Annotated in this window: 53 protein-coding genes and 1 pseudogene (1 of these 54 running past the window's edge); 32 read left to right on the top strand and 22 right to left on the bottom strand. The window is 68.2% G+C overall.

What is annotated here, in order from left to right; genetic code table 11:
* From NWF34_RS07980 to NWF34_RS07970, 3 genes are all read left to right on the top strand, one after another.
* Positions 1-137 carry the end of an acyl-CoA dehydrogenase family protein gene (locus NWF34_RS07980; RefSeq protein ID WP_258324653.1) on the top strand. Its footprint begins 1,021 nt before the window's first position, so 137 of the gene's 1,158 nt are visible here — the last part of the coding sequence; the start codon falls outside the window, past its left edge; the stop codon is at positions 135-137.
* Between the two features lie 215 nt (positions 138-352).
* Positions 353-1,237, top strand: a complete 885-nt coding sequence (locus NWF34_RS07975) for an SGNH/GDSL hydrolase family protein (protein WP_024497860.1) — start codon at positions 353-355, stop codon at positions 1,235-1,237.
* Positions 1,238-1,269: 32 nt separating this feature from the next.
* The gene (locus NWF34_RS07970) at positions 1,270-3,084 is read left to right on the top strand and encodes an ABC-F family ATP-binding cassette domain-containing protein (RefSeq protein ID WP_258324652.1); all 1,815 of its coding nucleotides are present in this window, start codon (positions 1,270-1,272) and stop codon (positions 3,082-3,084) included.
* Between the two features lies 1 nt (position 3,085).
* On the opposite strand, the gene NWF34_RS07965 is transcribed toward NWF34_RS07970, so the two are convergent.
* Genes NWF34_RS07965 through NWF34_RS07955 form a run of 3 tightly spaced genes read right to left on the bottom strand, consistent with a single transcriptional unit; the run spans position 3,086 to position 5,941 of the window.
* A complete protein-coding gene (locus NWF34_RS07965; RefSeq protein ID WP_258324651.1) occupies positions 3,086-4,237 on the bottom strand; it encodes a lipase family protein in 1,152 nt (383 codons plus the stop codon).
* Positions 4,238-4,285: 48 nt separating this feature from the next.
* Positions 4,286-5,236, bottom strand: a complete 951-nt coding sequence (locus NWF34_RS07960; protein WP_258324650.1) for a 4-(cytidine 5'-diphospho)-2-C-methyl-D-erythritol kinase — start codon at positions 5,234-5,236, stop codon at positions 4,286-4,288.
* A gap of 36 nt (positions 5,237-5,272) precedes the next feature.
* A complete protein-coding gene (locus NWF34_RS07955) occupies positions 5,273-5,941 on the bottom strand; it encodes an HAD family hydrolase (RefSeq protein WP_258324649.1) in 669 nt (222 codons plus the stop codon).
* 118 nt (positions 5,942-6,059) lie between these two features.
* On the opposite strand from NWF34_RS07955, the gene NWF34_RS07950 reads away from it, so the two are divergent.
* Positions 6,060-7,052, top strand: a complete 993-nt coding sequence (locus NWF34_RS07950) for an LLM class F420-dependent oxidoreductase (protein ID WP_258324648.1) — start codon at positions 6,060-6,062, stop codon at positions 7,050-7,052.
* Positions 7,053-7,092: 40 nt separating this feature from the next.
* Here the strand turns inward: NWF34_RS07950 and rsmA are convergent, their stop codons facing one another.
* From rsmA to NWF34_RS07930, 4 genes are all read right to left on the bottom strand, one after another.
* Positions 7,093-7,995 carry a 16S rRNA (adenine(1518)-N(6)/adenine(1519)-N(6))-dimethyltransferase RsmA gene (gene rsmA, locus NWF34_RS07945; protein ID WP_258324647.1) on the bottom strand — a complete coding sequence of 301 codons (903 nt, stop codon included), beginning with the start codon at positions 7,993-7,995 and terminating at the stop codon, positions 7,093-7,095.
* A complete protein-coding gene (locus NWF34_RS07940; protein ID WP_258324646.1) occupies positions 7,959-9,086 on the bottom strand; it encodes a resuscitation-promoting factor in 1,128 nt (375 codons plus the stop codon). Before NWF34_RS07940 ends, rsmA begins: the two co-directional genes overlap by 37 nt.
* A 173-nt stretch (positions 9,087-9,259) precedes the next feature.
* Positions 9,260-10,192 carry a TatD family hydrolase gene (locus NWF34_RS07935; protein ID WP_258324645.1) on the bottom strand — a complete coding sequence of 311 codons (933 nt, stop codon included), beginning with the start codon at positions 10,190-10,192 and terminating at the stop codon, positions 9,260-9,262.
* A gap of 41 nt (positions 10,193-10,233) precedes the next feature.
* Positions 10,234-11,073 carry a PhzF family phenazine biosynthesis protein gene (locus tag NWF34_RS07930; protein WP_258324644.1) on the bottom strand — a complete coding sequence of 280 codons (840 nt, stop codon included), beginning with the start codon at positions 11,071-11,073 and terminating at the stop codon, positions 10,234-10,236.
* Between the two features lie 215 nt (positions 11,074-11,288).
* Between NWF34_RS07930 and NWF34_RS07925 the strand changes: the two genes are divergently transcribed.
* From NWF34_RS07925 to NWF34_RS07840, 19 genes are all read left to right on the top strand, one after another.
* Positions 11,289-12,098 (top strand): ABC transporter permease, encoded by an 810-nt coding sequence (locus NWF34_RS07925; protein WP_024497870.1) that lies wholly within the window; start codon positions 11,289-11,291, stop codon positions 12,096-12,098.
* A 74-nt stretch (positions 12,099-12,172) separates the two neighbouring features.
* Positions 12,173-12,961, top strand: coding sequence for an MlaE family ABC transporter permease (locus NWF34_RS07920; RefSeq protein WP_375295637.1), 789 nt, complete (start codon positions 12,173-12,175; stop codon positions 12,959-12,961).
* 1 nt (position 12,962) lies between these two features.
* On the top strand, positions 12,963-14,267 hold the full coding sequence (locus NWF34_RS07915; RefSeq protein ID WP_258324643.1) for an MCE family protein: 1,305 nt from the start codon (positions 12,963-12,965) through the stop codon (positions 14,265-14,267).
* Positions 14,264-15,283 carry an MlaD family protein gene (locus NWF34_RS07910; protein ID WP_258324642.1) on the top strand — a complete coding sequence of 340 codons (1,020 nt, stop codon included), beginning with the start codon at positions 14,264-14,266 and terminating at the stop codon, positions 15,281-15,283. The genes NWF34_RS07915 and NWF34_RS07910 overlap by 4 nt, the downstream gene beginning before the upstream one ends.
* 42 nt (positions 15,284-15,325) lie before the next feature.
* Positions 15,326-16,369, top strand: a complete 1,044-nt coding sequence (locus NWF34_RS07905; protein ID WP_258324641.1) for an MCE family protein — start codon at positions 15,326-15,328, stop codon at positions 16,367-16,369.
* Positions 16,369-17,532 carry an MCE family protein gene (locus NWF34_RS07900; protein WP_258324640.1) on the top strand — a complete coding sequence of 388 codons (1,164 nt, stop codon included), beginning with the start codon at positions 16,369-16,371 and terminating at the stop codon, positions 17,530-17,532. Before NWF34_RS07905 ends, NWF34_RS07900 begins: the two co-directional genes overlap by 1 nt.
* Complete coding sequence (locus NWF34_RS07895; RefSeq protein ID WP_258324639.1) at positions 17,532-18,674, top strand: MCE family protein; 1,143 nt, start codon at positions 17,532-17,534, stop codon at positions 18,672-18,674. Before NWF34_RS07900 ends, NWF34_RS07895 begins: the two co-directional genes overlap by 1 nt.
* Positions 18,671-20,038 carry an MlaD family protein gene (locus tag NWF34_RS07890; RefSeq protein WP_258324638.1) on the top strand — a complete coding sequence of 456 codons (1,368 nt, stop codon included), beginning with the start codon at positions 18,671-18,673 and terminating at the stop codon, positions 20,036-20,038. The genes NWF34_RS07895 and NWF34_RS07890 overlap by 4 nt, the downstream gene beginning before the upstream one ends.
* On the top strand, positions 19,921-20,538 hold the full coding sequence (locus NWF34_RS07885; protein ID WP_258324637.1) for a hypothetical protein: 618 nt from the start codon (positions 19,921-19,923) through the stop codon (positions 20,536-20,538). The genes NWF34_RS07890 and NWF34_RS07885 overlap by 118 nt, the downstream gene beginning before the upstream one ends.
* Positions 20,539-20,566: 28 nt before the next feature.
* Positions 20,567-21,481, top strand: coding sequence for an oxygenase MpaB family protein (locus tag NWF34_RS07880; protein WP_258324636.1), 915 nt, complete (start codon positions 20,567-20,569; stop codon positions 21,479-21,481).
* 13 nt (positions 21,482-21,494) lie between these two features.
* Positions 21,495-21,767 carry an oxygenase MpaB family protein gene (locus tag NWF34_RS25425; RefSeq protein ID WP_375295635.1) on the top strand — a complete coding sequence of 91 codons (273 nt, stop codon included), beginning with the start codon at positions 21,495-21,497 and terminating at the stop codon, positions 21,765-21,767.
* Positions 21,764-22,477: a GntR family transcriptional regulator gene (locus NWF34_RS07875; RefSeq protein WP_258324635.1), complete on the top strand. Its 714-nt coding sequence runs from the start codon at positions 21,764-21,766 to the stop codon at positions 22,475-22,477. Before NWF34_RS25425 ends, NWF34_RS07875 begins: the two co-directional genes overlap by 4 nt.
* Before the next feature lie 58 nt (positions 22,478-22,535).
* Entirely contained in the window at positions 22,536-23,258 is a 723-nt protein-coding gene (locus NWF34_RS07870) for an HAD family phosphatase (protein WP_258324634.1), read from the top strand.
* Positions 23,255-25,606 (top strand): glycoside hydrolase family 65 protein, encoded by a 2,352-nt coding sequence (locus NWF34_RS07865; RefSeq protein WP_258324633.1) that lies wholly within the window; start codon positions 23,255-23,257, stop codon positions 25,604-25,606. The genes NWF34_RS07870 and NWF34_RS07865 overlap by 4 nt, the downstream gene beginning before the upstream one ends.
* A gap of 75 nt (positions 25,607-25,681) precedes the next feature.
* Positions 25,682-26,368 carry a HEAT repeat domain-containing protein gene (locus NWF34_RS07860; protein WP_258324632.1) on the top strand — a complete coding sequence of 229 codons (687 nt, stop codon included), beginning with the start codon at positions 25,682-25,684 and terminating at the stop codon, positions 26,366-26,368.
* Positions 26,362-27,342, top strand: coding sequence for a HEAT repeat domain-containing protein (locus tag NWF34_RS07855; protein WP_258324631.1), 981 nt, complete (start codon positions 26,362-26,364; stop codon positions 27,340-27,342). The genes NWF34_RS07860 and NWF34_RS07855 overlap by 7 nt, the downstream gene beginning before the upstream one ends.
* A gap of 58 nt (positions 27,343-27,400) precedes the next feature.
* A complete protein-coding gene (gene metG, locus NWF34_RS07850) occupies positions 27,401-28,990 on the top strand; it encodes a methionine--tRNA ligase (protein ID WP_182156367.1) in 1,590 nt (529 codons plus the stop codon).
* A 16-nt stretch (positions 28,991-29,006) separates the two neighbouring features.
* Positions 29,007-30,191 (top strand): aminodeoxychorismate synthase component I, encoded by a 1,185-nt coding sequence (locus NWF34_RS07845; RefSeq protein ID WP_006437090.1) that lies wholly within the window; start codon positions 29,007-29,009, stop codon positions 30,189-30,191.
* Between the two features lie 26 nt (positions 30,192-30,217).
* Positions 30,218-31,465 (top strand): helix-turn-helix domain-containing protein, encoded by a 1,248-nt coding sequence (locus tag NWF34_RS07840; RefSeq protein WP_006437091.1) that lies wholly within the window; start codon positions 30,218-30,220, stop codon positions 31,463-31,465.
* On the opposite strand, the gene rsmI is transcribed toward NWF34_RS07840, so the two are convergent.
* A complete protein-coding gene (gene rsmI, locus NWF34_RS07835; RefSeq protein WP_006437092.1) occupies positions 31,389-32,291 on the bottom strand; it encodes a 16S rRNA (cytidine(1402)-2'-O)-methyltransferase in 903 nt (300 codons plus the stop codon). The genes NWF34_RS07840 and rsmI overlap by 77 nt on opposite strands.
* A 38-nt stretch (positions 32,292-32,329) precedes the next feature.
* On the opposite strand from rsmI, the gene NWF34_RS07830 reads away from it, so the two are divergent.
* Entirely contained in the window at positions 32,330-33,907 is a 1,578-nt protein-coding gene (locus tag NWF34_RS07830; protein ID WP_258324630.1) for a dolichyl-phosphate-mannose--protein mannosyltransferase, read from the top strand.
* 6 nt (positions 33,908-33,913) lie between these two features.
* Here NWF34_RS07830 and NWF34_RS07825 read toward each other — a convergent pair whose 3' ends face one another.
* Genes NWF34_RS07825 through NWF34_RS07795 form a run of 7 tightly spaced genes read right to left on the bottom strand, consistent with a single transcriptional unit; the run spans position 33,914 to position 40,959 of the window.
* Positions 33,914-35,707 (bottom strand): BCCT family transporter, encoded by a 1,794-nt coding sequence (locus NWF34_RS07825; RefSeq protein ID WP_258324629.1) that lies wholly within the window; start codon positions 35,705-35,707, stop codon positions 33,914-33,916.
* Between the two features lie 31 nt (positions 35,708-35,738).
* Positions 35,739-36,116, bottom strand: a complete 378-nt coding sequence (locus NWF34_RS07820) for a GntR family transcriptional regulator (protein WP_258324628.1) — start codon at positions 36,114-36,116, stop codon at positions 35,739-35,741.
* A gap of 10 nt (positions 36,117-36,126) precedes the next feature.
* Positions 36,127-37,380 carry an arginine deiminase gene (gene arcA / locus NWF34_RS07815; protein WP_258324627.1) on the bottom strand — a complete coding sequence of 418 codons (1,254 nt, stop codon included), beginning with the start codon at positions 37,378-37,380 and terminating at the stop codon, positions 36,127-36,129.
* Complete coding sequence (locus tag NWF34_RS07810; protein ID WP_159405164.1) at positions 37,370-38,581, bottom strand: MFS transporter; 1,212 nt, start codon at positions 38,579-38,581, stop codon at positions 37,370-37,372. The genes arcA and NWF34_RS07810 overlap by 11 nt, the downstream gene beginning before the upstream one ends.
* Positions 38,578-39,585: a patatin-like phospholipase family protein gene (locus NWF34_RS07805; RefSeq protein ID WP_258324626.1), complete on the bottom strand. Its 1,008-nt coding sequence runs from the start codon at positions 39,583-39,585 to the stop codon at positions 38,578-38,580. Before NWF34_RS07805 ends, NWF34_RS07810 begins: the two co-directional genes overlap by 4 nt.
* Positions 39,586-39,622: 37 nt before the next feature.
* On the bottom strand, positions 39,623-40,069 hold the full coding sequence (soxR, locus tag NWF34_RS07800; RefSeq protein ID WP_006437099.1) for a redox-sensitive transcriptional activator SoxR: 447 nt from the start codon (positions 40,067-40,069) through the stop codon (positions 39,623-39,625).
* Positions 40,070-40,095: 26 nt separating this feature from the next.
* The gene (locus tag NWF34_RS07795) at positions 40,096-40,959 is read right to left on the bottom strand and encodes a universal stress protein (RefSeq protein WP_258324625.1); all 864 of its coding nucleotides are present in this window, start codon (positions 40,957-40,959) and stop codon (positions 40,096-40,098) included.
* Positions 40,960-41,121: 162 nt separating this feature from the next.
* On the opposite strand from NWF34_RS07795, the gene NWF34_RS07790 reads away from it, so the two are divergent.
* Positions 41,122-41,454, top strand: a complete 333-nt coding sequence (locus tag NWF34_RS07790; protein WP_258324624.1) for a hypothetical protein — start codon at positions 41,122-41,124, stop codon at positions 41,452-41,454.
* 51 nt (positions 41,455-41,505) lie between these two features.
* Entirely contained in the window at positions 41,506-42,966 is a 1,461-nt protein-coding gene (locus NWF34_RS07785) for a serine/threonine protein kinase (RefSeq protein WP_258324623.1), read from the top strand.
* Between the two features lie 13 nt (positions 42,967-42,979).
* Here the strand turns inward: NWF34_RS07785 and NWF34_RS07780 are convergent, their stop codons facing one another.
* From NWF34_RS07780 to NWF34_RS07760, 5 genes are read right to left on the bottom strand one after another with little or no spacing between them, the layout of a single operon-like run.
* Positions 42,980-43,792: a protein kinase gene (locus NWF34_RS07780; RefSeq protein WP_006437103.1), complete on the bottom strand. Its 813-nt coding sequence runs from the start codon at positions 43,790-43,792 to the stop codon at positions 42,980-42,982.
* Between the two features lies 1 nt (position 43,793).
* Positions 43,794-45,929 (bottom strand): cation:proton antiporter, encoded by a 2,136-nt coding sequence (locus NWF34_RS07775; protein WP_258324622.1) that lies wholly within the window; start codon positions 45,927-45,929, stop codon positions 43,794-43,796.
* Between the two features lie 17 nt (positions 45,930-45,946).
* Positions 45,947-47,359: an FHA domain-containing protein gene (locus NWF34_RS07770; RefSeq protein ID WP_258324621.1), complete on the bottom strand. Its 1,413-nt coding sequence runs from the start codon at positions 47,357-47,359 to the stop codon at positions 45,947-45,949.
* Positions 47,356-47,805 (bottom strand): hypothetical protein, encoded by a 450-nt coding sequence (locus tag NWF34_RS07765; protein WP_258324620.1) that lies wholly within the window; start codon positions 47,803-47,805, stop codon positions 47,356-47,358. Before NWF34_RS07765 ends, NWF34_RS07770 begins: the two co-directional genes overlap by 4 nt.
* Positions 47,805-49,415: a hypothetical protein gene (locus NWF34_RS07760; RefSeq protein ID WP_258324619.1), complete on the bottom strand. Its 1,611-nt coding sequence runs from the start codon at positions 49,413-49,415 to the stop codon at positions 47,805-47,807. The genes NWF34_RS07765 and NWF34_RS07760 overlap by 1 nt, the downstream gene beginning before the upstream one ends.
* A gap of 246 nt (positions 49,416-49,661) precedes the next feature.
* Here NWF34_RS07760 and NWF34_RS07755 point away from each other — a divergent pair, with 246 nt between their 5' ends.
* The 4 genes from NWF34_RS07755 (at position 49,662) to NWF34_RS07740 (ending at position 53,752) form a co-directional block, all read left to right on the top strand.
* Entirely contained in the window at positions 49,662-50,696 is a 1,035-nt protein-coding gene (locus NWF34_RS07755; RefSeq protein ID WP_258324618.1) for a diiron oxygenase, read from the top strand.
* 51 nt (positions 50,697-50,747) lie between these two features.
* Positions 50,748-52,322, top strand: coding sequence for a 4Fe-4S binding protein (locus tag NWF34_RS07750; protein ID WP_258324617.1), 1,575 nt, complete (start codon positions 50,748-50,750; stop codon positions 52,320-52,322).
* A complete protein-coding gene (locus NWF34_RS07745; RefSeq protein WP_258324616.1) occupies positions 52,264-52,737 on the top strand; it encodes a hypothetical protein in 474 nt (157 codons plus the stop codon). The genes NWF34_RS07750 and NWF34_RS07745 overlap by 59 nt, the downstream gene beginning before the upstream one ends.
* 187 nt (positions 52,738-52,924) lie before the next feature.
* Positions 52,925-53,752, top strand: coding sequence for a maleylpyruvate isomerase family mycothiol-dependent enzyme (locus NWF34_RS07740; RefSeq protein WP_258324615.1), 828 nt, complete (start codon positions 52,925-52,927; stop codon positions 53,750-53,752).
* A gap of 18 nt (positions 53,753-53,770) precedes the next feature.
* On the opposite strand, the gene NWF34_RS07735 is transcribed toward NWF34_RS07740, so the two are convergent.
* Together NWF34_RS07735 and NWF34_RS07730 are read right to left on the bottom strand one after the other, a co-directional pair.
* The gene (locus tag NWF34_RS07735; protein ID WP_258324614.1) at positions 53,771-55,399 is read right to left on the bottom strand and encodes a DEAD/DEAH box helicase; all 1,629 of its coding nucleotides are present in this window, start codon (positions 55,397-55,399) and stop codon (positions 53,771-53,773) included.
* Between the two features lie 287 nt (positions 55,400-55,686).
* Complete coding sequence (locus NWF34_RS07730; protein WP_258324613.1) at positions 55,687-56,250, bottom strand: helix-turn-helix domain-containing protein; 564 nt, start codon at positions 56,248-56,250, stop codon at positions 55,687-55,689.
* Between the two features lie 57 nt (positions 56,251-56,307).
* On the opposite strand from NWF34_RS07730, the pseudogene NWF34_RS07725 reads away from it, so the two are divergent.
* Both NWF34_RS07725 and NWF34_RS07720 read left to right on the top strand, forming a co-directional pair.
* Positions 56,308-56,982 (top strand): annotated as a pseudogene (locus NWF34_RS07725) (AzlC family ABC transporter permease); the annotation flags it as partial.
* A 170-nt stretch (positions 56,983-57,152) separates the two neighbouring features.
* On the top strand, positions 57,153-57,476 hold the full coding sequence (locus tag NWF34_RS07720) for an AzlD domain-containing protein (protein ID WP_258324611.1): 324 nt from the start codon (positions 57,153-57,155) through the stop codon (positions 57,474-57,476).
* The last annotated feature ends 195 nt before the right edge of the window (positions 57,477-57,671 follow it).

Raw genomic sequence — 57,671 nt, 5'->3', positions numbered from 1 at the left:
TGCAGCTGCACGGCGGTTACGGTTACGTCCTCGAGTACCCGATCGCCCGCCTGTACGCCGACACCCGCGTCTCGCGCATCTACGGCGGCACCAGCGAGGTCATGAAGACGATCATCGCCAAGGATCTGGGGCTCTAGCAGGTCCGGCTTCCAGATCACGTTGCGTTTTGTCCCGCCAAACGGGGACAGGACGCAACGTGATCCGGCGGGTGCCGTAACGCCGGACCCGCCGAGTGCGAAATCAGTGCCGAGAAGCAGCACCGAAAACGCACTCCGTGCACACGCGTGATCTGCTTGCCTTAATATTCGCTGAGCAAAGCAGCGGGGTCGGGACGTGGAAAGTGCGGGGATCTTTGGTGCGGGAGTATCGGCGCGGGGTGCGCGCCCTGGCAGCGGTCTTGATCACCGCGTTCGTGACAGCACTGGTGGCCGCGACGGCATCCCCCGCGCAGGCTGCGCCCGTGCGCTACACCGGCGGCCCGTACATCGCGATGGGTGATTCGCGGGCCTCGGGCGGATTCTTCACGCCGACACCCGAGTACTTCGACGGTTGTAAGCGGTCGGCGCTCAACTATCCGAAATACGTGGCGGCGATGACGCTGCCACGGCGTTTCGTCGACACCTCGTGCGCCGGGGCGCAGTCGGCGCACCTCTATCGTGCCGCACAGCACACCTCGCGCGGGGCGAAGGCGGTCCAGCTGAACCTGGTCCCCCGCGACGCCCAGCTCATCACCGTCAGCATCGGTGGCAACGACATGCAGTGGGCCGCGATCCTCGCGCAGTGCGCGATCCGCCAGCCGCTCACGGATCGACGTTGCCGGCACAACCCGCGGCTCGAGAACGAGGTGCGGTGGCGCGTCCAGCTCATGGAGAACCGTGTCACCCCGGCGCTGCGGGCGATCCGCCAGAAGGCTCCCCGCGCGCAGATCATCGTCGTCGGTCTCGGCGGGTTCATCGGTAACAGCGGGTGCTGGCCGTTGATCCCGCTCAGCGACCCCGACGCCCGATGGATGCGTCAGGTGTTCTACCGCGCCAACGACGCTCTCCTGCGCGCGACGACCAAGGTCGGCGGCGCTTTCGTCGACGCCAATCGCGGGTCGCTCGGTCATGACCCGTGCAATCTGATCAATCCCTGGTACGAGAGCGCGTTGTCGAATCGGATCGCGCTTCCCTACCACGTCAACCAGGCGGGGGCGCTCGCGATCGCCATGATGATCAACGGCGCGATCCGCCGGTAACCCGCCCGGACCCGGTCACTAACCTGGTCGGCGTGGCTCATCTTCTCGGCGCGGAAACCCTGGCCCTGGAATACCCGACGACCAAGGTCTTCGACTCGGTGTCCCTCGGCGTCAACGAGGGCGACCGTATCGGCATCGTCGGACGCAACGGCGACGGCAAGTCGAGCCTGCTCGCCATGCTCGCCGGCCGCAAACAGCCCGACTCCGGCCGCGTCACCGTGCGTGGCGGCGTGCGTGTCGGTGTGCTCGACCAGGCCGACCACTTCGACGACGACGAGACCGTCGGGCACGCCGTCGTCGGCGACCGGCCCGAACACGAATGGGCCGGGGACCCGCGCATCCGGGATGTGATCGGCGGACTCCTCGGCGACGTCGAATGGACGGCCCCCACGGCTTCGCTGTCCGGTGGTCAGCGCCGTCGGGTGTCGCTGGCCCGGCTCCTCGCCGGCGAATACGACGTCCTCGCCCTGGACGAACCGACCAACCATCTCGACGTCGAGGCCATCACCTGGCTTGCGGATCACATCAAACGTCGTTGGCCCGCCAACGCCGGCGGACTGCTGGTCGTCACCCACGACCGGTGGTTCCTCGACGAGGTCTGCACCGTCACCTGGGAGGTCCACGATCGCATCGTGGAACCGTTCGAGGGCGGCTACGCCGCATACATCCTGCAGCGCGTCGAACGTGACCGGCAGGCCGCGACCATCGAGGCGCGCCGCCAGAACCTGGCACGCAAGGAACTCGCCTGGTTGCGCCGCGGCGCGCCCGCCCGCACCTCCAAACCCAAGTTCCGCATCGACGCGGCCAACGCCCTCATCGCCGACGTCCCACCCGTCCGCGACACCGTCGCCCTGAAGTCGCTGGCCACCGCCCGCCTCGGCAAGGATGTCGTCGATCTGATCGACGTGTCGGTCTCCTACGGCGACCGCGACGTCCTCGACGGTGTCGAATGGCGCGTGGCCCCGGGCGAACGGACCGGCATCCTCGGTGTCAACGGCGCGGGCAAATCGACCCTGCTCGGGCTCATCGCCGGCACCGTCGAGGCGACCGGCGGAAAGGTCAAGCGCGGCAAGACCGTCAAGGTCGCCACCCTCACCCAGCGGCTCGACGACCTGGACCGCTACCTCGACGACCCGGTGCGCGTGGTCATCTCACAACTGCAGACCACCTACACATTCGGTTCAGGATCGAAGGCGCAGGAACTCTCCCCGTCGCAGCTGCTCGAACGTCTCGGTTTCGACAGCGCCCAGCTCTCCACCCCGGTGCGCGACCTGTCCGGTGGTCAGAAGCGTCGTCTGCAGCTGCTGCTCATCCTGCTCGACGCCCCCAACGTGCTCATCCTCGACGAGCCGACCAACGACCTCGACACCGACATGCTCGCCGCCCTCGAGGATCTCCTGGACTCCTGGCCCGGCACCCTCATCGTCGTCTCACACGACCGGTACTTCCTCGAGCGCGTCACCGACCAGCAGTTCGCCGTGATGAACGGCAAATTGCGCCACCTACCCGGTGGCGTCGACGAGTTCCTGAAACTCCGTGCGGCACAGCAGAAGGCGACCGCGGCGACGGCTTCGGCGACCTCGTCGGGTTCCGGGGGGTCGTCGACCGCGACCACCGCCGCAATCAGCGGGGCCGAACTGCGGGCCGCGAACAAGGAGCTGGCGTCGCTGGAACGCCGGATCGACAAGCTGCACAGCAAGATCGACGAGGCACGCACCGCCCTCGCCGACCACGACCAGGCCGACTACCAGGGCCTGGCCGCCGAAACCGAACACATCCGGGAGATGGAGTCCGAACTCGCCGAACTCGAGGAGCGCTGGATGGAGCTCGGTGAGGCCATCGAGTGACCTACCGCGCGAACGCCTCCCGGATGGCGGTCATGACGTCGGGTAGCGAGCCGTCGACGACGCTGCTGTGGTCGGCGCGCGCGTAGGTCTTCAGGTCGACGTCGGTGCCGTCGCGGCTCATCGCCGACCGCAGTGAACGGCTCAGTGGATACGGCAGCACCGGGTCGAGGAGTCCGTGCGCGATGGTCACCTTCGCCGGGTAGCCGGCGGTCGGAACCTCGGCGTAGGCCCGCAGGGCGTCGCGAAACTTCTGGTCCTTCGTGAACGACGATGCGACAAGCGATCCCGGCGACACCGACCGCAGCGCGTCGACGACGTCACCGTTGCAGCGGGCGCGCGACCGGTCCAGGAACCGCTTGCCGCTGTCGGTGAGGAAGTCCCCGACCCCGAGTTCGGGCTGCGAATGGTCCAGACCTGCCAGGGTGTAGAGAAACGGGGCGCTCAGAACGTTGAGGGTGCCGAGTCCGGGTACGCGCGGTCCGAAGAGACCGAACAGGTTCTCCAACGACGACACCGGAGCGATCGCGACCGCCCCCTTGACCGGCAATTCCGGAGCGTACGACGGTGCGCGGTGCGCCGCATGCAGTGCCGCGTGTCCGCCCTGGGAATGCCCGACCGACACCCAGGAGCCACCGAGGGCGGCGTCGACCGACCGGGCCGCGCGGATCATGTCGATGACCGAGTACGCCGCGGCCGCGCCGCCGAGATAGTCGGTCTCCCCGGCGGATCCGAGTCCGGCGTAGTCGGTGGCCGTCACCGCGTAGCCGGCTTCCAGCGCGGCCCGCACGGGTGCTTCGACCCCGTCACCCAACCGGTGCTTCGTGGGTGCGCACTCGTCGGCGATACCGACGGTCCCATGCGCCCAGGACACCACCGGCCATCCGCCGGGCGGCGGTGTGCCGCGCGGGACCCAGTAGACGCCGCTCGCCATCGCCGGGCGTCCACGCTGGTCCCGCGTGGCATAGGTCAGCCGGGTACCGGCGGCCGCGGCCGACGGTAGCTGGGCGTCGGGAACGTCGCGGGTGGTGAACACGAATCCGTTGTCGGGGGCCGCGGCCGTCGACGGCGGCGTCGACGTGAGCGACCCGATACCGACGAGCACGGCGACGGCGGATGTCAGCACGGCGGTCAGTGGTCTGCGGAGCACCCGCACAACTGTAATGACCTCCGAGAAATGCGAGGTCAGCGCAACGCGATGGTTTCAGTCGGTGCCCAGGATGCGGGTTCCCGGTGCGGGGCCGCTCGCGGTGCGGACCGCACGGGCTACACCGGCTCCCGACAGTTCGGCGGCCACGTTCACCGCGGACTGCTCGTCCGCGCACAGGAACGCACACGTCGGACCCGACCCCGACACGATCCCCTTGAGGGCTCCCGCATCCACCCCGGCCCGGAGGGTGCGGCGCAGCGTCGGCTGCAGGCTGAGGGCGGCGGGCTGGAGGTCGTTGTGCAGCAACGGCGCCACCGCGCGGGGGTTGCCCGACGCGAGCGCCTGCATGAGATCGTCGGGGCGACGCAGGAAGTCGCTGTCGTCATCGGTCTCGTCGGAACGACTCTCCCGCAGTCGGTCCAGTTCCCGGTACACCGCCGGCGTCGACAGGCCTTCTCGCGCAAGGGCGAGCACCCAGTGGAACTCGCCGCGGGAGAGCACCTGCATCAGCTGCTCACCGCGTCCGGTGCCCAGCGCGGTGTTGCCGTGGAGCGCGAACGGGACGTCGCTCCCGAGGTCGGCGGCGATCTCGGCGAGCTCGTCACGCGTGATGTCGAGCTTCCACAGATGCGCGAGCGCCACGAGTGCGCCGGCGGCGTCGGCGCTGCCGCCGGCCATGCCGCCGGCGACCGGGATCGTCTTCTCGATCTCGATGGCGACGTGTGCCGAACGGTCCGCCCACTCGGCCAGCGCTTGCGCCGCGCGGGCCGCGAGATTGGAGGCGTCGGCGGGCACCGAACCGGCGCCCTCACCGCGCACGGCGACGGTCAGCTCGTGGGCGCGCGCGACCCGGACGTCGTCGTGCAGCGAGAGCGCCTGGAAGACGGTGACCAGATCGTGGTATCCGTCAGCCCGGCGCGGGCCCACACCCAGGTGGAGGTTCACCTTCGACGGGGCACGCGCGGTGACGGAATCGGTTACCACCGACAGCGACGTTCGCGACACAGTGATTCAGACTAGTCGGCCGCTTCGCATATGCGCTCAGGGCCGCCACCCGCGGCGCGACAGTTCGCCCACGTGGTCGACGACGAGTACCGCCCCCGCGTCGCGTAACTCGGCTTCGGCGAAACCACCGGACCGGACCGCGACGCACTCGGCGGGAAGCCGATGCGCGGACGCGACGTCCCACACCGTGTCTCCGACGACGACCGCCCGGCCACCCCCCGCCTGCGTCAGGGCGACCTCCAGAATGTCGGGTGCCGGCTTCGAATCGTCCGCGTCGTCCGACGAGGTGACCGCGGCCAGGTCGTCGTGACCGAAACCCAGCACTTTCAGTGCGGCGTCGGTGAATTCGGCCTTGCCCGACGATGCGAGCGCCACCCGGTATCCCGCGTCGAGCAGACCTCGGACGAAGTCGACGGCCCCGGGCAACGGCCGCAGGTCGGGCACCAGTTCGCGGTAGTGACCCTCCCAGTCGTCGCGGAGGGTGTCGCCCAGCGACTCCTCGACCTCGTCGCCGCAGATCTCGCCGACGAGCCGGTCGCCGCCCATTCCGATGGCACGGTGGACCTTCCACCACTGCGGGGTGAGGTCGTGCGCGGTGAAGGCCCGCATCCAGGCGAGTGCGTGGAGATAGGTCGAGTCGATCAGGGTCCCGTCGACGTCGAGCAAAACGGTGTCGACTGAAGCTCCAGCGTCTGCGTCGGGCATCTGCACCTTCTTTCCTGGTCGGTTGACGCGTGGTGAGGCGGTCCGTTTACCCGAACGGCTCGCTGGCTACACCGAAGCGACCGATCCCGGCCCACGAAAGACGTGCAGAGGAGTTCTGATGACACCCCGATTCGGGTACACCTTGATGACCGAGCAGGCCGGCCCCAAGGATCTGGTCCGCTACGCCATCGGCGCCGAGGGCGCCGGCTTCGACTTCGAGGTGTGCAGCGACCATTACTTCCCGTGGCTGTCCGCCCAGGGCCACGCCCCCTACGCGTGGTCGGTCCTGGGTGCGGTGGCACACGCGACCGAGCGCGTCGAGCTGATGACCTACGTGACCTGCCCGACGATCCGCTATCACCCGGCCGTCATCGCGCAGAAGGCCGCGACCCTGCAGATCCTCGCCGACGGTCGCTTCACACTCGGACTGGGTTCGGGCGAGAACCTCAACGAGCACGTCGTCGGCATGGGCTGGCCTGCGGTCGCCGATCGCCAGGACATGCTCGCCGAGGCCATCGAGATCATCCGCACATTGCACACCGGCGAACTCGTCGACTTCCGCGGCGAGTTCTTCCAGGTCGACGCCGCGCGCGTCTGGGATCTCCCCGACCAGCCGGTGCCGATCGGCGTCGCCGTGGCCGGCGAATCCGGTATCGACACGTTCGGCCCACTGGCCGATCATCTGATCGCCGTGGAACCCGACCCGGACCTGATCTCGGCGTGGAACGCCCAGGCCGCCACCTCGACGATCGACGGCAAGGGCACCCGCGCCATCGGTCAGATCCCGATCAGCTGGGGCCCCGACCGCGATGCCGCCGTCGAACGTGCCCACGACCAGTTCCGCTGGTTCGCCGGCGGCTGGGATGTCAACGCCGATCTCCGGACCACCGCGGGCTTCGCCGCCGCGACCCAGTACGTCACCCCGGACGATGTCGCGGGCAACATCCCGTGCGGCCCCGACCTCGATCAGATCGTCGAGGCCGTGAAACCGTTCTGGGAGGCCGGATTCACCGACATCGCGCTCGTGCAGATCGGCGGCGAGACGCAGGACGAATTCCTGCGCGACGCCGCACCGGAGCTGCTGGATGAGCTGCGGGCGGCGTCGAGCTGAGAATGTCGCACTGAAATCCCGGGCGGCCCAGCGGTTCCGATCAGACGGTGCGGGCCAGCCGCACGAAGTCGTCGACGTCGAGTTTCTCGCCACGGATACCCGGGTCGATACCGGCGGCGCGCAACCGTCGTTCGGCCTCCGCCGGGGAGCCCGCCCAGCCGGCCAGTGCCGACCGCATCGTCTTGCGGCGCTGGGCGAATGCTGCGTCGATCGCGGCGAACACCGCCTGCCGGAACTCCGGGTCGGCGGGGTGGTCGTCGGTGCGCTCGATGCGCACGAGACCGGACTCGACCTTGGGTTCGGGCCAGAACACGTTGCGCCCCACCGCACCTGCTCGACTCACTCGGCCGTGGTACCGGGCCTTCACACTCGGCACACCGTAGGTGCGGCTACCGGGCGGGGCGGCGAGCCGGTCGGCCACCTCTGCCTGGACCATCACCAGGGCGGTCGTGATCTCGGGGAACAGCCCGAGCAGATGCAGCAGTACCGGAACCGACACGTTGTACGGGAGATTGGCGACGAGCGCGGTCGGCACGACGGGCAGGTCGTCACGGGTGATCTGCAGCGCGTCGGCGAGCACGACGTCGAAGTCGCCGCTCCGTGCTGGCGCGTACTCGGCGACCGTCTGCGGAATCCGTTGCGCAAGAACCGGATCGATCTCGACTGCGACGACCCGGCCGGCGGTCCCGAGCAGCGCGAGGGTCAGCGACCCCAGGCCGGGCCCGACCTCCAGGACCACATCGTCGGCGCCGACCCCGGAAGCCGCGACGATGCGTCGGACGGTGTTGGCGTCGTGGACGAAGTTCTGTCCGAGAGTCTTGGTCGGCCGGACACCGACTTCGGCGGCGAGTTCGCGGATCTGCGCGGGTCCGAGGAGCCGCGGTGCGTCGCCTGGCGGGTCGTCGATCAGCGCAGGCCCAACTTGGACGAGCACGACGGCCATGCGCCCCAACCCTGGACGGCCTGGGTCTTCGAGGCGACCGCGATCTGCTCTTCGCGGGTGGCGAGGTCCGCGCGCGGCGCGAACTCGAGTCCGCCCCATCGTTCCCACGTGTTCTTGTCGAACTGGACACCGCCGTAGAAACCGTTGCCGGTGTTGATGGCCCAGTTGCCGGTGGCCTCGCACTGGGCGAGGGCGTCCCACACCGAGCCCGGCGGCACGAACGGCGCGCCCGGCTTGGTGCCGATCCGGACGGTGGCGGCAACCGGCTCGGTGAGCACGTCACTCGTCAGCTTGTCGCGCTTGACCACCTTGCCGTTCACGGTGGTGACCTTATACGTCACGCGCGCCTCACCGGGAGTGCCCTTCTTCTCGACGACCTTGCGGTCACGGACGAGTGTCGGGTCTTCCTTCTTGATCTCCGGCGGGGCGACCGGCTCGTTGACGGTGACGTCCTCGGTCTTGATGCGCGTGACGATGACCTTCAGGTCGGGGGTGACCTCGGTGTCGGCGGCGGGGACGACCTTGTCCTCGGGCCCTAGGGGCGTTCCGAGGGCCTCGAGCAGTTCGCCGACGGTGTGGGCCGCGACCGTCGGCCGCTTCTTGGCCGGGCCGTCGACGAGGTTCACCGGCTTGGGGAGCGCGACATCGATCTCGCCGCCGTCGACCGGCAGCTTGTCGGTGGCGAAGTCCGCCTGCTCGGCGGCATGCGTCAGTCCGCGTTCGGAGAGGAGCTGGTCCACGGTCGAGGCGTTGGTGATGACCGTCTCGCGCTTGCCCTCGACGTCGAGGGTCAGCTTCTTCAGACGGTTCACCGTGATGGTCTGCCCCTCGCCGAAACCGGAGTCGAGCGACGGGCTCACCTTGTCACCCCCGGCCGGTGCGAGGCCCTCGGATTCGAGCAGGCTCTCCACGGACATCGCCATCGTGGACACCTGACGGGTCTTGCCGTCGACATCGATGGTCACGGCCTTGTGCATCGCGACACCCATGACACCACCGGCGGCGACGGTCGCGCAGACGGCTCCGACGGCCAGGCGGGCACGCAGGGAATCGGACCCGTTGATCTTCGAGAAGACCGACTTGGGTGACACTGAAGGAGGCAGAGAAGGCAAGGCACAACAATCTGGTCGGCAACAGGGCGCCGCCGCGACCAGAAGACCCATCCGCACTCCGGGATGCATACGCACCTCGTCGTGAACCGCTGGTAGCCGGATGTAATCGCTCTGGCCGAGCGGGATCACAGTACGATAACGAACCGGCCAGATTATGGCAAAGGGATGTTGTAGGCGCGCCGCGCATTGGCGCCTAACAATCGCGCCATCTGCTCCTCGGACACCCCCCTGACCTCGGCGATCGCCCGTGCGGTGTACGGCAGGCAGTACGACTGATTCGGCTGGCCACGGTACGGATGCGGGGTCAGGAAAGGGGCGTCGGTCTCCACCAGGATCTGTTCGTCGGGCACCAGCTCCGCCGCGACCCGCAACTCCTCGGCATTGGCGAAGCTCACAGTTCCGGCAAAACTGAGGAAGTACCCACGGTCGACACACTCTCGGGCAACATTCCGGTCACCGGAGAAGCAATGCATGATCACGGTCTCCGGGGCGTCCTCGGCGGCCAGGATGTCGAGCAGATCCCGGTCGGCCTCGCGGTTGTGGATCATCAGCGGCTTACCGACCCGCCGGGCGAGATCGATGTGCCAGCGGAACGTCTCGTGCTGAACCGCCGGCGACGCGCAGTCGTCGGACTTGCCGGGCCAGTAGTAGTCGAGGCCCGTCTCACCCACCGCGACGACCCGCGGGTGACGGATCATCCGCTCGAGTTCGGCGGCCGTGTCGTCGTCGAGATCGCCCGCATGCATCGGATGCAGCGCGACAGCCGCGTAGACCCGGTCGTCCCATTCCGCCGCCGCGACCGCCCAGCGGGCATCGACCATGTCGTCGGCGACCGTCACCACCTGATCGACCCCGACCGCCTGCGCACGGTCGAGGATGGCGTGTACCGACTCGGCGTCCCGGCCACCGCAGGCCGCCAGGTGGGTGTGGGCGTCCACGAGACCCGGCAGCGGAGCCGGATCGGGCGGCGGCTCGCGCCGACGACGCTTCTTGGCCGCCTTGTTGCTCAGGGTCTCCGACCCGGCGTTCCCGAGGGTCTCCGACTCGGCGTTCCCGAGGGTCTCCGACCCGGCAGCGTCGCTCATGGCAAACACCCTGACACAGACCGGCGACACCACGCGCCCGGCTACAGCGCGACTGTGCCCTCGATCACGGTCGCGGTGTCGCCACCCACCCAGATGTCGTCACCGTCGTCGTGAATGTGGACGCGGCCGGCCCGTCCGATGGCCGCACCCTGCGCGGCGACATAACTCTCCGGCGCCTGTCCGGTCGCCCGGAGCCAGGTCGCGATCCCCGCGTTGAGGCTGCCGGTCACCGGATCCTCGGGTACACCGATACCCGGGACGAACGCCCGGACCTCGGCGAAGACATCTCCCGATCCGTAGAGCCCGAGCAAGCCGACCTTGTGGTCGCCGAGCGCGGGGATGTCGGGACGGACCTCGAGCACCCGCTCCCCCGAGCCCACCTGGATCACCATCCACTCCGGACCGTTGTCGACCCACTCCGCGGCGCGAACCTCATCCCGGTCGACGCCGAGAGCAGCAATGACCTCATCGACGACGCCGGGGTCCACCGGACCCGACCGGCGCAACGGCGGTGCCGCGAAGGAGAGTCGCGGACCCGACCGCCGGATCCGGACCAGCCCGACGCCGCATTCCTGCACGACGTCCTCCCCCTTCGGTCGCCCGCCTGAGGTCAGCCACGCGTGCGCCGATCCCAGAGTCGGGTGGCCGGCGAACGGCAATTCCCCGTCGGGGGTGAAGATCCGCAGCCTGTAGTCGGCCGCCGGATCGGTGGGCGGTAGCACGAACGTGGTCTCGGACAGGTTGGTCCAGCGGGCGAAGGCGGCCATCCGATCCTCTGCGATGGGAGCGCCGGGACCACCCCCGTCGACGACGACCGCCACGGGGTTGCCCTCGGTACCGGTGGACGAGAACACATCGACCTGAGCGAAACGACGAGTCATCGCGCCATCGTCTCATCGGGGCGCGGACGTCGGCCACCGCGTTGTCACAGGGCAATCCGACACCGCACTCGGGTCGACTTCTCCGCGACCAGGAGAGACACATCAGAAAATTCGTCTCGTTTGATTTCATATATAAAACCGGATAGCTTCCTATGCGACGCGGGTCACAGTCGGCGATCGAGCGTCGGGATGTCACCGCGATGACAGGGGGACCAATGGCGTTCGAGCTGCCCGCCTCCCGGGGGCCGCTGCGCGACCTGGCCAACGAGGCCGGTCACACACTCGGGTTCGCGCTGCAGGCCATCGGAGCACTGGTGGTTGCGACGTTCCGCCGACGCCTGTCCATCGCCGAGACCCTGAACCAGACCGTCTTCATCGGCCGCGTCAGCACCGGACCGTCACTCCTGCTGATGATCCCGGTGGGCGTGTTCATCGCCGTCTCGGTCGGCGAACTCGCCGGACGCATCGGCGCCGGCGGCTACTCGGGCGCGGTCGTCGCGTTCATCATCGTCGGCCAGGCCTCCGCCCTCGTGTCGGCACTGATGATGGCCGGTGTCGCCGGCTCGGCCATCTGCACCGATCTCGGATCGCGCAAGATCCGTGAAGAGGTCGACGCCATGGAGGTCATGGGGCTCAACGTGATCGAGCGCCTCGTCGCACCCCGGCTCCTCGCCGCGATCATCGTCTCGCTGGTGCTGTGCTCACTCATCACGGTCACCGGCGTCGGAGCCTGCTACCTCTACCACATCTACGTCCAGCACCTGCCCGCCGGCGCGTTCATGGCGACCTTCAGCCAGTACGGCCGGTTCTCGGACTTCGTGATGGCACTCGTGAAGGCGGCCATGTTCGCGTTGCTGTCCACGATTGTGGCCTGCTTCAAGGGATTACACGCACGAGGCGGCCCACGAGGGGTGGCCGACGCGGTGAACGAGGCAGTGGTGATCGCGTTCGCGCTCGTGTTCGTCTTCAACACGATCCTGTCCCAGCTCTACACCGTGATGGTGCCGGCCGTGGGGGCGTACTGATGGTGGTCTCCGCAGACGTGACAGTGCGTACCGAACGCCGGCTCGGGCGTCGAGTCTAGCAGACGGTCTCCGGCATCGTCCGGGCCGGTGAGTTCGTCACCTTCATCGTGCGTGCGATCGCCGCGATCCCGTTCACCCTCGTGCACTACCGCAAGCACGTGCTCAACCAGATCGCCGAGGTGACCTTCGGGTCGAAATCCCTTCTCTCCGGCGGAGGAACGCTCGGCATCGTGCTGGCCATGTCACTGGCGGCGGCGATGATGCTCGGCGTCGAGACCTACCGCGGACTGCAGCTGGTCGGCATGACCTCGCTGTCGGGCATGCTCTCGGCGATCGCCAACACCCGCGAACTCGCGCCCGTCGTCGTCGGAATCGCGTTGGCCGCCAAGGTCGGAACCGGATTCACCGCCCAGGTCGGCGCGATGCGCATCTCCGACGAGATCGCCGCGCTCGACTCGATGGCGATCCGGTCGATCCCCTTCCTCGCCACGACCCGCATGATCGCGGCGATGGTGTGCATCCTGCCGATCTACATGATCGGCCTGCTCGCGAGCTACATCGCGACGCGTCTCGTCGTGGTCTGGTTCAACGGCGAATCCTCGGGCACCTTCGACTACTTCTTCCATCTCGCACTCACGCCGACCGACCTGCTCTACTCCGCGATCAAGGCGATCGTCTTCGCCGGTATCGTCGCGCTGGTCCACTGCTCCTACGGGTACTTCGCCTCCGGCGGACCCGAAGGCGTCGGCCAGGCGGCCGGACGCGCACTCCGCACGTCGATCCTGGCCATCGGGATCTTCGACGTGATCTTCACTTTCGGGTTGTGGGGCCTGGTCCCCGAGATCCCGGGAATGGGGATCTGACGTGTCGACCATGTTGCCGGGCAACCCGGTCTCCCGATTCGGTTACATCCTCCGCGCCCTGATCGCGGGCGCCCTCATCACTGCCTTCGCGCTGTGGATGGTGGCCCGCAGCGCCGGCACCCTCACCAGCGATCCCGAGGTGTTCGCCGAGGTGCCGGTCGAAGCGGGCCTCATCACCACCGGCGCGCCGGTCCGCTATCACGGCGTCACGGTCGGCGAGATCAGCGGCATCGACCCGGGCACCGTCTCGTCACAGGTGAGGATCTCCATCGACGGCGCCGCCATCGACGCGATCCCGTCCACCGTCACCATGCGTGTCCTGCCGCGAACCTTCTTCGGCGACATCTACGTTCAGCTGACCGAACCGGAGCCCGCGGCGGGGGCCGCACCGCTGTCCGACGGTGACGAGATCCGGATCGACACGTCGGCCGAGGCCACGAACCTCTACAGCATCTACACCAAACTCGCCGACGTCCTCGCCGAGGTCCAGCCCGAGAAGATGAACATCGCGCTCTCCGCGGTGGCCACCGCGATCGGCGACCGTGGCGGCGACCTCGGCGTCATGATCGACGACTGGTGGCAGGCGTCGCGCACACTCGAGACGACCGTCAACCAGTTCATCGACGCCACACCGAAATTCCGCGCCGTGATGGAGAGTCTCAAACGCTCCACCCCGGCGATCACCGAGACGCTCGCCAACACGACCAGCATCTCCCGCGGCATCCTCGAGAACCAGGACGACCTCGCATCGTTCTTCACCGCCGCCTCCGGTTTCGCCGGCGCGGTCGACCCGTTCCTCGCCGCCCAGCGCAACAACATCATCACCGTGCTCGACTCCACCGGCACCATCCTCTCGACCGTCGCGGAGAACCCGTCGGGTGTCAGCAAGACGCTCGCCGAGGCCAAGAAGTTCGGTGCCGCCGGCGCGATGCTGTTCTCGAGCGGCCGTTTCGACATCACCGCGGTTCCCACGTTCTCGCAGCCGATGCCGTACACGGCCGCCGACTGCCCGACCTACGGATCGCTGCGCGGCTCGCAGTGCTTCGGCAAGGGAACCGGCATGGGCACCGGACCGGTCCGTCCACCGGGCGCGCCCAACCCGAAGGTGCTCTCCCCTCGTGAACCCAACTACGCCCCTTCCGGTTTCGTCGGTCCCCCGGTCATCGACGGGACGCGTGAGGCCCCGACGCTGAGCCGCCTGGAGTCCGAACTCGGTGCGACCCCGGCGAAGAGCACGGGACCCAACCCCGCCACCACGCTGATGCTCGGCCCGATGGTTCGTGGCCACGAGGTGAAGGTGTCATGACCACTCTCTCGCTGAAGACGATCCTGAAAGCCGGGTCGTTCGTCCTCATCGGCATCATCGCCGCGGTGCTCGTCAGCAACACGCTGCGTGTCCCGGTGCACGGGTCCACGACGACCTTTCACATCCAGTTCACCGACGCCGAGGGTCTGGTCGAGGGCAACCCGGTGACCATGTCCGGTGTGCGGGTGGGCCGCGTCGAGTCGGTCGCCTTCCAGCCGCAGGACGACGGTTCGGCCCTGGCCGACGTCGCCGTCTCGATCTCCGACGACCATCAGCTACCGCTGCAGGTTCACGCGGCGATCCGTTACGGGGACATGCTCGGTGCCCGCTACATCGCGCTGACCGACAGCGGTGCGGACGGAACCGCGCGCGACGGCACGAGGATCCCCGTCGAGGGAACGTCACCGCCGGTGAACCTCACCGCCCTGATGAACGGTTTCGAGCCGCTGTTCTCCGCGCTCGACGCCAACCAGGTCAACGATCTCGCACGTGGCTTCGTCGACACCTTCGAGGGACGTTCGGGTTCGGTGCAGACACTGCTCGGCCAGATCGCGTCGATGGGCAACAACCTCTCGGCGAACAGTGCGGTCTTCGCCCGGCTGGTGAGCAACCTCAACGTGCTGATGGGCACCGTCGATCGGCACAACCCGCAGCTGAACGAGCTCTTCCACGGATTGTCCGACCTCACCTCGGCGGTGGTCGGCGACAACGGCCAGCTCGCCACACTCCTCGAGAGCGGGGACCGCGCCGTGTCGGCGCTCGCCGACATGATGACCGTCGCGGGCGACGACTTCCGGAAGTCGATGGTCGGACTCGAACAGGTCACGGCCAGTTGGGTTCCGAACACGCCGGCCTTCACCCAATTCCTGGACCGGCTTCCGGTGATGGCCGAGGAGATCAACAAGAGCGGACGATACGGGGGATTCATGATGCTCTACCTCTGCAACTTCACCTTGGGCGCCGTCGGCCTCGACGCCAACATCTTCGGCCCGCTCCACTCCCCGGTCTGCATGTGAGACAAGCCATGTCAGCTCCCAGCAAGGTAGGAACCTAAGTCCGTGTTTCTGGTCAGGCTCATCGACGTCTTCGTCGGCATCTTGGAGTTCGTCTTCAAGTCCGACAAGCGCGCACAGGGTGCGTCACCCGCGGTCCTCGGCACGGCGGGCATCATCACCCTGGTCGCGCTGATGCTGATCGCGATCGGCATCCCCCAGCTGAGTTACTTCACCCGCACCAGCCCGTACACCGCAGAACTCGCCAACGCGTCAGGGCTGACGACGGCCGATCCGGTGCTGGTGGCGGGTGTCCCGGCCGGCCGGATCGAGTCGGTCGATCTCGCCGGTGACCGCGTACGTGTGGGTTTCCGGCTCGACAACGGTCAACCGCTGGGCAACCAGACGCGCGCATCGGTCCGGCTCCGGACGGTCCTGGGCAAGCGCTACCTCGAGATCGTCCCGGGCGGATCGGGAAAGGTCGGTCCCGACAACACGATTCCGCTCGACCGCACCACGGTGCCCTACAGCCTCGACGACATCTCCGGCGCCGCGGTCACCGCCTCGCGTGACATCGACGAAGAGGCCGTGCGCGCGATGTTCGTGACCATGAAGGAGATCATGCCCCGCACCTCGACCCTGGATGCCTCGATGAAGGGGGCGACGGGCGCGATGGCCGCCATCACGGGAACGGGCACGCAGCTCGACCAGCTGCTCGCCATCTCCAAGCGGGTCGCCGAAGTGACCGTGCAGCAGAGCGATTCGATCTCGAGCGCGATGTCCAGCACGCAGGCGATCGTGCAGACCCTCGTCGTCCGGCGCGTCCTGCTGACCCGTCTGACCGACAACCTCCGCACCGTGCTCGACCAGATGGCCACGACCTTCCCGAAGGTCCCGATGGGCCAGCTGGTCACCAACATCGAGTCGGTGACCAAGACACTGCGGGACAACGTGTCGTCGATCGACCGGATCCTGACGCAGCTGCCGCCGGCCATGCGCACGATCACCGATGCGACCGGCAACGGCAACTGGACCGACGTGGTGTCGCCGAGCGCGGTCATCCCCGACGGGATGCTCTGTGTCCTCGGCGTGATGCAGGGGTGCCGCTGATGACTTTCCGCCAGGTACGTGAGGTCCGCCCGCGCAAGCGCTACGGCGGCAAGATCTTCACCGCACTGCTTCTCGTGGTCGCGATCATCGTGGGCACGTGGTACGTCTTCGGCCGCGATCCGCAGATCCGCACCGTCCACGCCGATTTCGCGTTCGTCAACGGTCTGTACGAGGGGTCCAAGGTCACCGTCCTGGGTGTTCCGGTCGGACGTATCGAGAACGTCGAGCCCGCCGGGGACCATGTCAAGGTCACCGTGACCATGCCGGGGGACATCGATCTCCCCGCCGACGTCTCGGCCTACGTGCTCAACCCGTCGGTGATCAGCGACCGTCACCTCGAACTCGGACCGGCCTACACCGGTGGGCCGCAGCTGCCCGACGGCGCGACCATCCCGATCGAGCGCACCCACTCCCCGATCAGCTTCGACCAGCTCCTCGACAGCATCAGCGTGCTGACGAAGATCATGGGTCCCGCCGACGCCGCGCCCGGCGCGCCGGAAGATCCCAACGACATGGGTGCACTGCTCGCCGCCACCGCCAAGTCGTGGGACGGCCGCGGCACCGGTTTCGGGACGACGATGTCCGGGCTCGCCTCGGCGTCGGGGATCTTCGGCGCCCGCACCGAGGACCTGCAGGATCTCATCGACAGTCTCAACACGCTGATGCAGACCTTCCACGCCAAGCAGGTCTCGCTCGACGGCCTCATCGAGTCGATGGGTCTGCTGAGCAGCCAGTGGGCGTCGTCCAACCAGGACATCGCCGGGCCCGTCAACGATCTCAAGGTCGTCTTCGACCAGATCAACGACTTCGTCCTCGCCCACGGCAACGACGTCGGCGTCGTCGCGGAGAACCTGAAGGTCCTCGGTGACACCCTGGTCGACAACAAGGCCGGACTCGCCGAGTTCATGGACCTCGCGCCGCTGATGATGCAGAACCTGTCGAGCACGATCGGCCCCGACCGTCGCGGCCGTATCCGCCTGAACGTCTCGACCACGCTCACCCAGTTCAAGACGCTCAAGCCGCTGTGCGACCAGTTCCCGATGCCGCTGTGCACCGGCGCCGGACTCACCAACCCGATCTCGTTCCCGATCAGCGCGTCCGACCCGCTGGGCATCGTCTCGGCGATCACCGGCGGCAAGCTCCCCCCGAAGGGAGGGAACTGATGACTGTGCGTGCCAAGAAGATCCGGGTCACCACCGCGGCGATCGCGGTGACCGTCGGCCTGTCGGGCTGCTCGGTCGGACTGCAGGACCTGCCGCTCGGTGCCGGCGGCCGCAACTCCTTCGACGTGACCGCCGAACTCATCACCGCCGACGGCCTGGTGTCGGGCGCCGACGTCCGGCACGGCCAGCAGATCGTCGGACGGTTCACCGACATGCGCCTGGAGGAACGGCATGCCGTGATCACCATGACGATCTCCGACAGCACCGACCTGCCGGCCAACACGGCACTCGAGGTCGAACTGCCGTCGGCGCTCGGAACGCCGTTCGTCCGCCTGTCCGAGCCCGCGGACCCGCAGGGCCGGCTCACCGAGGGGTCGCATCTCAGCCTCTCCGACACCGGTGTCGGACCGCAGATCGAGAGCACACTCGCCGCGCTCGGCAACATCCTCGGCGGCAGTGGCGTCAGCCAGCTCCAGTCGGTGATGTCGAGTCTCAACACCGCCTTCGAGAACCGCTCCGACAAGGTCGGCGACCTGATCGACACTCTCAACCGGCTGCTCGCCCGGTCGTCGAGGTACACCGACGACTTCAACGCGGCGATGGCGGCGGCCGCGGATGTCAGCGAGCTCCTCGTCGCGCAGCAGCAGACCGTCGACGACTTCCTCGGTCAGGTCCCGCAGGCGGTCACCGTGCTCGCCGCACAGCGGGATCAGATCGCGAAGCTGATGTCGCAGACCACGCGACTGGCGACCAACGTCGCGGCGATCACGCGCGGCCGTCAGGAGACGCTCGACCATCTCGTCGGTGACGCCGAACAGATGGTGAAGTCCTTGTCCGCGTTCAACACCGAGGTCGGCTCGACCCTGGACAACGTGAACGCGTTCATGACGAACTTCGACCGCGCGATCCGGGGCGACTACCTCGTCTTCGACGGTTCGCTCGACATCCCGGGCGGCATCGACAAGATCCTCACCGGCGGTGTTCTGCTCGCAGGTCAGCCGCTCCCGACACCTGACGATCTCCGCAACGTGCTCTCCGGTGGTCTGGCGAGCAAGCCGGAGAAGAAGGCGGCGCCGGCCACGAAAACCCCACCAAGGACGACCTCTCAGACACCCAGCCCACGCCCAGGAGCCCCGCGATGACCACCAAGGCGAAGACCCGGCGCCTTCGGATGCCGCAGGCGCGCACGGGGATGCTGCAGTTCCTGATCTTCCTCGCCCTGTCGGCGATCGTGATCCCCTACGGCATCAACTTCATCGCCGGGCCAGAGGGATTCGGCGACAAGCTCGTGCTGACGGCCAGGATGGACGACGCGTTCGGCCTCAGTGCCGGCACCGGCGTCACGCTCCGCGGGGTCGACATCGGCACGGTCCGATCCGTCGAACTCGATCCGGCCGGTGGCGCCGCGGACATCGAACTGGTCGTGCGCGGGGACACCCGCATCCCCGCCGACTCCTACATGCAGGTGACGATGGCCTCGATGGCCGGCATCCAGAGCGTCGACATCATCCCGTCCGACAACGACGCCCCGTACCTGAAGTCCGGCGACACGATCGCCGCGCCGGCCGACAAACAGCCCAAGCAGATGGACGCCATCATCGGCGACGCCGCGTCGGTGCTGCGCAGCATCGGCAGCGGCAACCTCACCACGTTGGGCAACGAGTTCTACGCGGCCTTCGACCACGACGAGAAGGCCCTCGCCTCGATCGTCTCGAACGGAACCGCGCTCGCCGGGCTGGTCAACCGCAATGCGCCGATCCTGCAGGGACTCTTCGACGAATGGCTGCAGGTGCTGTCCGCGATGAGCAACACCACCACGGCCTTCGAAGCCGGCATGCGCAGCGCCGCGACGTTCACCGACCAGCTCGACGCCAACCAACCGGTGTTCGTCTACCTGCTCGACAAGTCACCCGAATCGCTGACCCGCACACAGGCGCTGTTCGACAAGTACCGCGGCACCTTCGGCGGGGTGATGGCGAATCTCGCGGTGGTGGAACCGATCATCTCCGACCACGACCAGTCACTCGCCGTCGGCCTGGAGACGATTCCCCCAGGGTCTGCTGGACCTGCGTTCGATCGTGAAGAACGGGCGCGCCGACTTCGCGCTCATCGGCACCCAGGGACCGGTCTGCATGTTCTACGACCAGCCCCGCTACCCGGTCGGCGATCTCAACACCCCCGCACCGAATCTCGCGCGCTTCTGCCCGGCCGGCAACGGCTACGGACAACGCGGCGCGGTGAACGCCCCACGGCCGAACGACCTGGGCACGAGCACCTGGACATCCCCCGGCGGTGTCTCCGGACCACCGGCCGTCGCCGATCCACTACTCATCCCGAACGGCGTGGAGCTGCTGCAGTGGTGGCAAGAACTTCTGGAAAGGGCACGAAATGGCAACTGACACAACGACTCGCTCCGCGGCGACAGGCACCAACACCGCAGATGCCGACGAGACCGCGGACGTCTCCTCGACAGGAACCACATCCGCTGCGCGCACCGCTCCCCTGACCCGGAAGCGGGCCGGCCGGAGCACGATCGTCACCGGTGTACTCACGTCCCTGCTGCTGGGCGCGACCGCCCTCGCCGGGTTCTTCGGATACCAGTACGCGACAACCGATTCCCCGGCCACCTCGGCCGAAGCGAGCGCCGAGGCGATCGACACCGCCAAGGACTACGCGATCAAGCTGTCCAGCTTCGACTACCGCGATCTGAACAAGAACCGGGACGCGATCACCGCGATGTCGACCGACGACTTCGCCGCCAAGTACAGCGAGATGGTCACCGCCCTCAGTCAGATCGTCACCGACGGCAAGGGTGAGGCCACCGCCGAGGTGTCGCACGCGGCCGTCGAGAAGATCGACGGCTCCTCCGCGACGGTGATCCTGTTCGCCGACCAGAAGGCACGCAACGTCGTCTCCCCGGACGGCAAGACCCAGCCGTACCGGATGGTGGTGACGCTCGAGCGTTCCGGTGACCGCTGGCTGGTCGACAACGTCGAGACGAAGTGAACCCACACCGATCCGAGGAGTGACCACCATGGCCGCGAGCTACCTACCGTCGATCGAGGACACCGAGCCGGAACTGACGACCCGGCGCACCCGCATCCACATCACCACCCGCAAGCGGCGCGCGACCAGCCTGCGCAAACCAGCGCGCATCCAGGAGGCCATCGACTTCTGGTCGTTCGCCGGCGGTGCCGCGAACGTCGTCATGCAACTGGGCTGGCCCGAGGTCGCCTACGGCGTCATGGAGAGCAAGGTCGAATCCGGCGCGCTGACCAAGCATCCGTGGAAGCGGGCCCGCACGACCGGCCAGTACCTCGCGGTCGCGATCCTCGGCACCGACGAGGAGAAGGCCGCGTTCCGGGAAGCGGTCAACTCGGCTCATCGCCACGTGAAGTCCGACGCGAACAGCCCGGTCAAGTACAACGCGTTCAACCGGGAACTCCAGATGTGGGTGGCCGCATGCCTGTTCGTGGGCATCGAGGACATGCACCTACTGCTCCACGGCCAGATGACCGAAGACGAGGCAGAGGAGTTCTACCAGTCGTCCAAGACCCTCGGCACGACGCTGCAGGTACCCGATGACATGTGGCCGGCGACGCGCAAGGACTTCGACCGGTACTGGAACCTCGCGTGCCAGCGAATCGTCATCGACGACACCACCTGCGACTTCCTCAACGATCTCGTCGACCTCAAGATGATCAACCCGCTGATCCGACTGCCGTTCGTGAGTCTCCTGCGCTTTCTCACCATCGGGTCGCTGCCGCCGATCTACCGCGACCAGCTCGGCCTGGAATGGACCGAGGACGACCGTCGCCGCTTCCAGCACCTGTTCACCTTCGTCTCGGTGGTCAACAAGTTCCTGCCCAAGTCGATCCGGTTCGGTGGCAGTCGCATGCTGATGCGGGACCTGCGACGCCGGATGAAACACGACAAGGCGATCATCTGATCTCGCGCCGTTCATGCCCTGGCGGTACGTCCGACACCTCCCCCGCATCCGCCTCCTGACGTGGGGAATGGCCGGTGAACGTTTAAGGTCGATCTACGGAGTCGAATGGTCCGCCGACCACGAGCATCGTTTCCGCCGGACGGTGCGCATGGTCCGACTGTGGCAGGGTCTCTGCCCCGGACCGATCCGGCGCCGACACGGCAGACGACAGCGCATACGCCGCGCCACCCGACTCAGGCGGACCGCGGTGACGGACCCCCACACCAACGGACGGAACGACCGATGACCCCCGGACCTCTCCACAGGACCCAGCTGGCCGTCGAGGTGGCCGACTACCTGCGCACGCGCATCATGACCGGTGTCCTGCGGCCGGGCGAGTTCGTCCGGCTCGACGAGACGGCGTCGGCCCTCGGTTGCAGCGTGACGCCTGTGCGCGAGGCACTCGCGACACTCCGCGGCGAGGGGCTCGTGAAACAGGCCCTGCACCGGGGATTCATCGTGGAGACGCTGACCCGCGGTGACATCGTCGACATCTTCTGGATGCAGGCCGAACTCTCCGCACGTCTGGCCAGTCATGCCGCCGAGAACCCCGACCTGGCCGAACAGCTGGATGAGCTGGGCGCGATCGTCGACGATCTCGAGACAGCGGTCGAGTCGGGGCGCGCCGACCGCGTGCTCTCCGCGGAGTTCGCCTTCCACCGCAAGGTGCACCTCATAGCCGAGAGCAAGAAGCTGGCCTGGTTCCAGTACTCGGCCAGCAAGTACAACCCGCTGCAGCTGTATTCGAACGACCCCGAGTGGGGCCGGGAGGCCGCGACCAGCCACCGGCGACTCATCGAGCTGTTGCGCAAGGGCGACACCGTGGGCATCAAGTCCGAGATCGTCGCGGCGTTCGACGACGCTCGTGACCGCCTGATCGACCAGCTGGAATCCATCGGTTTCTGGGACGACGAGCAGTCACCCACCGAGGAAGCCCGCACGGCCAGCTCTGCGTGACGCGCGCTATCGCGCTTCGTCGCGCCTTCCCCGACTCGGACGGGTAGCGTTGCGCATCGTGTTGGGATTGCCAGAAGTGATCTCTGTCGCGCTCTTCGATCTCGACGGGGTCCTCACCGAGACCGCGGTGCTCCACCGCAAGGCATGGAAGAGAACCTTTGACGCCTTCCTCGCCGAACGCGCCGGCGGCGTCGATGCCCCCGGGTTCGTGGAGTTCACCGACCAGGACTACCTCGACTATGTCGACGGGCGTCCCCGTGAGGACGGCGTGCGGGCATTCCTCGCCTCGCGCGGGATCACCGATGTGGACCCGGCGACCGTGACCGCGATCGGCAGCCGCAAGAACGACATGTTCCTGGTCAGCCTCGCCGAGGAGGGTGGACATGCCTATCCCGGCTCGGTGCGGTACCTCACCGCGGCACGTGAGGCGGGCCTCCGCATCGCAGTCGTCACGTCGTCGAAGAATGGAGGACCGGTGCTCGATGCAGCCGACCTGTCGGGATTCGTCGAGGTTCGCGTCGACGGTCTCGAGATCGCCGCGCGTGGACTCAACGGCAAACCGGCTCCCGACTCCTACCTCCTGGGAGCCGAGCTGATGGGCGTCGAGCCGGCCGCTGCCGCGGTTTTCGAGGACGCCATCTCCGGCGTACAGGCCGGTAGCGCAGGCGAGTTCGGCTACGTCGTCGGCATCGACCGCGTCGGCGGAGTTCAGGCCGAGGCGATGCGTGCCGCCGGCGCCGACATCGTCGTCAACGATCTCGACGAATTGCTGCCCGCATGAACCCGGATCAAGGACACGGGTTCGAGATCCACCCGTGGCAGCTGAAGTGGAGCGGCGGAGTCGATCTCGACATGCTCGGCCGCACCGAGACGTTGTTCGCGTTGTCCAACGGGCACATCGGCTTACGCGGAACCTTCGAGGAAGGTGAGCCGGTCGATCACCCGGGCACCTACCTCAACGGCTTCTACGAGTTGCGCGGCCTGCCCTACGCCGAGAGCGGCTACGGCTACCCGGAGTCCGGCCAGACGGTCGTGAACGTGACCGACGGCAAGATCATCCGCCTGCTCGTCGAGGACGAGCCGATGGACCTTCGGTACGGGCGTACCGAAGAGCACGAGCGGACGCTGGACTTCCGTACCGGCACGCTGCGCCGGCACACCCTGTGGACGTCGCCGACGGGCCGCACCGTACGTATCAAGTCCGAGCGTCTCGTCTCGTTCACCAAGCGCACCATCGCAGCCATCCGCTATGAGGTGGAGCCCGTCGACGAGGACATGAAACTCGTTCTCCAGTCCGATCTGCTGGCCAACGAGCCGGTCCCGGCCCCGGGCAACGACCCGCGCCTCGCGGCCGCGCTCGACGCCCCGCTGGTGTCGGATCTCGCGACCTGCCGCAACTACTGGGGCATGCTGGTCCACCACACCAAGCAGTCGGGTCTGCACATCGCGGCCGGCATGGATCACGAGATCTACTTCCCGGACAAGGCCGACACCTTCATCCGCGCCGACGGCGACCTCGCCCGCCTGACCATCGCGGCGAATGTGCCGAAGGGCAAGAGCCTGACCCTCACCAAGTACATGGGGTACGGCTGGTCGGCCCGACGCTCGGTCCCGGCGTTGCGTGCGCAGGTCGACGCCGCGCTGGCGATGGCGATGGAGACCGGCTGGGACTCCCTCAAGGCCGACCAGGTCCGATACCTCGAGGACTTCTGGCGCGACGCGGACATCGAACTCGACGGCGATCCCGAACTCCAGCAGGCGGTCCGGTTCGCGCTGTTCCACGTCCTGCAGGCCGGCGCCCGCGGACAGTCACGCGCGATCCCGGCCAAGGGACTCACCGGTCCCGGATACGACGGCCACACCTTCTGGGACACCGAGAGTTTCATCCTCCCGATGCTCACCTACACGGTGCCCGCGGCGGCCGGGGAGGAACTCCGCTGGCGCCATGCCACCATGGACAAGGCCAAGGCCCGCGCCGCGGAACTCGGGCAGCGCGGCGCCATGTTCCCGTGGCGGTCGATCAACGGCGACGAGTGCTCGGGCTACTGGCCCGCGGGCACGGCGGGCGTGCACGTGTCGGCCGACATCGCCAACGCCACCGCCCGCTACCTGCGCGCGACCGGCGACGAACAGTTCGAGACCGAGTGTGGCGTCGAACTTCTCGTCGAGACCGCCCGGCTGTTCGCCGGCCTCGGCCATCACGATGTCAACGGGAAGTTCCGCATCGACGGCGTGACCGGACCCGACGAGTACACGGCCGTGGTCAACAACAACGTCTTCACCAACCTCGCGGCACAGCAGAACCTGCGCGACGCGGTGGCGGCGGTGCACCGTCGACCCGATCTCGCCGAGCAGTTCGGGGTGACCACAGCCGAAGCGGCACACTGGGAGTCGTGCGCGGACGACATGTCGATCCCCTACGACGAGGCGCTGGGGGTGCACCAGCAGTGCGAGTCCTTCACGCTTCTCAGCGCGTGGGATTTCGAGTCCTCGGTCGGCCGCTACCCACTGTTGCTGAACTATCCGTACTACGACCTCTACCGCAAACAGGTCGTGAAGCAGGCCGATCTGGTGTACGCGACCTACCTGTTCGGCGACTCGTTCACCGCCGAACAGAAGCTCCGCAACTTCGACTACTACTACCCCATCACCGTGCGCGACTCGTCGCTGTCGGCATGCTGTGAGGCGGTCACGGCCGCCGAGGTCGGTTACCTCGACCTCGCCTACGACCTGCTCGCCGAGTCGGTGTTCACCGATCTGCACGACCTGCACAACAACGTCAACAGCGGCCTGCACATCGCTGCGCTCGCCGGGGCGTGGACGGACTGCGTGGCCGGTTTCGGCGGCATGCGCGACTTCGGCGGGCAGATCACCTTCGCGCCGCGACTGCCGAGCCGGTTGACCTACCTGTCGTTCCGCATGATCGTGCGGGACTCGAAGTTCGTGGTCGCGGTGGACAAGGAGAGCACCACCTACCGGTTGCTGTCGGGTCCGCCGATCGACCTGGCACACCACGGCGAGAAGTTCACGCTCACCTCGGCGCCGGTGACCATCAAGATCCCCGACTTCCACTACCGCGAGCCACCCAAGGCCCCTCCGGGCTGCGAGCCCTACCGACGCGAGATCTGATAGGGCCCGGCGCGTCCACCGCTTGACCTTCACACTGTGTCAAGGACTGCAATGCGGGGGTAGGAGGTGCCGACGATGACATCCGAGCACGCACTCAGCGACCCCACCCGTAGCGCCCTGTCCACCGCGCTGCACTCCCCCGACGCCTCGACGCGGCTGCGGGCGGCGATGGCGGCGGGTACCGAACCCGACCCGCGCCTCGTCGACGACCTCGTCGCACGCTGCGGCACCGAACCGGATTTCTTCGTCCGGGACATGCTGACCTGGGCGCTGACCAGACTTCCGGCGGCGCTGACGGTACCGCGCCTGATCGATGAGCTGGTCTCGGCGTCACCGCTGGCGCGTGCCCAGGCGCTGCACACGCTGTCGAAGATCGGCGATCGGACGGCGTGGCCGGCCATCACCGTCGAACTGCTGCACGACGCCGATCCCGAGGTCGCGCGGGCCGCGTGGCGCGCCGCGGTGGTCCTCGTCCCGGCGGACGAGGAGGTGGGACTCTCGGTCGAGTTGGCCGGTGAACTCGGTCGCCGCGGAATCGAGGTGCAGCGCAGCCTGAGTCGTGCGCTCGCCGCTCTGGGCGAGGTATCGCTCGACGCACTCGCCACGGCTCGTCGACATCGGGATCCACGGGTCCGCGCGCATGCCGCCGCCACCGTGCGACTCCTCGACGATCCGGACAGCGACTTCGCGTATGAGCTCGAAATGGCCACACGGTTGGCGAACACCGGTGTACCGGTTCATGATTCGGGTCCGCCGTGCTGATCGGTGAGGTGGCGCGGCGTTCGGGTGTGAGCACCCGGATGCTGCGCCACTACGACACCCTCGGCCTCGTGCGGCCGACGGGCCGGACCACCGGTGGTTACCGCGAGTACTCCGACGCCGACATCGAACGCCTCCTCCATGTCGAGAGCCTCCGGTCGCTGGGATTGTCGTTGCGCGACGTCGGCCGTGCACTCGACGATCCCGGCTTCGCGCCGGATGCGCTCCTGGAGCGGCTGATCCAGGACACGGAGGACCGGATGGCCGCCGACGCCCGGCTACTGGATCGGTTGCGGCAGATCGAGGCCTCCGGCGCCGACGACTGGTCGGCGGTACTCGATGTGGTCGGTCTGCTGCGCGCGGTGCATTCCGAGTACGCCGCCCACCGCCAGCGGGCGGCGTTGCGGGCGGGCGACGCCGGACTGTCCGCCGAGGCACTGACGGACGCGCTGCTGGCCGAATCCGATCCCAACACGGCCGGCGCACTCCGATGGGCACTCGCGCAGACATCGGGTGCGCTCGACCAGCTCGCCGCGCGGGTGGCCGACCCCGATCCGACGATCCGGCGCCGCGCGATCACCGCCCTCGCCTCGATCGAGGACGCCCGGGCGACCGCCGTGCTGGAGGGGTCGCTGACCGACCCCGATCCCGAGGTCCGGCGGACGGTCTCCCACGCCCTCGGCCGTCGGGGGGTCGACGCCGCGGTGGACGTCCTCATCGAACTCGTCGCCGCCGGGGACCGCGACGTCGAGGCGGCCGAGACCCTTGCGACGTATGCGGACGACGACCGGATCGTCGGCCTGCTCGTCGATCGTCTCGGCGGCGACCCGGACCCGTCGGTCCGGCTGCGGCTGGTCCAGGCGTTGGCAGAGATCGCCGGCGACGCGGCGTCGAAGGCCTTGACCGACCTGGGGGACGACGCCGACGAGACGGTCGCGCGCACCGCGCGGGCAATCGGATCGTTACGATCCCCCTGAGCGGCGCCGACCCGCGATTGGCTGTCACCGGCCGCCGGTCGGTACTCTGTGGAGCACTATGGCACCCGATCTGACCAGCCCTGATCTGTCCGGCACGGCCGAGGACGGCACCTCGTACGGTGCGGGGCGCCCGTACTACCTCACCACCGCGATCGCTTATCCCAACGGCGCACCGCACATCGGGCACGCCTACGAGTACATCTCCGCCGATGCCCTCGCACGGTTCAAGCGCCTCGACGGTTTCGACGTCCGGTTCCTCACCGGCACCGACGTCCACGGCCAGAAGATGCAGCAGACCGCGCTGGCCGAGGGCATCCCCACCGCCGAACTCGCCAACCGGAACTCCGACCGGTTCCAGTCGCTGCAGGAACGCCTCGGCTCCAGCTTCGACCGTTTCATCCGCACCTCCGACGCCGATCACAAGCGGGCGTCGGAAGAGCTGTGGAAGCGGATGAGCGACCGCGGCGACATCTATCTCGACAAGTACTCCGGCTGGTACGACGTCCGTGACGAGACGTTCTACGCCGAGGCCGACACCGAGGTCAACGACGCCGGCGAGCGCGTCGCCTCCGACACCGGTCACGTGGTGACCTGGACCGAGGAGGAGACATACTTCTTCCGGTTGTCGGCCTACCAGGACAAACTCCTCGAGCTGTACGAGGCACAGCCCGACTTCATCGGTCCTGACGCGCGGCGCAACGAGGTCATCAGCTTCGTCAAGGGCGGGCTCACCGACCTGTCGGTGTCGCGGACGACCTTCGACTGGGGCGTCCAGGTCCCCGGCCACCCCGAACACGTCATGTACGTGTGGGTCGACGCGCTGACCAACTACCTGACCGGAGTCGGGTTTCCCGACGATCCGGCGACCTTCGAGCGGTTCTGGCCCGCCGACCTGCACATCATCGGCAAGGACATCATCCGGTTCCACTGCGTGTACTGGCCCGCCTTCCTGATGAGCGCGGGCGTCGAGCTGCCCAAGCGGGTCTTCGCGCACGGCTTCCTGTTCAACAAGGGCGAGAAGATGTCCAAGTCGGTCGGCAACGTCGTCGACCCGGAGAACCTGATCGACGAGTTCGGTCTCGACCCGGTGCGCTACTTCTTCCTGCGCGAGGTGTCCTACGGCCAGGACGGGTCGTACTCCGCCGAGGCGATCGTGTCGCGCATCAACGCCGACCTCTCCAACGAGTTCGGCAACCTCGCCCAGCGCACCCTGTCGATGATCGGCAAGTACTTCGACGGTGTGGTGCCGGCGACCGGTGAACTCACCGACACCGACCGCGCGCTGCTCGACCGGGCCGACTCGCTGCTCGAGACCGTCCGCGAGCACTTCGACAACCAGGCCATCCACCTCGGACTCGAGGCGCTGTGGTCGACGCTGGCCGAGACCAATCGGTACATCTCGTCGCAGGAACCGTGGAAGCTCGCGAAGACCGACCTCGACCGCACCGGCACCGTGCTCTATGTGTGCGCCGAGGTGGTCCGCATCGTCGCGGTGCTGAGCCAGCCGGTGATGCCGGAGTCGTCGAACAAGATCCTCGATCTGCTCGCCGTCGGCGACGACCGCCAGTTCAGCGCCGTCACCACCCGGCTGGCACCGGGCGTCGCACTGCCCAAACCGTCGCCGGTGTTCCCGCGGTACGAGAACTGACCCGCCCTCGCCGCACATGGCCGCGTCCGCGCTCGATGCGCTCCGGGCTCTCCATGCCGAGACCCGCACCCGGGGACTCCCACCGCCCGCAGCGCTGATCGGCGACTGGCTGGACACCGACGCGGTGATCGCTCCGACAATCGAGGTCGTCCCGGGCTGCACCCCGCCCGACGACCCCGACCGCTTCTGGTTCGGCTACCTCGGATTCCCCGTGCGCGCCGAGGAGGCGTCGCTGCCGTCGACCGCCGGGGGTCTCACCGACGGCGTCCTCGTCCTGCGGAACGGCGTGTGGTCGACCCTCGGCACCGGCCTCCCCGACTGGGCGTACGCCGTACTCGACGCCCCGCATCCCGGTGAGGGGAAGCCGACGACGACCGACTGGACACCGCCGGCGCGCGAACCGCATCTGGCCGCGATCGATCGCTGTCTCGACGCGATCCGCGCCGGCGAGGTGTATCAGGCATGCGTGTGCACGCGGTTCACCGGCACGTTGTCGGGTCGGCCGGTGGACTTCTTCGCCGACCTCGCCGGTGCCACCACCCCCGCGAAAGCGGCTTTCCTCCAGGGTGATTGGGGTACGGTCGCCAGCCTGTCACCGGAGACCTTCCTGCGGCGCACCGGGAACATCATCAGTTCCTCGCCGATCAAGGGGACCCTGCCTGCGCACGCCGACCCCGACGCCCTGTCCGCCTCCGCGAAGGACATCGCGGAGAACATCATGATCGTCGACCTCGTCCGCAACGACCTGGGACGGATCGCCGTCACCGGCAGCGTCCGGGTGCCCGAACTGCTGTCGGTGGTGCCCGCGCCCGGCGTCTGGCACCTGGTCTCGCGTGTCGAGGCGATCGTGCGGCCCGGCACGGGCACCGCCGAGGTGCTCGACGCCACCTTCCCGCCCGCATCGGTCACCGGTACGCCCAAGCTGCGTGCGATGGAGCTGCTCGCCGACTGGGAGAGCAGCGCCCGGGGCGTCTACTGCGGCGCGATCGGCGTCGCCGGACCCGACCGCGCCCTCGATCTCAACGTCGCGATCCGCACGGTCGAGATCGCTCCGGACGGCGGCATCGCACTCGGTGTCGGTGGCGGAATCACCATTGATTCCGTCCCGGACGACGAGTGGCAGGAGTGTCTCGACAAGGCTGCCAGCATCGTTGCCGGCGACCGGACGCAGACGTTGCAGGATCGCAAATACCGGACTTGATTGGCGATTTGGGTAATATTTCTCCCATGACTTTGTCCATCCGGACGACCACCGATCTCACGGAGCTGGCCCGGGAGATCAATCGCGACCGCGAGGCGATCATGTCGGGTGCGACGCCGCCTCCCCGATTCGCGGATGAAGTGGCCGAGTCCTGGACCCGGGTGAAGGCCGCGGACAATCCCTCCACGCTCGACGACCACCACCGCGGACGGATCGACCGCGACGAGCTCGAAGCCCGCCGGTCCGCGCATCCGCTCCGCCACTCGGTGGACTCTCTCAAGCGGGTGTTCGCCCAGTCGGCCGACGACCCGCTGATGGCACTGGGCATCTTCGACACCGACGGGGTGATGCTGTGGCGTGGCGGCTCGCGCGCGGTGCTGCCCGAGGCGAACCGGCTCGGCCTCGTCGAGGGAAGCCGGTGGGATGAGGATTCCGCGGCGACGACGGCGGTGGGCCTGGCGATCCGCCACCGGCGACCCAGCCGCGTCTTCGGCGCGGAGCACTACAGCCGATCCCTGCACGGGCTGTACTGCACCGCGACGCCGGTCCACGATCCGCGCACGGGTGAGATGGTCGCGGTCGCCGGGCTGGCCGGACCGGCGATGCAGATGCAGCCCGCGGCTTCGGCGTTCACGAACGCCCTGGCGGCACTGAGCGAGCACGAGGTGACTCTCGCCCATCAGCGCACCCTCGCCGACCTCCGTTACCACGGCCGTGCCCAGCTCGCCGGCCTGCACGGGCCCGGTCTACTCATCGACGACGACGGCTGGGTGGCCGAGGGCCGCGGGTGCACGCCGCCGGTCCGGGTCGCCGCGCCGACGGTGGACATGCGTCAGTTCGTGCCCGGACTCGGGATGTGCGTCGTCGAACGACTCGGGATGGGCTGGCTCGTGCGTCCGGCAGGCCCCTCGGGTCCGGTCATCGCCGAACTCGACCTCGACGGCGAGCCGACGATCACGGTCACCGGTGACGACGACCCGTGGCGTACGGTGCTCACCCGGCGCCACGCGCAGATCCTGTTGCTGCTGGCCGACGCGGGCGACCATGGACTCACCTCACAGCAGTTGAGCCAGTTGCTGTTCGGCGACCAGAACCACACCGTGAGCGTGCGTGCCGAGTTGTCGCGCCTGCGCCGGGTGGTCGGCGCGCTCGTCTCGAGCCGGCCCTACCGGCTGGCGCCGCGCGTCGAGCTGCGGGTCAGCTCGGATCAGCTCGACGCCTATCGAGAACCGACTGGTAGACGTCGCGTCGCGAGGCACTCGAACCCTGCGTGACCTCCGCGCAGGCATCCTTGAGCCGCATCCCGCCCGCCACCAGTTTCTCGGCGCGGTCGGCCAGTTCGTCGATGTCGGGTTCGGCGGCCACCGCGCCGGCGATGACGACCGTGATCTCGCCCTTGACGCCGCCGGCCGCCCACCCGGCCAGTTCGGCCAGACCACCGCGGCGGACCTCCTCGTAGGTCTTCGTCATCTCCCGGCACACCGCGCCGCGCCGATCGGGTCCGAGGATCTCGGCCGCCGCGGCGAGCGTGTCCGCCAGCCGGTGCGGCGACTCGAAGAAGACGGCGGTGCGCGGCTGGGCGATCAGCTCGCGCAGCCATTCCGCACGGGCACCCGGCTTGCGTGGCGCGAAGCCCTCGAAACAGAACCGCTCCGACGGCAGCGCCGACACCGCGAGTGCCGTCGTCACCGCCGAGGGTCCCGGCAATGCCGTCACGGGCAGACCCGCCTCGGCGCAGGCCACCACGATCCGGTAGCCGGGGTCGCTGACCGAGGGCATCCCGGCATCGGTGACCAGCAGGACCGTCTCACCGCCGGCGATCGCCTCGACGAGGCCCGGTGTCCGGGCGGCCTCCACCTGGTCGTAGTAGCTGACGACGCGTCCGCCGATCTCGACGCCGAGCGCGGCGGCGAGCGACCGGGTGCGGCGGGTGTCCTCGGCGGCGACGATGTCGGCCGTCTGCAGCGCCGCCCTCAGCCGGGGCGACGCATCGTCCACCTGTCCCATCGGGGTGGCGGCCAGCACCAGCCGTCCGCTCGTCCCGGGCACGGCAGACCGGGGGTGGTCGGTGGACTGTGTGTCGGGCTGGGCGGCATTCATCGTCAGCCAGCTTACGAGGGCCCACTAGGATCGAGCGGGTGACCATGACCGCCGCGCGTGACACCGCCGTGCCCGTCGGTGTCCCGGTCCCCGCGGCGGTCCCGCCTCGTCGCCTGGGACCGGAGGTCCCGGCGGCGCTGTTCGGTGCCCCGGACCGTGGTCGCGGCCTGGTGGTGGGTGTCGTCATCGCCCTCATCGCCGCCCTCACCCGCTTCTGGAACCTGAGTCACCCCACCGACAAGGGCACGCCTGTCTTCGACGAGAAGCACTACGTGCCGCAGGGCTGGCAGGTCCTCACCGGCGGCAACTGGATCGAGGACAATCCGGCATACGGGCTCGTGGTGCATCCCCCGGTCGGCAAGTGGATGCTCGCCGCCTCCGAGGCCGCCTTCGGGTACGGTCCGCTCGGCTGGCGGGTCGCGCCGGCGATCTCCGGCATCCTCATCGTCGTCCTCGTCTACTGCGCGGTGCGCCGGCTCACGCGGTCGACTCTGGTCGGTGCCATCGCCGGCGTCTTCGCGATCTGTGACGGGGTGCTGTTCGTGCAGTCCCGGATGGGGATGCTCGACATCTTCCAGACCCTGTTCATCGTCGCCGCATTCGCCGCGCTCCTCGCCGATCGCGACCAGGTCCGCGAGCGGATGTACCGCGTCTACCTCGAGGGCCGGATGGACGACAGCCGGTTCGGTCCACGGCTCGGTTTCCGCTGGTACCGCTTTACCGCCGGGGTGATGCTCGGGCTCAGCTGCGGAACCAAGTGGTCGGGCGTCATCATCTTCTTCACGGTCCTCGCGATCGGCTTCGACGTCGCGGCGCGGCGCGCGTACCACGTGCAGCGACCGTGGGTCGGCACGATCGTCCGTGACGTCGTGCCCGCCGGCGCGAGCCTCGCGGTGATGCCGGTCGTCATCTACTTCCTGACCTACATCCCGTGGTTCAACAGCGAGACCGCGGTCTACCGCTATTCCGAGGGCAATGCGATCGGCACCGGCGGCACCTTCTCCTGGGTGCCGGGGGCGTGGCGGTCGCTCTGGTACTACGAGGCCGGGATTCTCCAGTTCCATGCGGGACTGACCAACTCCGCGGGCAATCACCATCCGTGGGAATCAAAGCCGTGGACCTGGCCGATGAGCCTGCGCCCCATGCTCTACGCACTCGAGAACGGCCCCGATCAGTGCGGCGGGGGCGAGTGCGTCCGCGCCCAGATGCTGATCGGACCGCCCGCCCTGTGGTGGCTCGCACTGCCCATGTTGCTGTGGGGCCTGTGGTCGTGGGTCGTCCGCCGCGACTGGCGCTACGCGGCGGTGCTCGTCGGCTACGGCGCGGGCATCCTGCCGTGGTTCCTGTCCCTCGACCGCCAGATGTACTTCTTCTACGCGACCGCCCTGGCCCCGTTCCTCGTCATGGGCCTCGCCTTGTGTTGCGGCGATCTGCTGCGCTCGACGGCGACCACGGCCCGCGCCCGACCCGAGCGCCGGGTGCTGTCGATCATCGTGGTCGCCGTCTACGTGGCGCTCGTGGTCACCAACTTCGTGTGGCTGTGGCCGATCCTCACCGCCTCCCCGATCTCGCCGGGACTCTGGCGGCAGCAGATCTGGCTGCCGAGCTGGGGCTGAGCGAGACTACTTCTGGGGCTCGGTGCCCGGCTCGGCGTCGGCGTGGTGCGCCTCGCCCAGCGGGTGGGCGACACCCGTACCGACCTGCTCGACGTAGCCCGGATCGATCTTCTCCAGGTGCCGGACGGCGTCGGCGTCGATCGACTCGAGTTCACCGGTCGCGATCGCCACGGCCTGTTCGTGGACGTGTTGATCGACCTGAGCCGACAAGACGTGACGAGAGACGATCAGCGGGTCGCGCCGGAGGTCGAGGTAGAGCGACAGGCACATGCCGATCATCACCACGACGAACGGCAAGGCGGCGATGATGGCCATCGTCTTGATGCCGTCGAGTGCGTCGTCACCGCTGATCGCGAGGAGCAACGCCGCCACGACACCGGTCAGCACGCCCCAGAACACCGTCAGCGCGCGCGAGGGATGTTCGACGCCACGCTGGGACAGGGTACCCATCACGAGCGAGGCCGAGTCGGCTCCGGAGACGAAGAAGATCCCGACGAGCACCATCACCAGTGCCGAGGCGACACCGGTCCACGGCAGGTGAGCCAGTACGTCGAAGAGGGTGTCCTCGCTCGCCGCCGTGGCCGGGTCGAAGTCGAGGACACCGTCGGTCTGCTGCCGGATCGCGGTGCCGCCGAACACGCAGAACCAGACCAGCGACACGGTCGTGGGCACCACCATGACGCCGATCACGAACTCACGGATGGTCCGGCCCCGGCTGATCTTGGCGAGGAACAGGCCGACGAACGGGGTCCACGACACCCACCACGCCCAGTAGAAGATGGTCCAGTCGGCCAGCCACTGTTGGCCCGCGTCGGAGGTCACCGTGGCGTCCGAACGTCCCGCGAAGGTGGTGAGGTCGGTGGCGTAGGCGCCCAGGGTCGTCGGCAGCAGATTGAGGATGAAGATCGTGGGTCCGACGACGAACACGAAGGTCGCGAGCACCACGGCGAGCACCATGTTGATGTTCGACAGCCACTGGATGCCGCGCGCGATACCCGACACCGCGGAGGCCACGAACGCTGCGGTGAGGATCGCGATGACCGCGACCAGCAGGAGCTTGGTCGGTTCGTTGACCCAGCCGACCTTGTCCAGACCGGAACCGATCTGCAAGGCGCCCAAGCCCAATGAGGCGACGGTGCCGAACAGGGTCGCGAAGATGGCCAGGATGTCGATGAGCTTGCCCGCGGGACCGTGCGAGACGCGTGGGCCGAGGAGACGCGTGAACACCGCGCTCATCAGCTGTGTCCGGCCGAGCCGGAAGGTGCTGTAGGCGAGGGCGAGTCCGACGACGGCGTACATCGCCCACGGATGGAAACCCCAGTGGAACATGGTCGTCGCCATTGCCGTCCGGACATCGCCTGCATCGACCTCCGGTGGCGGACTTGCGAAGTGGTACAGCGGTTCGTAGGCACCGAAGAACATCAGGCCGATACCCATTCCGGCGCTGAACATCATCGCGATCCAGCTGATGGTACGGAACTGAGGCTTCTCCCCGGTGAGCCCCAACGGGATTCGTCCGTACTTGGAAACCGCCAGATACACCGCGAAGATCACGAATCCGGTTGCGGAGAGGATGAACAGCCAGCCGAGGTTGGTGGTGATCCAGCTCAGGATCTCGCTGGTGGTCGAGTTGAGACTGTCCTTGTCTCCGATGCCCCACACGACGAACGCGATGACGAGAGCAGCCGTGATCGAGAAGACCACCGGATCGATCCGCTGGCTCCCGGGCCGATTCTCCCGATCACGCCGGCGCTGACCATCTCGCGCGCGACGAGTCGTCGCTGTCTGTTCACTTGTCATTACCCCACCAAAGCAACGTCGGCGCGTCTGTTCAAGTCGCGCGCAACGCCCGCTGAACCATCGAGACGATCGTGTCGTCGTCGAGTCCCAGCTCACGGGCGGTCCCGACGTACGACGACGCGGCCGCGAAACCGGCGTCCTGCGCGTCGTGGCGCCCCGCCTTGACGAAGGAACCGGAGCGTCCGCGCGTCTCGATCACGCCGGCCGCCTCGAGTTCGCGATATGTCTTGGCCACGGTGTTGGGGGCGAGGTCCAGGTGCGCGGCGAGGGCCCGGACGGTCGGCAGGCGTTCACCGGTGAGCAGCGTGCCGTCGGCGATCAGCTCGACGATGCGCAGCCGCACCTGCTCGAACGGTGGCCGGTCCGATGCCGGGTCGACGGCCAGATGGGCCAGCAGTGATGCGGTCATTGTCGTCCCCTCACAACAGATCACGCGCCAGCGGACACGACATGCACCGGGGCCCACCGCGACCCGAGCCGAGTTCGCGGCCTTCGATCTCGATCACCTCGATCCCCGAATCACGCAGGCGGCGATTGGTTTCCACGTTCCGGTTGTAGGACACGACGACTCCTGGGGACAACGCGAGCGTGTTGTTGCCGTCATCCCACTGCTCGCGCTCGGCGGTCACCGGGTCGAGACCGGTGTCGATGACGCGGAGTTTGCCGATGCCCATGGCCTCGGCCGCCGCCTCGACGAAAGGCCGTTCCCCCGTCACGTGTACGGCGTCGGTGGCCGCGTCGTGGGAGAGGGTGAACGCCGACATGTGGTCGCGGATGTTGGGGTACATCACCACCGCATCGGTGTCGACCATGGTGCAGACGGTGTCGAGGTGCATGAACGCCCGCGCCTGCTGGATGGGCACGGCGAGCACGGTGTGGGCGAGATGGTCGTCGAAGAGGCTGCGCGCCAGCGCTTCCGCCCCGGCCGGCGTGGTGCGCTCCCCGACCCCGACGGCGACGACACCCGGCGCGAGGAGCAACACGTCGCCGCCCTCGACCGGCGCGACCTGCGACTCGTAGGCGCGTCGGGCACCGGTGAAACGGGGGTGATGGGCGTAGATCAGATCGGTCAGAGACGTCTCTCGCGCTCGCGCGGGCAGCGCGAGGGAGGTGATCGCGAAGCGCGACCCGATCCAGAACGAACTGTCGCGGGTGAACAGCAGGTTCGGCAGCGGCTCGATGGCGAACTCGGGGCCGTGATGCATCCGGCGGACCAGCGACGACCGTTCCGCCGACGGCGTGATCGGCAGTTCGTCGAACGTCATTCCGGCCATCAGGACGTCGGCCAGTTCCGCGGGCGCGAGTCCCCGCAGGTGCCTCGCGAGATCCTCGGCGAGATGAGATCCCAGACGTCGCGCACTGACCGCGGCCGCGATCCCCTGGATGCGGGCGGCCCCGCTGTGTGCGATCGTCTCGGTCAGCAGGTCGCCGAGCAGGTAGACGTCGACACCCCTATCGCGCAGCACCTCGGCGAAGGCGTCGTGTTCCTCCTGCGCACGGTCGACCCAGGGCAGGCCGTCGAACAGGAGTTGATCGCTGTTGCGCGGGGTGAGGCGCCGCAGTTCGTCACCGGGGCGGTGCAGCATCACCGCGCGCAGGGTGCCGACCTCCGAGTTCGCCCCCAGAGCGTAATCCCACACGCCTGCGGTGTCCTGCTGCCCGTCACGCGTCATCGCTCAACCGTAACGCCGGACCCTGACCGACGACCGCAGGCGCGGTCTCCCGGGCGAACAGCCACGCGACCAGGGCGATCGCCGCGACCACACCGGTCAGCACGAACGCGGGGCCGAAGCCGACCCGATCGGCCACGAATCCGACGATGACCGGCCCGGTCACCGCACCGAGGTCCGAGGACATCCCGTACGCCGCGAGCGCCGATCCGCCCTGCTGACGATTGCCGAGGACGTCGGCGAGGGCCGCCTGATGAGTCGGCGCGAACAGACCGGAACCGACACCGGCGAGCACCGACAGTGCGAGCGCGACGGGGACGTTGGGCGAGAATCCCAGTGCGATGGTGGCGACGACGGTGATCGTCAGACCCGGCAGCATGATCGGCCGACGGCCGAACCGATCGGACAGGCGACCGGCGATGAGGATCGCGAGGACGTTGCCCGCGGCATAGATCGCCAGCACGATCCCGGCCATACCGGCGCCTGCACCGAGCCCCTCGGTGATGAACAACGGAACCACCGCGACCCGCACACCCATCGACGCCCAGCCCTGCGTGAAGTTCGACGCGAGGATGGCCCGGTAGGCACTGTCACGCAAGGCCGTCCGGAAGCCGATGAGTCCGGCCGTCGGGCCCTCGGCCTGGTCGGGGGCGATCACCTCGCGCAGCTGGGTGGCCACGACCGCGGACGCGACCAGAAGCGCGACCGCGTACACGACGAACGGCACGCGCAGGCCGAAACCCACCAGGGCCGCGCCGATCAGCGGTCCGGTGATGCTGCCGATCAGGAAACCCGCGGAGAAGAAGCCCGACACCCGCCCGCGAATGTCGCTGGGCGCCATCCGGATCAGCAGGGCCATCGCGGAGATGCTGAACATCGTCGATCCGATGCCGCCCAGGCCGCGGAACACCAGCAACTGCCAATATGTCTGCGCGAAGGCACAAGCCAGCGTGCTCGCGGCGACGATGAGGAGTCCGGTCAGATAGATGCGCCGTTCGCCGAACACCGACACGAGTCGTCCGCCCGTCGGCGCGAACAGCAGCCGCATGACGGCGAAGGCCGACACCACCGCGGTGGCCGCGGTGAACGAGACGTTGAAGGCGCGGGCGAAACTCGGGAGGGCGGGCGCGATGAACCCGTAGCCGAGTGCGATGACGACGTTGGCCGACAGCAGCACCCAGATGCCGCGAGGGATCTGCCTCATGGCATCTCGGGCAGGTCGTCGAGGGCCTTGGCGGTGAGTTCGCGGCCGATGTCGATCATCTCGGCGGCCTTGTGGAAGTCCAGAGTCCGCACCGCACGACGGGGCACCCGGATCAGGACGTCGGGCGGATAACCGGCCACCTGATAGCGGGTCAACGCCTCCTGCATGATGTCGAGCGACCGGCTGAGCACCTCGACGCGACCCATCCGGCCGGGCTCGCCGGCGGCGTCCGCTGACAGTGCGCCGGTGTCGACCACGACAGCTCCCTCCTCGTCAGGGGTGGCAGCGGGTGCGACCTCGTCGGCACCCTCGGTCCCCGCCACGTCGCCGGTCTCCGAACCGAAGCGGTCACGGACCGAGCGCACGAACTCGTTGTCGAGGATCGGCGCGACGTTGCGTCGGAGCAGGCCTTTCGTCTTGGACTGCCGGCTGGCACCCGTCTCGGGCCCGCCGTCGGAGCCGATGATCACGCCGATCGTCACATCGCTGGGGACGCCCGAGGTCGGTGCGACGGGCACCGGGTCGAGGATGCCGCCGTCGGCGAGGAGCCGTCCCTTGTGCTCATGCGGGCTGATCACGCCGGGGATCGCGATCGATGCACGCAGGGCGTCGGCGAGATTGCCACGCTGGAACCACACGGCACGACCCGCGAACAGGTCGGTCGCGATGGCGGTGAACGGGATCGGCAGATCCTCGATCACGGTGTCGCCGAGGATCTCCCGCACACGGGTGAGAATGCGCTCGGCGCCGATGACGCCGGGTTTGGTGAGTGAGACGTCGAGCAGCCGTACCACGTCGAGCTGGGACAGTCCCGAAATCCAGTCGACGTAGTCGTCGAGTTTGCCCGCACAGTACAGGCCCCCGACCAGCGCGCCCATGGATGATCCGGCGACCGTGACGATCTCGAAGCCACGGGCCTCGAGCTCGGCGATCACCCCGATGTGCGCGTATCCGCGAGCGCCGCCACTTCCCAGAGCAAGCGCCACGCGCGACGGTCGAGCCATGCCGCAACCCTACCGTCGCCGGTTTCCCGGCTCTCGTTCACTCGGTCATGAGACGACGCGGTCCCGGACCGAGTTTGTTCAGTTCGTCTCCCGGGTTGAGCAGGTGACATTCCCCGAGGGACAGACACCCGCACCCGACGCAGGAGCCGATCATGTCGCGCATGTTCTCCAGCAGGGAGATGCGATGGTTGATGTCGTCCATCCAGCGTTTCGACGCCGCCTCCCACATCGACTTCGACGGGGACTCGTGGTCACCGAGCTCGGCGAGCACCTCCCCGATAACCGACAACGGGATTCCGGCGACCTGCGAGGCACGGATGAACGCCACCCGCCGCAGCATCGCCCGGTGGTAGCGCCGCTGATTGCCGGCGGTCCGCCGGCTGAAGATCAGTCCCTGTTCCTCATAGAACCGGACCGCCGACGGCGCGATACCCGCGCGCTGCGCGAGCTCCCCGACCGAGAGCTCGAGTCTCTTCAGCGTCATGGGTCGATGGTAGGCAGCTCACCTGGTCAGCCGCGCACCACCAGCACGGGGCACTCCGCCTGGTGCATCACCTTCTGGCTGGTCGAGCCGAGCATCAGTCCGCGGAATCCGCCGCGTCCCCGGCTGCCGACGACGATGAGCTGGGCGTCGGTACCGGCCGCGTCCAGCAGCGCCTTCGCTGGCTCCTCCGGCAGCACGTGCCGCTCCACGCGGACGTCCGGGTAGTCCTGGGCGTATCCGGCCAGTCGCTCCGCGAGCACCTCGACCGCGTCCTGGGTCATCCGCTGGACCTCCTCGGGCCCGATCCCGTAGCCGTGCAGGGCGTCGGCGTCCAGCGGCGTCCAGGTGTGGACGGCCACCAGCGGCGCGTTGCGCAGCGACGCCTGCCGGAACGCCTCGGCGACGGCGACATCGCTGATCGGCGATCCGTCCACACCGACCACGACCGGTCCGGTGTCCGATCCCCCGGCGGCGACGATGGCCACCCGGCCGTGCGCGTGGGCCGCGACGCTGATGCTCACCGAACCGAGGAACAGTCCCTTCACGCTGCCGAGCCGACGCGTGCCGACCACGATCATCGCAGCGTCCTTGCCCAGCTCGAGCAGCACGCGGGCAGCGTCACCGTCGACGATCGAGGTCGCGACGCTGACGTTCGGCGCAACCTCTTTGGCGACGTCGGCGGCGGCATGCACTGCGTCCGACGCGTCTTGACGGATGGCGTCGATGACGTCCTGCGGAATGATCAGTCCGGGAGCGTAGTCGCTGGTGCTCGCGTCATAGGCGCCGACGATCTTGAGATCGAGGCCCTCCGCCGCCGCGGCCTTCGCCGCCCATCGCACCGCGCCTTCGGCCGCCTCGGAACCGTCCGCACCGACGAGTATCGCGTTCATGTCCCTCGCTCATCTCCTCTGGTCACGACCCCGGCCGGGGCCGGTCGTCACTCCGGCCGGGGGGCCGGTCCTCACTCCATCCTGCTCCCGCGGACCGCGGGCAGCAATGAGCACTAAGTCCTTCTCACCGGGTATCGAGCGGCGTGTAGCGTGGGAGTCATCATGACCTCCCCGACGCCGAACTCACCGACACCGAAGAACGGCAACAACGACTTTCGCGCGATCGTGATCCACATCGCCATCACCGTCGTGTTCGGTCTCGGTCTCCTCATCGTCGCACACGCCTCGTCGGAGTCTCTCCAGAACGCACTCTTCGTCGTCGCGCCGGTCGTGGTCCTGATCGGTGCGCTCGCCATGCTGGTGCGGACATACCGGGTCTGGAAAGCCGGTGGCCGATGGCAACTGTGGCAGGGCGGGTCCTGGTTCCTGCTGGTGTTCTTCATCGTGATGCTGTTCAATTCGGCACCCGTACTGTTCGAGTCGAACACCGAATAGCGCCGGCACCGGCCGGTAGAATTCGAGCTCTCAGACCACCGGGAGCCAAGCGTGTCCTTCGATGCCATTCACGGCGATTCGCCCGCGCGAGGCTCGGTTGTTCCCGGCTCGGTGGTCGCCGGTCACCGCATCGAACGGGTGCTTCACGAATCCGCGGTGAGCACGACCTGTCGCGCGGTCCCGATGCAGTCGGGTCCCCCTTCCCCCGGCACACCCGGACCCGAACCCGTAGTCCTCACCGTGGTCGACCCGGCGCGTTCGGCAGATCCACGATTTCGTGGCTGGTTCGCCCGCTCCAATGAATTGGCTTCCGGCGCCACACATCCCGCGATCGCCCGAATCGCCGGCCACGGACTGACCGACGGCCGGCTGTGGGTCGCCACGGCGCCGATACCCGCCACCGACGCCGCCGAACTGATCCGACGTCATCCCGACGGCATCGACATCGACCTGGCGGTGCGCATCATCGGTGCCGCCGGAGACGCCCTCGACGCCGCACATCGCCGCGGGCTGGTCCACGGCGGCCTCACGACCGCCGACATCCTGATCTCGGCCCGCCCGGATTCGGCTTCGTCGGAGATCACCGCCTCCGACATCGCCGGCCCCGGTGCCGTCACCCTGCGCGGTTTCGGCCTGACGCCACCCGCCCACGATGAGGACACCCCGCACCCGGAAACCGATGTCGCCGCAGTCGGCCGAATTCTCGTCGAGCTGCTCACCGGCACCACTTCGGTTGCCAGACACCGTATTACGGGAGCGGTATCCCCCGCTTTCCACTCGGCGCTCGCCCGCGCTCTCGATCCGCAGCCCGATCACCGCTATCGGACGTGCGCAGAGTTCGTCCGGGCCGCCGACCTCGCCCTCCACCTGACCCACACGGACGGGGAGCCGCCGACCGAGGTGATCAGCTCACCGCCGCGGGCCTTCCAGCCGGCGTGGAATCCCGATCGGCCGACCGAACTCGTCGCCGGCCACCACCCGACACGTCAGAACAGTCCCGACACGCCACCGCGACGCCCGACACTCATGCCACTGTTGGTGGCGCTCGTGGTGGTCGCGATCTGCGTGGGCACGGTGATCGTCCTCGGCGCCCGCAATGCGCCACCACCGTGGCCGCCGGCGGTCGCGCCGATCGCCGACGCCTTCCCGCGACTGCTGCCCGACTCTCCCGACCAGCAGGGCTGGCGGGATGCGGCCTGCGAGGCCGTGTTCCGCGACGGCCTCGACGCCATCACGTGCTCCGACGCCGAGCAGGTGACCTACGTCGTCTGGCACACGGCCACACCCATCGCACGGGACACCGTCACCGCAGCGCTCGAGGGGTATCCGGGTGACGAGATCCAGTGGCGGGACGGTCCCGCGTCGTCGAGCCGGGACAGTCTCGCCGACGGCTGGGTCGTCACCAATTTCGTCGCGCCGGCGCGTGAGCCGTACACGGTGATCACCACGTGGCCCGGTCATTCGGGTCGTCAGATCCTCGACGCCTGGTGGCGCACCGCACCACTCGGCTGAGCGACGGTCCGCCTCACCGACCCCGTAGCGCGTCGACCCGCTCGGCGACCTGCAGCGCGGTCGACGGCCGGCTTCCGGCCAGGGCAAGACAATTGGCGATCAGCGTGCGCTCGTCCCGATTCAGGTTCTCCGACAGTGCGGGTGGCGTCGACAGGGCGGCTCGGATCGCCAGCAACGGCTGGGTGTCGGGCACCTGGCCGTACACCCCCTCGTCGGTGAGCGCGCGATGCAGACAGGCGCCGAGTGACCAGATGTCCGTCGCGCGGGACGGCACATCGCCCGCCAGGAGCGCCGGGTCCATGTACTGCACCGCACCCGGCTGAGCGAAGCTCGTGATCGGTTCGTCCGCCGCGAGAACCCGGGCGAGCCCGAGATCGGATATCTTCCCGCCGGTTTCGGTCACCATGATGCTCGACGGCGTGATGTTCGCGTGGGCGATGCCGGCTTCGTGCAGGGCGTCGACGCCTCGCGCCGCGTCGGCAACCGCGGCGAGCCGCTCGTCCCGGCTCAGGGGGCGCGCGGGTGTGCCGAGTGATCCCAGCGGGAAGTATTCCATCGCATACATGAACTGGCCCTGGAGAACTGCGTCGTACAGACCGGCCAGGTAGGGCGAGGCGACCGCGGCGAACGCACGTAGTTCGCGCACGCCTCGGCGGTAGGCGTCGTCGCTGCACACGCCGCTGAAGACCTTGACCACCACGCGATCGGTCGACAGGCCCAGCCGTGCGGGGGGTACGGCGAGATAGAACGTTCCGTTGCCGCCGACTCCCAGCTTCTGGAGCACGGTGAAATCCGCGAGCTGCTGCGGGATCTCGACAGTGGCCATGTCAGTGCCTCTCTTTCGCGGCAGATCCGGCGTCGGTGGTCTGCGTGGTGTCGGTGGCGTTCGCGGCGGTGTCGGCGGATGCCGGAGACTCGGCGTACAGCGTGGCCATCCGGTCCCCCAGGGCTTCTTCGCTGGTCTCGGTGTTGTCGACGACGATCACCGGAGTGTCCGAGCCACGCCCGCGGGTGGCGTCGTCGGCGGCGGCGACCGTGAAGGCGCCGTCCTCACCGCGGTGACGCTTCGGTTCGACGAGGGAGACCCGGACCCCGCGGTCGACAACGGGTCTCAGGTCGGCGAGCCACCGGCGACGGGAGCCCGCGGAGACGATCGTGAGAGATCGCGACCCGAACAATGCCAGACCCGCCCCCACCACGGCGGCAGTGCGGCCGCTGCGGTTGTCGGCGACCACGCAGGTGATGACGCTGCGGCCGGGTCCCACACCCGCCGACACGTTCTCGTCGACGATCGCCACCGGCGCCGCCCGCAGCATCTCACCGAGCTCGCGATCGGCGGCGTCGATGACGATCACGTCGGCGTTGGCGTTTCGGGTCATCGCGTCGAGGTCCGTGGCCGGGTCGGCGCTGAACCGGCACAGAACCGACACCGACCCGGCCCCGGTCAGCGAGGCACCGAGCAGGTTCAGCTTCTCGACGGCCGACGCCATGGCCGCGAAGTCGGGCACCACCGGCACCCCGACCTCGAGGCGCTTCGCCGGGCTGTCCGTCGCGGTGAGCAGACCCGCCAGCACGACGTCGTAACCCGTTGTGCAATCGAGCAACCGGCGGTGCCGTGCACGCAGGTCGTCGACCGTGCCGCCGGGATCGCGCAGGACCACCAGCACCCGCGGTGCGGTCGCGGCGGCCAGCGCTCGACGCTCGGCCGCGGCGATGTCGTTCGCCACCACCACGTCCGGATACACCAGGCGTAGCAGCGGCTCGGTCAGCACCGTGGTCACCAGCGCCATCACCACGAGCATCGCGAAGAGGTCGTCGCTGAGGACGCCGAGGTCGCGTCCCGCCGAGAGGATCACGAGTTCGGTGAGACCCCGGGTGTTCATGAGTACGGCGATCGCCGCGCTCTGCCGCGTGGGTATCGCGCTGGCTCGCGCACCCGCGTAGGCGCCGAGGAACTTGCCGGCGATCGCGACGACCAGCACGAGACCCAACTGCCAGAGCCCCGACAGCCCGATGCCCGCGAGGTCCACGCTCAGGCCGGTGACGACGAAGAACATCGGCAGCAGCAGCAGCACGCTGACCTGCTCGAGCCGTTCCAGGATCTCCCGGTGCAACTGCTCGGCACCGACTTTCGGCATCACCGCGCCGAACATGAACGCACCGAAGATCTGGTGGATGCCGATGACGTCGGTGACCGCCGAGGACAGGAACACGCCGATGAGGATGACCGCCAGGATGTCCGGGCTGAGACGTCCCGCCGAGTCCCGCCACTCGACCAGCTTGGCCAGCAGTGGGCGCACGATGCCGAACATGACCGCCGCGTACACCAGGGTCATCCCGACGATCTTGGCCACCTCCAGCGGATCACCGCCCTCGATGATCGCGATGATGAACGCGAGCAGGGTCCACGCGAGGATGTCGTCGACCGCGGCCGCGGCCAGACTGAAGACACCGGGGACGGTCCGCATCATCCCGCGGTCGGCGAGGATGCGGGCGAGCACCGGGAAGGCGGTGATCGACATCGCGACGCCCATGAACAGGACCATGCCGAGCCGTTCGATCTCGACTCCGCCGACGGTGTCGTGCGACGGGTACAGCATAAGTCCCAGTGCCGCACCGAGTCCGAACGGCAGCACGATCGAGCACGCCGAGATGCTCGCCGCCGCACGCTCACGACCTCGCGTCAGTCGCATGTCGAGTTCGAGGCCGACGATGAACATGAACAGCACGAGACCGATCTGCGCGAGCCCACCCAGGAGCGGCCGCACCTCTTCGGGGAACAACCACTCGTCGGGGTCTCCCGGCAGGAGCCCCAACAGACTCGGCCCCAACGCGATTCCGGCCGCGATCTCACCGACGACGGCCGGCTGGCGCACCGCACGGGCGATCATCCCGCCGACGCGGGCGACCGCGATGATGACCGCGACATCCAGGAGAAGGAACGCGACCGTGTGCTTGTCCATGTCAGGTCCTGGCCGTCTCAGATTCGGGCATGGTGCGACTCGAAGATGAAGTGGCGTCCTCCGATACGCACATGCGACCCCGGAACCAGTACATGGGGACGATGCGGGAGCAGGCGCACCTCCCGGTTCCCGCTGCTCGGGTCGGCGACGAACGTGCCGTTCGCCGAACCGAGGTCGACGAGCTGGACGGTCCACTCGACCAGCCGGATCTCGACGTGGCGGCGCGACAGCTGTCCGGTCTCGTCCTGGACGCGAATCGGTTTCGGGCTCCCGGCCCGTCCACCGCCGGATGATCCGGGTTCGCGGCCGATGACCAGGTCCTCGTCGAGCAGGAAGGTGAAGCCGTTGTCGAGTAGGAGCCAGCCGAGCGGCGGGCGCTCACCTTCCACGAGGAAGGTCGTCAGCTGATCCATCCGGATGCCGCAGACCCCGCACAGCCACGACTGCGGGTGGTTGAGATGACCTCGGGAACATCGGATTCCGTGCACCTTGGCCCGCGAGGCCTCGATCTTCACGACCTCCGTCGCGGGTCGCTGATGCTCTTCCTTCGGCAACGGGGCCCGCGGTTCGACATGTTCGGCGAACGGGTCGGGTTGGGCGAGCGGCGACTGCTGGACCGCGGGCGCGGCCGGCATCGGCTCCGTGGGGAGTGGCTCACCGGCCCCCGGTTGCCCGACCGGGGTCCCGCCCAGCGGGGTCGAGGTGAACGGCAGGGGCTCCGCCACCGGCGCGGCATGCGCCGGCGTCGACAGTTCGTCGACGTCCGGTCGCATCCGCTCGGTCGTCCCCATCTGGTCCGGTTCCGGCTCGGGCTGCGGTTCCGGTTCGGGCTGCGGTTCGGGCTCGGCCTGCGGTTCGGGCTCGGGCTGCGGCGCAGCCGCCTCGGACACCGGGATCCGCGACGAGGCGGGAAGCGGATGGAATTCGGTGCCGCGCAAACCCAGCGGCGTGTGCAGCAGAGTCCCGGAGGCGGGGACGACACCGTCGACGAGGTCGAATCGTTCCTCGCCGACCTCGGCCGGGACGGTCCCCTCGAGGTACAGGCCGAGCCCCTCGAAGGGCCACGGGACGGCCTTGTCGTAGGTCTCGCCGGGAGCCGGCTCGATCCGTTTGCCGTCGGTCTCCCCGTAAACCCTGCCCGACAGGAAGATCGCGATCCCGACGTTGTCGGGTGCGGCGAAGGCGATGTCGATCTGCTCGTCGGCGGTCAGCACGAGTTGCGCGAGCGCGCGGACGAGATGACGGCCGCGCCGGGGCGCGGAATCCGGTACCGAAACCGCTGATTCGATGTCGAGGAGGTCGGTGATGAACGCGGCCGGCACCGTGTCCGCGATCAGGCAGAGGAATGCGGGTTTGCGGATCACGATCCCGGCACCGGGGATCAGCGTCACCGTGGGGGTCACGCTCGGGATGTCGCCCGGACTGGTCACAGGAACCGTCCTCCTTGGAATCGCCAGTGCGGGAAGACCACTCGTAGCGGACCGTTGACCGCGACCCACACCAGCATCCAGGTGGTGACGAACTGGACCGCGAACACGAACGGCGACGGCCGGAGCTCCTCGGGCAGCAGCCCGGTCACGTCGATGACCAGCCACACCACGATGCCCTCGTTGATCGCGGTGAGCAGCCCGAACAGGGTGGGCCAGTCCTTCTCCCAGCGGAACTGCTGCAGGAAGTGGTAGACGAACTCCCAGGCGACCCCGAGCACGATGACCGTGAACAACACCGTGAAGGCGACGCGGTAGACGTCGAAGATCGTGGGATCACCCGAGGAGATCAGCCACAGGAACGGCACCAGGACGATGGTCCACAACCCGCCGAGGATGCCGAGCACCAGCACGCGGGTCTGGATCCGACCCCACAGGGTGGGCAGCATCAGTCGACTCCCTTGTTGTTCATCCACCGCCACCACTGGGCGGTCGACCGCCACGGGGTGAGGCGCTTGCAGAAGCCCTGCCGGGCGAGATCGTCGACGATCTCGAGCGCGGCGATCTGCAGACCGAGGAACGTGTCGACACCCGGGAAGTACCCGCCGAGTGTGGCGCTGCCCGATGCGTACAGCTTCCCGTCGCCGTTGCGGGTGCCCTTCAGCTCGAAGTCGCGTTCGACGTCCATCCGGCCGACCGGGTTGATCCCCGCGCCCGTGTGGTCGAGAAGGTCTCGCAGCAACCGGTGTTCGCGCACGTCGGCCTCGAGCCCGGTGCAGTCGATGACGTAGTCGGCGTACAGCTCGAAGGTGCCGTCCGGCCGGTGTTCCTGTCGGATCGGGGCGTGCGGGTCGACGCGCACGGTCGTCACCACGCCCTGGCCGCCCGGACCCGGCACCAGGCTCTCTGCCCTGCCGACCGCCACCCGGTACCACCCTTCCCGGCGTCCGCGCGCGAGCTGTTCCTGCCAGTCGTCGCGGACCGGGGTGTTGGTGCCACCCATCTGTTTGTAGGCCTCGGCGCGTTCGTGTCCCTCGAGTTTGCGCATGCGCGCCTTGAGCTGCCCACCCCACACCGACTTCGGATAGTTGAAGCCCTGGTAGGCCCACCCGTCTTTGCCCTTGCGCCGCATGAAGATGTGCGGTCCGTGGGGTTTGTCGTAGTAGGTGCGGAACAGATGCACGATCTGCGTCTGGAGGCCGAGCGCATCACGGTCGTCGATCAGGCGTTGCAGCACACGGGATGCGACGATCCCGGCGCCGCGGATGACGACGGTGCCCGGTCTGCGCTGCAGCGACTGGTAGACGTGTTCGTGCGATTCGTAGGCGTTGACGACCTTGCTGGCGTCGCGATAGGTCTCGCGGAACGCCTGCAGGTCCGGCAGCAGCTTGATTCCCGGATAGCCGATCGCCACATGCACCCAGCGGCTGCGGAAGGCGACCCGCTTGGTCGGCGAACTCCCCTGCGGCGGTGTGAGGATCGTGAAGTAGCCGCCGCCCGCGCGGCGTCGGATCATGCGAACCTGCCCGCGGTGCAGCGACTTCAGATAGCCGATGCGCCGGCACTCCTTCTCCATCGACTCGAACGCCTGCCCCGCTCTCGGGGTGTAGAAGTTCGCGAAGACGGGCTCCACCAGCACATTCCACAGCGGCTTGATCTTCTTGTCGGCCCACGCCTCGCGCACCGCATACGACGGGAACCCCCAGATGTTGTCGGGTGTCGACGCCGAATCCGACCGCAGCCGTTCGCCCCGCGGGATCTGCGACACCCGGGTGAGGTACTCGTAGCTGCGCCACGGCACCTCCTGCGGCCCGAGGACCGCGATCTGGTCGAGCGGAACGCCACAGATCCGCAGATAGTCGACGGTCACGAAGGAACCGATCCCCGAACCCACGGTGACGAACGGGACGTCGACGACCGGGATGCCCGCCACCTGCACCATGGCGTCGGTCCACACGTCGGTCTCGACGAGTTCGGGTGTGAGGTCACCGAGGCCGCCGGGTCCCGGCCGTGGAGCGCGCGGCGGCGGACCGGGCGCGTACGGGACACGACGGGACATCGCTTTCCTCCGATGAGGTCGGGTGGCACGGATTGTGCGGTAACTCTAACGTGCGAAGCGGTCCGCAACGTTGCGAAACCAGCCGAACGAATTACGTCCGTCTCGGCTGGTCAGCGGGCAAACCGGACCTGGTCGGACCACGGAACGTGACATCGAGTGTTGACAAATAGCGGAGCGTCGAAATACGTTCGACTCATCCGCTGTGGCCACCCGCACATGGCCCGGCCCACCTCGAAGGACGCGACGATGACCAAAGCATTGACGAATCCGCACACCACCGGCGACGCACCCTCGCGCTACGTTCCCGAACCCGATAAAACGGGCTCCGAGCACGACTACGGCCAGGTGCTCGACGACCTGTCCGCGGCCTCGGTGCACCGCAACTTCGACCCCTACGTCGACATCGACTGGGATGCGCCGCACATGGCGATCACCGCGGACGACCCGCGCTGGATCCTCTCCTACGAGGTCGACCCGATCGGTCGTCACCCCTGGTACCAGCAGCTGCCGGAGAGCAAGCAGATCGAGATCGGCATGTGGCGTCAGGCCAACGTCGCCAAGGTCGGCCTGCAGTTCGAGTCGGTGCTCATCCGTGGCCTGATGCAGTACAGCTTCTCCCTCCCCAACGGCGCACGCGAGTTCCGGTACACCACGCACGAATCCAAGGAGGAGTGCAATCACACCCTGATGTTCCAGGAGTTCGTGAACCGCGTGGGCATGGACGTTCCCGGCGCGAAGATCGGGTACCGGCTGATCTCGCCACTCGTCCCGCTCGTGTCGACGGTCTTCCCGATCGTGTTCTTCTTCGGCGTACTCGGCGGTGAGGAACCGATCGACCACATCCAGAAGGACTTCCTGCGGACCCGCGCCCGCCTGCACCCGACGATGGCCGCGGTGATGCAGCTGCACGTCGCCGAGGAGGCGCGTCACATCTCGTTCGCGCACCACTTCATCCGCGAGCAGGTCCCGCAGCGCAACCGCTTCCAGCGTTTCCTGCTGTCACTCATGCTGCCGCTGACGATGCGCATCCTGTGCGGTGCAATCGTGGTGCCGCCGCGTTCCTTCGCCCGGGAATTCGACGTCCCCCGTGAGGTCATGAAAGACATCTTCTGGCGGTCCGAGGAGTCGAAGCGCTTCCTGCGCAACGTTTTCGGAGACGTCCGGATGCTCGCCGACCAGAGCGGACTGATGAACCCGTTGTCGCGCCTGCTCTGGCGTGCACTCGGAATCAGTGGTCGCCCTTCGCGTTTCCGCAGCGAGCCGACCTACACGGCAGCCTGACCCCCACCGGCCTGATCCGCCCTCCTCCACACAGGTAGCGAACCGACCCTCATGCCTCACGTCGTCACCCAGGCGTGCTGCGGCGACGCGTCGTGCGTCTACGCATGCCCCGTCAACTGCATCCACCCCACCCCGGAAGAACCCGACTTCGGCATCGCCGAGATGCTCTACATCGACCCGGCGACCTGCGTCGACTGCGGGGCGTGCGTCAGCGCCTGCCCGGTCGGCGCGATCGTGCCCGGCCATCGCCTGCCCGACGGCCAGGAACGGTTCGCCGAGGTCAACGCTCTGCAATACCGCGACACCGTCGACGGTGCGGCGCGTTTCCCCGTGGACCCCGCACGACGACTCCCTCTCGCCCCGATCGACCGTCCGCGGCAGCTCGCGGTCGATCGCCGGGTGTCGATCGGCATCGTCGGCTCCGGACCGTCGGCGATGTACGCCGCCGACGAGCTGCTGCGCCATCCCCAGGTCTCGGTGACGATGTACGAACGCCTCGACCGGCCGTTCGGTCTCGCCCGCTTCGGTGTCGCCCCGGACCACCTGCACACCCGCAAGGTGATGCGCCTGTTCGACGACATCGCGCGCAACCCGAATCTGGAGATCCTGCTCGACACCGAGGTGGGACGCGACGTCACGCTCGACGACCTCCGGGCACGTCATTCGGGCGTCATCTGGGCCGTCGGCGCCCCCACCGACAAGACGCTGGACCTGCCGGGGATCGAGCAGGCCGGCGTCACCAGCGCCACGTCGTTCGTCGGCTGGTACAACGGCCATCCGGACTTCACCGACCTCGACGTCGACCTGTCCACCGACCGGGTGGTGGTCATCGGCAACGGCAACGTCGCACTCGACGTGGCACGAATCCTCGTCGCCGACCCCGCCGCACTCGCCGACACGCCCATCTCGCCGGCCGCACTGGCCGCCCTGCGGCGGTCGTCGGTGCGCGAGGTCGTCGTTCTGGGACGGCGCGGACCCGTCCACGCCGCATTCACGCTGCCCGAGCTGATCGGGTTGGTGGATTCCGGTGTCGCGGTGACGGTCGATCCCGCCGATCTCGAGTCGCCTCCGGTGGACGGCGAACTCGACGCGACCACCCGCGCCAAACTCGACATCCTGGCCGAATGCGCCGCTGCCGGTGAACCAGAGGGGCGTCGGATCAGGCTGGCGTTCTTCGGTTCTCCGCTCGAGGTGCGCGGGCAGGACGGACGCGCGAACGGTGTCGTCGTGGGCCGCAACCGGGTGATCGTCGACGACGCGGGCGCGACCGTGATCGAACCCACCGGTGAAAGCGCCACCCTCGAGGCCGGACTCGTGCTGACCTCGGTCGGTTACCGCGGCGTCCCCGTACCGGGCCTGCCCTTCGACGAAGCAAGGGGCGTCATCCCGCATCGCGCCGGCCGGGTGTTCGACGGCGACGAACAGGTACCGGGCACGTACGTGACCGGCTGGATCAAGCGTGGACCGTCGGGCTTCATCGGCACCAACAAGACCGACTCGGCGGAGACCGTGTCCTCGCTGCTCGCAGATCTCGAAGAGGGCGCGCTCTCGGATAGATTGATCGACCATGGGGCCCGCGTACCAGCGCACCACCGTGCGCGCCGATCTGTCCGCTCTTCCGGCTGACCTCGCGGCGGCGCTGCGTGACCACGCCGAGTCGCGGCAGCTGACCATCACCGATGACCTGCCCGCGTGGATCACCCGGAGCATCAATCCGCCGTCCTCGTCACTGACCGGCAAGCTCTTCGGGCGGCGCGCCAACCCGGCCGATCCCGACTCCGAGCACCAGACGCTCGTCGCACTGCACCCGACGCACCTGCTGGTCGTCGTCTCCGGGGCGAATCGCGGGATCTCGGCGCTGTCGGTGCCGCTCGCCGTCGCTACGGTCGAGACACCGGAGTCGGCGGACGGGTTCGCGGTGACCGGTTTCGCCGGTCAGGACGGTCGCCCGGGCAGCTATCACCTCGGCGTCGGCGAGCCACACGGCGCGGAGTGCCTCGAAGCGGTGCGTGCGGCGATCATGGCCGCGAAGAACCCGTGACCGGTCGTTCTCTGCAGTGTCGGTTTCGTCCGATTGAGTGAGGCACCCTGAAGCTGGACTCCAGACCTGGGATCACGGCGAGAGAAGCCCGTATGACGTTGTGCGCGTGCCAGATAGCCGCTGTAGCTGCACAAGATTCCGAACGAGGTGTCGCACGTCGCAGTGCGCACGAGTACTCTTGCGCCTCATGTGGGGGGACGAACCACGCGTGACGGGGATGTTCTCGAGGTTTGATTACACCGACGCCGCGCTGACCACCGGGGAACGTTTTCTGAAACTCGTCGAGGGGGTCGACGAGCCGGAGACGCGTCTGCCGGATATGCCGGGCTGGACGCTGGTCGACTGCCTGGGGCACGTTGCCCTGGCGCCGGCCCGGTTTCTCGCGCTCGCGCGCGGTGAGGGCGAATGGTGCCGACAGGCGATCGACGTCCCGGATTTCAACGCGAAACAGATCGCGAACCTGCCGACCCGTGACGTCTCGGCGCTGGCGCGCCAGCTGAGAGAGGGCCTCGACATCCTGGTCGACACCGTGTCGCATTTCAATGCACAAGTGCCGAAGATGCGATTCGACGGCGACCGGCTCATCCGGGCCGACGCCGCGCTGGGCATCCTCATCGGCGAGTTCGTGGTGCACGGGCACGACATCGCGCGTGCGGTGGGCGCGCGGTGGTGGGTCGAGCCCGACGTGGTGCTGATGATCATCCGTGGCCGACAACAGGTGCTGCCGAGCTGGGTGGACCAGACGGCAGCGGCGGGACACGACGGCACCTATGACATCCGATTGCGCGGGTGTTCGGAGCGCTACCTCTACGAGTTCACCGACGGCGAGCTGATCATCAACCCCGACGATCCCCGACGCGCCGAAGTCCACGTCAGCGTCGACCCCGCCGCGGCGCTGCTGATCGGTTACGGCCGGCTCTCCCCCACGTGGGCGGCGCTGACCGGCCGGGCATTCGCATGGGGAAGCAAGCCGTGGCTTGCGCCACGGCTTGCTCAGAAGTTCTTACCCGCCTGATTCAGCGGTTGGTTCGGTTCAGCGGTTGGTCGGCGAACCGGCCGGACGGCTGGCGCGACGTCCGCCCTGCGAACGTCCACCCGCACGATGCTGGTCACCGGAACGGGGCTGAGCCGCCGAGCGACCCTGTCCCGCCGAACGGGACTGACCGGCGGAGCGGCCGCCGGTGGCACGCTGTCCACCCGACCGGCGCTCGCCCCCGCGGCTCTCGCCGCCCTGACCGCGTGCCCCGCCTCGGCTCTCACCGCGGGCGGCGCCATTGCCGCGACCCTCGCCGCGCGAACGCCCCGGGTGTCCGCCGCGGCGACCACCCTGCGAACGACCGCCTTGCGAACGACCACCCTGCGAACGACCACCCTGGCCACCACGGGCCGCCTCGGCGGCCGCGCGCTCGGCAGCCGACACGCGGGGGGCCCGCTCGCCGACGAGCTCGTCGACGGCGCCGGCCTTGGCGTCGACCTGCTTCGGGGTGACCTTGATCTTGGCCTTGCGGAGCAGCTGCGAGACCTCACGACGCTGCTCGGGCAGGCACACGGTGACGACGTCACCGGAGCTGCCGGCGCGCGCGGTGCGGCCCGAACGGTGCAGGTAGGCCTTGTGCTCGGCGGGCGGATCGACGTGGACGACCAGCTCGATGCCGTCGACGTGCACACCGCGGGCGGCGACGTCGGTGGCCACGAGGACGCGCACGTCTCCCTCACCGAAGGCGGCGAGGTTGCGGTCGCGCTGGGCCTGGCTGAGGTTGCCGTGCAGGTCGACGGCCGGGATGCCCTGTTCGCTCAGCTTCTTGGCGAGCTTCTTGGCCTGATGCTTGGTGCGCATGAACAGGATTCGGCGACCGGCGCCGGAAGCGAGTTCGGCGACGAGGTCGGCCTTGCCCGCCGACGACACCTCGAACACGTGATGGGTCATGGCGGCGACCGGCGACTCGGCGGAGTCGACCGAATGCAGGACCGGGTTGTCGAGGAAGCGCTTGGCCAGCTTGTCGACGCCGTTGTCGAGGGTTGCCGAGAACAGCATCCGCTGACCCTCCGCCGGGGTGGCGGCGAGGAGCTTGGTGACGACCGGGAGGAAGCCCAGGTCGGCCATGTGATCGGCCTCGTCGATGACGGTGATCTCCACCTCGTCGAGCTTCACGATGCCCTGGCGCATGAGGTCTTCGAGGCGTCCCGGGCAAGCGACGACGATGTCGACGCCGCGGCGGAAGGCCTGTTCCTGGCGGGTCTGCTTGACGCCGCCGAAGACGGTGGTGACGGTGAGGCCGACGGCGGCCGCGAGCGGCTCGACGACAGCCGCGATCTGGGTGGCCAGTTCACGGGTCGGCGCCAGAATGAGGCCGGTGGGGGCACCGACGTAGCGCTTGACCTGCATCTCGGCGAGTCCGGCGACCAGCGGGATGGAGAAGGCGAGGGTCTTGCCCGAGCCGGTCTTGCCGCGGCCGAGGACGTCCTTGCCGTCGAGGGTGTCGGGCAGGGTGTCGGCCTGGATCGGGAAGGCGTCGGCCTTGCCCTGCGATGCCAGGACCTGGACCAGTTTGGTTGGTACGCCGAGGGATTCGAAGGAAACCTGGGGAGCGGTGGTGTCGGCGGGAGTGGTGTCGGCGACCTGGTTTGCAGGTGCCGAGGGGGTCTCGAGGACAGCAGTCATTATGTGAGCAGAGCTCTTCCTGTGCGTGGCACGCGAGCAGGACGACAGTTCACTGCCGATGGTCGGTGCCGATGGCGAACACGCGGGTACGCGGGCTCGTTCGCCGTATGAAGTCAATGGCAGGCGGTGGACATCTGAAGTCCGACCCGGCGACCACCTGAGTGGGCCCCGACCTGCGAGAGAAGCGTTCTACGACGCGTTGATGCAACCCGTCACGGGTGCAACACTGCGATCGACACTACGCGCCGGTAACGAAAGAAGCGAATCGTTGTGACCGAGGTCGCGGCTCAGAACGCCTCGCTCAGCATGACGGCGACGGTGCCGGGTTCCAGCGCGTCGAAGACATGCTCGACGTCACCGGGATAGGAGATGTAATCCCCGGGGCCGAGTTCTTCGGCGGCGTCACTCGGCCCCAGCCGTGCACGCCCGGTGCTGATGACCACGTGTTCGACGACGCCGCGCGCATGTGGCGCGGACACCCGCGGCTTGCCGGGCTCTGCCCGGATGACGTACATGTCGCGTCGGGAGCCGGGCGCGGCGGTCGACAGCAGGGTGGCCGAGTAATCGGCGTCTGCGGCGGGGATGAGGGGCCCCTCCCCGAACCGGATCACCTCGACGGTCGGCGCGGGTGAGTCCAGCAGCGCCGAGAACTGCACGCCGAGTGCCGTGGACAGCGACCACAGCGTCTCGACGCTGGGGTTCCCCTCGCCCGATTCGAGCTGGGACAGGGTCGACTTCCCGATACCCGCGCGACGCGCCAGCTCGGTGAGCGACAGTCCGGCACGTGCACGTTCGCGCTTCAGCGACGCGGCGACCAGCGCTTTCGGGTTCACCTGCCGAGATTCGTTCATCAAACCGTCCGATCGTCCATCTTGACGAACACCTGCTGTGTGTTCACTATGATAGTCATGCGTTCGGCATGGAGAACACTCGATTCGGCGACCCTGCGCGCCGTCGTCGTGATGTGCCTGTCGGTACTCGTGATCGGCGCGTCGTACGGGGTCGCGGCCCACAGCGCCGGCCTCGCCCTCTGGCAGATCGTGCTCATCGCGACCGTCGTGCTCGCCGGGTCGTCGGAGTTCGTCTTCGTCGGCGTCCTGGCCGCCGGGGGCGTCCCTGTTGTCGCCGCCCTCGCCGGACTCCTGGTCAACACGCGGAACTTCGGATACGGGCTCGCGGTGGGCAAACACCTGCGCGGGCTCCCGGAGGCCTTCCTCGGAGCACACCTGATCAACGACGAGACGGCCGCGATGACCACCGCGGAATCCGAGCCGCGGCGCGCCCGTGCGGCATTCCTGCTGTGCGGCTTGGGAATCCTCGTCTGCTGGCCGGTCGGAGCCGGACTGGGAGCCCTCCTCGGGAGCAGCGTCGCGAGTCCTGAAGCGCTGGGACTCGACGCCGCATTCCCCGCTCTGCTTGCCGCGCTTGCCATTCCGGCCTTGCGGACGCGCGCCACCTGGGCAGCGGTCGCCGTCGGCGGTGCCGTCGCGGTGGCCTCGACGCCGTTCCTGCCCGCCGGTTTGCCGATCCTGTGTGCACTGGCCGGATTCGCCGCCGTCGAAGCAGCCCGGCGGCTGCGGCCCCCGCTGCTCGAGCCGCGTTCTCCGCTGGTTGAGCCTGATTCTCTGCTGCTCGAGCCGCGTTCTCCGCTGGTCGATCCTGATTCTCTGCTGCTCGAGCCGCGTTCTCCGCTGGTTGAGCAGGCGAGGAGCGATAGCGACGAGCCGTGTCGAAACCACAGTGAGGCACCCCGATGATCTCCGGGTTCTCCCTCGGCATCGGAATCGCCGTCCTCGCTGTCGGCACCTACCTGATCCGGCTGGCCGGACCGCTCCTCCGCAACCGTCTCACGGTGTCGGCGACCGCGGAGAAGCTGATGGATCGGGCCACCGTGGTGTTGCTCGTGGCGGTGGCGCTGACCGGGGCCGTTTTCGCCGGTCACGACTTCGCCGGCTGGGCACGGCCCGCGGGCGTGGCCGTCGGCGTCGTCGCGGCCGTCCTGCGCGCGCCGATCGCGGTCGTGGTCATCCTCGCCGCCGCGACCGCCGCCGGGCTGCGCGCGATGGGGATCGCCTGAATTTTCCGCAAACCCAGCACTTTTCCAGATTTCCACCACCGTCGGCGCATCCTGTCAGGCTGTTTGTGAGACACCTGGCGGGGTGTGCGGGGATCGGAATGGGTGATGACTATCAGTGTCGAGGTCGGCCGTACTCCTAGTGGGCAGCGGTCGTATCCACTCGGTTTCAAAGTCGAGTTCCTGCAGTTGTGGGAT

This window comes from Gordonia sp. GONU, from assembly GCF_024733855.1.
Lineage (GTDB): Bacteria > Actinomycetota > Actinomycetes > Mycobacteriales > Mycobacteriaceae > Gordonia > Gordonia amicalis.
This window is presented reverse-complemented; position numbering and strand designations above follow the sequence as displayed.

Bases quoted from the DNA above. Each gene is read 5' to 3' on its own strand.
- NWF34_RS07925 (WP_024497870.1), top strand. From the start codon at position 11,289: ATGGCGTTCGAGCTGCCCGCCTCCCGGGGGCCGCTGCGCGACCTGGCC.
- NWF34_RS07935 (WP_258324645.1), bottom strand. From the start codon at position 10,192: ATGAGCGACGCTGCCGGGTCGGAGACCCTCGGGAACGCCGAGTCGGAG.
- arcA (WP_258324627.1), bottom strand. From the start codon at position 37,380: ATGACGCGTGACGGGCAGCAGGACACCGCAGGCGTGTGGGATTACGCT.
- NWF34_RS07900 (WP_258324640.1), top strand. From the start codon at position 16,369: ATGACTTTCCGCCAGGTACGTGAGGTCCGCCCGCGCAAGCGCTACGGC.
- NWF34_RS07790 (WP_258324624.1), top strand. From the start codon at position 41,122: ATGACCTCCCCGACGCCGAACTCACCGACACCGAAGAACGGCAACAAC.
- NWF34_RS07930 (WP_258324644.1), bottom strand. From the start codon at position 11,073: ATGACTCGTCGTTTCGCTCAGGTCGATGTGTTCTCGTCCACCGGTACC.
- NWF34_RS07780 (WP_006437103.1), bottom strand. From the start codon at position 43,792: ATGGCCACTGTCGAGATCCCGCAGCAGCTCGCGGATTTCACCGTGCTC.
- soxR (WP_006437099.1), bottom strand. From the start codon at position 40,069: ATGACGCTGAAGAGACTCGAGCTCTCGGTCGGGGAGCTCGCGCAGCGC.
- NWF34_RS07750 (WP_258324617.1), top strand. From the start codon at position 50,748: ATGCCTCACGTCGTCACCCAGGCGTGCTGCGGCGACGCGTCGTGCGTC.
- NWF34_RS07895 (WP_258324639.1), top strand. From the start codon at position 17,532: ATGACTGTGCGTGCCAAGAAGATCCGGGTCACCACCGCGGCGATCGCG.
- NWF34_RS25425 (WP_375295635.1), top strand. From the start codon at position 21,495: ATGCCCTGGCGGTACGTCCGACACCTCCCCCGCATCCGCCTCCTGACG.
- NWF34_RS07760 (WP_258324619.1), bottom strand. From the start codon at position 49,415: ATGTCCCGTCGTGTCCCGTACGCGCCCGGTCCGCCGCCGCGCGCTCCA.
- NWF34_RS07890 (WP_258324638.1), top strand. From the start codon at position 18,671: ATGACCACCAAGGCGAAGACCCGGCGCCTTCGGATGCCGCAGGCGCGC.
- NWF34_RS07845 (WP_006437090.1), top strand. From the start codon at position 29,007: ATGGCCGCGTCCGCGCTCGATGCGCTCCGGGCTCTCCATGCCGAGACC.
- NWF34_RS07795 (WP_258324625.1), bottom strand. From the start codon at position 40,959: ATGAACGCGATACTCGTCGGTGCGGACGGTTCCGAGGCGGCCGAAGGC.
- NWF34_RS07840 (WP_006437091.1), top strand. From the start codon at position 30,218: ATGACTTTGTCCATCCGGACGACCACCGATCTCACGGAGCTGGCCCGG.
- NWF34_RS07745 (WP_258324616.1), top strand. From the start codon at position 52,264: ATGGGGCCCGCGTACCAGCGCACCACCGTGCGCGCCGATCTGTCCGCT.
- rsmA (WP_258324647.1), bottom strand. From the start codon at position 7,995: ATGGCCGTCGTGCTCGTCCAAGTTGGGCCTGCGCTGATCGACGACCCG.
- NWF34_RS07885 (WP_258324637.1), top strand. From the start codon at position 19,921: ATGGCAACTGACACAACGACTCGCTCCGCGGCGACAGGCACCAACACC.
- NWF34_RS07740 (WP_258324615.1), top strand. From the start codon at position 52,925: ATGTGGGGGGACGAACCACGCGTGACGGGGATGTTCTCGAGGTTTGAT.
- NWF34_RS07860 (WP_258324632.1), top strand. From the start codon at position 25,682: ATGACATCCGAGCACGCACTCAGCGACCCCACCCGTAGCGCCCTGTCC.
- NWF34_RS07775 (WP_258324622.1), bottom strand. From the start codon at position 45,929: ATGGACAAGCACACGGTCGCGTTCCTTCTCCTGGATGTCGCGGTCATC.
- NWF34_RS07765 (WP_258324620.1), bottom strand. From the start codon at position 47,805: ATGCTGCCCACCCTGTGGGGTCGGATCCAGACCCGCGTGCTGGTGCTC.
- NWF34_RS07865 (WP_258324633.1), top strand. From the start codon at position 23,255: ATGAACCCGGATCAAGGACACGGGTTCGAGATCCACCCGTGGCAGCTG.
- NWF34_RS07825 (WP_258324629.1), bottom strand. From the start codon at position 35,707: ATGACAAGTGAACAGACAGCGACGACTCGTCGCGCGCGAGATGGTCAG.
- NWF34_RS07950 (WP_258324648.1), top strand. From the start codon at position 6,060: ATGACACCCCGATTCGGGTACACCTTGATGACCGAGCAGGCCGGCCCC.
- NWF34_RS07910 (WP_258324642.1), top strand. From the start codon at position 14,264: ATGACCACTCTCTCGCTGAAGACGATCCTGAAAGCCGGGTCGTTCGTC.
- NWF34_RS07880 (WP_258324636.1), top strand. From the start codon at position 20,567: ATGGCCGCGAGCTACCTACCGTCGATCGAGGACACCGAGCCGGAACTG.
- rsmI (WP_006437092.1), bottom strand. From the start codon at position 32,291: ATGAATGCCGCCCAGCCCGACACACAGTCCACCGACCACCCCCGGTCT.
- metG (WP_182156367.1), top strand. From the start codon at position 27,401: ATGGCACCCGATCTGACCAGCCCTGATCTGTCCGGCACGGCCGAGGAC.
- NWF34_RS07810 (WP_159405164.1), bottom strand. From the start codon at position 38,581: ATGAGGCAGATCCCTCGCGGCATCTGGGTGCTGCTGTCGGCCAACGTC.
- NWF34_RS07875 (WP_258324635.1), top strand. From the start codon at position 21,764: ATGACCCCCGGACCTCTCCACAGGACCCAGCTGGCCGTCGAGGTGGCC.
- NWF34_RS07805 (WP_258324626.1), bottom strand. From the start codon at position 39,585: ATGGCTCGACCGTCGCGCGTGGCGCTTGCTCTGGGAAGTGGCGGCGCT.
- NWF34_RS07735 (WP_258324614.1), bottom strand. From the start codon at position 55,399: ATGACTGCTGTCCTCGAGACCCCCTCGGCACCTGCAAACCAGGTCGCC.
- NWF34_RS07730 (WP_258324613.1), bottom strand. From the start codon at position 56,250: ATGAACGAATCTCGGCAGGTGAACCCGAAAGCGCTGGTCGCCGCGTCG.
- NWF34_RS07955 (WP_258324649.1), bottom strand. From the start codon at position 5,941: ATGCCCGACGCAGACGCTGGAGCTTCAGTCGACACCGTTTTGCTCGAC.
- NWF34_RS07720 (WP_258324611.1), top strand. From the start codon at position 57,153: ATGATCTCCGGGTTCTCCCTCGGCATCGGAATCGCCGTCCTCGCTGTC.
- NWF34_RS07755 (WP_258324618.1), top strand. From the start codon at position 49,662: ATGACCAAAGCATTGACGAATCCGCACACCACCGGCGACGCACCCTCG.
- NWF34_RS07820 (WP_258324628.1), bottom strand. From the start codon at position 36,116: ATGACCGCATCACTGCTGGCCCATCTGGCCGTCGACCCGGCATCGGAC.